Here is a 57,671-nt window from a genome sequence, read left to right as displayed (position 1 = left end):
ATAGATACGCTATTTGTACTATTGGCAAATAAATAAATGAGCCAAACATTAATTGTAACGCTGTCTTATCAGAGCATTTACGCATTAAATGGAATGTTTGAGCCAAGAATAAAACACCAAACAACATTGCCACCAAAGCAGAATTGATTCCTGTCATTCCCAATTCATAAGGTAACCATCCTACTGGCAATAAAAACAATGTATAAATCATTATTTGAATCGCCGTACTTAAATCTTTGCCACCTTTTGACGGCAATAAACGAAAACCTGCTTTTTTGTAATCTTCATCCAGAACCCAAGCAATTGCCCAAAAGTGGGGAAACTGCCAAATAAATTGAATGGCAAAAAGGATACCCGGCTCAAGTCCAAATTGATTGGTTGCTGCCACCCAGCCAATCATGGGCGGGAAAGCACCTGGTATTGCCCCCACAAATACAGCAATCGGGCCTACTTTCTTTAAGGGTGTGTAAACAAAACCATAGAGAATCGTTGACAATACCGCCAACGCGCAGGCACGCAAATTGAATTCAACAAAGAAGACAATCGTCGATACCACAAATAAGGCAATTGCCAACCAAACGGCCTCTTGTACACTCACACGCCCACTCGGAAGCGGACGGTTCTGCGTACGTTTCATCAATTTATCTAAATCTATCTCAATAACCTGATTGATGATATTGGCTGCCCCCGTGATACAAAACGCAGCAAACAAAAAAATGGTTAGCGGTAACCATTCCACTTTATCGATACCTAAGCTGTATCCAAAAGCCCCCGAAAAAGCAACCAGCCACGCCAACCGCAACTTCATAAGTTCCAGATATGCACGTAACTTTAAAAAGAGTATGTCTAAGGTTATTGACATTTCAAACGTTTATGTTTTCGGCTTTTAAAGCCGTTTTTTGAGTAAACACACTTTCAGCATTAATTAGTAGCCACACCACAAACTGCATTCCAACGGCAATCGTTGCCAAGGTTAGGTGGATTGGCTGTGCAACAGCGGGTACACTCAAATAAGCCAAAATAATCCCTGTTACAATCTCAACAATAATTGTTGCCAGAAGGGCATTGGACAACTTAGAAACAATCCCTTTAGTCTGTGTATGCTTTGATAATAAATAAACCAAACCAACGTGGAGGACCAAAATAATAATAGAATAAGACCTATGAATGTAAAATGAAATCCCTAAGTTTTCTACCCACTTATTACGTCCTTCATTACCAAGATTCACAATTACGTCGTCCATTGCTTCCCTCACTTGCGTACCAATCAACACCTGAAGCAACGACAGGCCTATCGTCCACTTCAACCATTTATCAATCAGTGGCTTATTTCCTACCTTTTCTACTTTCACCTTCCCTACATACGACCTAGCCATAACATACAACAGTACAAATACTATGACAATTGCCAAAAGCATGTGCAATGTGACGATGAACGGCGATAGTTCGGCTGATACTACTTTAGAACCTAACCAGCCCTGAAAACCTGTCAGCAAGAACGCTGTCAAGCTCATGTAAAAAATAGGGCGGTCTTTTTTTAAGAAGGGAATAGATGCGAGCAGTGTTCCAAAAACTAGGACTCCCGTAAAAGCCCCAAACAAACGATTAAGATACTCAATCCAAGTTTTCGTAGGGTTGAATTCTACTTCACCTTTGAGTTTAGCACCGTAAATCTCTTGGTAATTTGGAGGAAGTTGGGATACCTCTGTAGGAGGAACCCAACTTCCAAAACATTTTGGCCAATCGGGACACCCCATCCCAGAGCCTGTACTTCTAACAATTCCGCCGATAAGTATTAATAAATATACAACGACAACTGTTAGAAGTGCCAGCCTTCGAAATAGGCGATTGCTATTATTTTGATCAATGAGCCTGGAATTGGTCATTGTAATTTTGAGCCTCAATTTCTTTTTCCTGCGCTATGTAGGCATTCTCATGCGGGAAATTGGATTCCGGTGTTTGAGAATGAGGTACATTTTGCGGAATAAAATCAACGTCTGAACCTGGTTTGCTATAATCATAAGGCCAACGATACACGGCAGGAATTTCACCAACCCAGTTGCCGTGGCCTACATTCACAGGCGTAGTCCATTCAAGGGTTGTTGACTTCCATGGATTCATCGGAGCCACTTTACCCTTAAACATGCTGTAGAAGAAATTCCAAAGGAATACAAACTGCGCAAAGAATGTAAAGATGGCAGCGATACTCACAAACATGTTAAGGTCGGTAAAAGACTTACCAAAGTCAAAGCTGGTAAATTGGTAGTAGCGACGTGGGAAGCCCGCAATACCAATGTAGTGCATTGGGAAGAATACCAAGTATACCCCCGCAAACGTCAACCAGAAGTGAAGTTGCCCCAATGTGCTGTTCATCATACGGCCAAACATCTTTGGATACCAGTGATAAATCCCTGCAAAGAACCCGAATGCCGAGGCAGCTCCCATTACAATGTGGAAGTGAGCCACTACAAAATAAGTATCGTGCAATTGAATATCCAACGCAGAGTTACCCAAGATAATCCCAGTTAATCCACCCGATACAAACAACGACACCAAGCCAATAGAGAATAGCATTGCTGGCGTAAAAACAATATTGCCGCGCCATAGCGTCGTGATGTAGTTAAACGCTTTTACCGCCGAAGGAACGGCAATGATAAGCGTCAGGAACATAAAGATTGAACCTAAGAATGGGTTCATTCCTGTCACAAACATGTGGTGAGCCCACACGATAAAGGCAAGAAATGCAATGGCCATCAAAGAAGCAATCATGGCACGATAACCGAAAATTGGCTTACGTGAATTTGTAGCAATAATTTCTGAAGTAATCCCCAAGGCAGGAAGCAATACGATATAAACTTCTGGGTGACCTAAGAACCAAAACAAGTGTTGGAACAAGATCGGGCTACCTCCAACGTTTGGCAAAGCTTCTCCGTTGATATAGATTTCTGAAAGATAGAAACTTGTACCAAAATGGCGGTCAAAAATTAAGAGCAAAGCTGCTGACAACAATACTGGGAATGAGATAATCCCCAAAATCGCTGTAATCATAAACGCCCAAATCGTCAACGGAAGACGCGTGAACGTCATACCACGGGTACGGAGGTTAATGATGGTTGTTACGTAGTTTAAGCTACCCAAAAGAGATGACATAATGAAGATTGCCATACTGAGCAACCACAGCGTCATTCCCATTTCAGAACCCATGTGTGCTTGCGGTAATGCACTCAAAGGAGGGTATACAACCCATCCACCTGCTGCAGGCCCTGTTTCCAAAAAGATAGATACAAACATTAATACGCTTGATGCAAAAAAGAACCAAAACGATAACATGTTTAAGAAACCAGACGCCATGTCGCGCGCACCTACCTGCAACGGAATCAAGAAGTTACTGAATGTACCACTCAAGCCCGCTGTTAGTACAAAAAATACCATGATAGTACCGTGCATTGTCACCAAAGCAAGGTAAAAGTTAGGATCTAATGCACCAGTCTCGGTTATCCATTTCCCAAGGAAGGGTTTCATCCAGCTAATATCTGCTCCGGGGAAACCCAATTGAATACGAAAAACAACCGACATCGCCGCTCCGATAATCGCCCAAAAAATACCCGTAATCATGTATTGTTTGGCAATTACCTTATGGTCTTCTGAGAAGATATACTTGCGCCAGAAGTTTAATTCTTCATGATGTTCATGCTCATCATGGGCGTGAACATCGTGTTCCAAATTGGCCTCTACTACTGACATTTTTATGAGAGTTTAAAGTTGTAAATTTTCAATTAACGCAAAGAAGACGTTGCCGCCGCGGCCGAACCTGTAGCTGCAGTAGTACTGTCAACTTCTTCCACATAAGGAGCGTAATCCATTGCTTTTGCACGTAATTTCTCAGGTATTTTAGAGATGAACTTTGGATCGTTTTCTAAAATAGTCGACAAAACAGGTTTCTGTTGTTGTTTCCAAGCATCTACCGATGCTTTATCTTCAACAATCAGACGTAAACGCATAGCAAAGTGACCACGTCCGCACACTTCCGTACAAGCAATCTCATAGTCAAAATTAGGATTGCCTAGTTCTGCACGCATTTGCTCGGTAGACTTATCAGGAGTAAACCAGAATTTAGTCGGCATCCCTGGAACCGCATCCATTTTAACCCGCATGTGAGGGATAAACACGCTGTGCAAAACATCACGGGCGCGAATTTTCAAAGACACTGGTTTCCCTACTTCGACGTGCATCTCACTGACGTTGATAAAATCATCAAACGAAGCTTCGTCTGAATAATCTATCCCACTTGGATTATTGTTGTTGTCATCAATAAGTTTAAAATTATAATTCCCAAGTTTATTATCCTGAATACCTGGATAGCGAACAATCCAACCAAACTGTTTTCCCATTATTTCAATTACTTGGGCATCAGCTGGAGCATCCGACATAATTTGGGTCCATGAACGGAATCCCAAGAATACCAATACCGCCATAATTACGGCCGGAATAGCGGTCCAAATCAACTCAAGCTTGTGATTTTCAGGATAAAAAGTAGCCTTATATCCTTTCTTGTATTGGTATTTCCACGCAAAGAAGAAAAGCAGGAAATTGACAATAAAGAACGCAATGGTCAATAATGACATGTCCAACCAAAACTGGCTGTCAGTCTCACGACCATGTGGTGAGGACGCTTCCGGTAAAAAGTAGTTTCGGGCCGACAAGTAAGACCATACCGCACCTACTGTTCCTGCAATTAGGAAAATTATCCACAAAGCTCCGTTTATTTTGTTATTTGGGGCGGGAGCATCTTCCTCAGTGTTTGATTGAACACTGCCCATTACTTTTTGCAATTTGGCTGCGATGGCAATTGCTACCCCAAGCAGCACAAGCAATAATAAACCAACTAAATATACCATTGTATTAAGATAGGTTGTAATTTAAATTCGTTACGCAATATCGTGGTGCAAAGACTCTTCCAACATTGGGTGATTGCGAGGAATCAAATTTGCTTTTGTCAGTTGGCTCGATACCGACCAGATAAAGGCACAGGCAAACAACAGAACAAAACCAAACTCAACCGCACCAAAACCACCATTTGCTCCAACTGTACCTGGCATGATGTTGGTGTAGAAGTCAAAGTAGTGACCTACCAAAATCGACCAGCAAGCTAGTTTCAAAATGACCGATGTACGCTTCGAGTCTCTTGTCATTAAAACTAGGAAAGGTGCCACAAAGTTTAACAAAATATTGATAAAAAATGGAGCTTTATAGATGCCGCCATAACCGCTAAAGCGCTCACGATAATAAATTGCTTCTTCGGGTAAGTTTGCGTAGTAAATCAATAAGAATTGAGCAAACCAAACATACGTCCAAAAGATACTGAATGCAAAACAGAATTTACCCAAGTCATGAAGATGGCTTTCGTTTACTGCTTTCAAATATCCTTTCTCCTTCAATGTAACGATAGTCAAGGTCATAGTAGCTAAACCTGCTACGTGCCAGCTTGCCAATGTATACCATCCAAACATAGTGGAAAACCAGTGAGTATCAATCGACATCACAAAGTCCCACGCCGAAGTTGAAGAAGTTACGGCAAATACGACCAAGAATGCCGTACCGTATTTGATTGATTTTTCGTAACCGTCAAGTCCACCGATTTCATCCTCACGAAGAGATAGATTACGTACGATACGCCACAATACGTACCATAGGCCAAAATAAAGCAGCAAGCGAATAATATAAAAAGGCTTATTCAAAAAACCTTGCTTACCTGCAATGATGGCATCATAATTTGCACTGGCGGGATCCATGATTCCTTCGTGCATCCAGTGATAAATTTTATCGCCAAAAAACACGGCCAAAACAATCATAATAACAGCAGGGATTGGCAAAAAAGCTGGCATTGACTCTGGAATTCTTTTGAAAACAGCAGACCAACCCGCCTGAGCTAAGTAATTATAGGAAATGAAAAACATTCCAATAATTGAGATACCTGCAAAATAAACACTGTTAAGCCATAGATTGGCAATGATACGTTGCGTCCAATGGTAGCCATGAGCTCCGTGGTCATGCTCTGCCCCATGTCCAGCAGCCGCGTGAGCATCATGCCCTCCTCCCTGTGACAACAGGTATGAACCTAGCAGAACAAGTGCAATACCTACACCCATTCCAATAAGGAGATTACGTTTCGACTCGGCGGTAAACTCAAATTGCTCTTCTACCGAAACAACTTCGTGATGATGTGCGCCCATTATAAAATTGTTATTCGTTATCGGTTTTATTTGTTATTATTAATTGTTAACTGCTAACGTTTATCTTAATTCAGAATAACAATTAACAACTAACGTATTGGAACTACCCCTTTTGTAATTTATGAACATAGTGAACTATTTTCCATCGCTCTTCAGGGGTAACTTGAGAGCCGTGTGGCCACATACGGCCTTTGCCGTGTGTAATCACGTGGAAGATATGGCCATCATTCATATTGAGATAAGCGTCTGCTTTATAATTAGGAACGCCTTTATACATATCTGCTACGGGGCCCGCTCCGTCGCCTGCTTCACCATGGCAATGCTGGCAATAACGCACGTACAACTCTTTACCCTGAGCGAGTGTTTTTTCATTGTTTGGGACGGGGTTTTTCAAAACAGCCTCAGCAGTAGCTAAATCATCTTTCCCTATGTTATAAACCATTAAATCAACGCTTGCGCTGTCAAATTTTGTTTGGTAATTACGACGGGAAACGGTCCCAGCAACTGGCTCGCGCATGTTTTTGCCATCCGCATTGATTGGATTCTTTTCGATTTGAGTATAAGGCTCATACCCAACCGAATTGTACATGTTAGGTGCAAATTCCCAACCCGTATCATCATGACTACGCTGACAAGAAGTCATGGTTGCTGCGGTAAAAAAAGCCCCTACTATTAGTGTATGAATTCTTTTCATTTGTGTATCAATACATTACAACTGTTTAACACTCACTTCTTCAGCTCCCGAAGCTTTGATCAGGTTTTCGATCTCGGTTTCCGAAAGTTTATTTTTGCTCAGGTCGATTGCCATTATAAACTTGTTGTCAGTACAACGTGGGTCAAACAAAAGCGGTTTTACGGTTGGTCCCAGGCCATTGGAAATGAAAAAAGTAAAAGTCATCCCGAAAGCAGTAAACAATACAGTCAACTCAAACATTGCTGGTACATAGTTGGGGTAAGAAAGTGGATCTTTTCCCCCGATGACCATCGGCCAATCGATACCCATTGTCCAAGTTGTAAGTGTTAGGGCGCAAAGAAAACCTACTACCCCGAAACAAAACGCGGCAATACCAATTCGAGAGCGTGGATGGCCGATTGCCGTATCCATTCCGTGTATTGCAAACGGAGAGTAAACTTCATAGATTTTTACGCCTGCGCTTTTAATTTTATTCACTGCGGCAAGGGCAATATCCTCATCGTCGTATACCCCTACTAAAAATTTTTTATTTATTTCAGCCATTATTTTATCAGTTAGATTCAGGATACTGGTTTTGGCTATTTCTTATGAAAGCAGAATAGCCTGTATCATTACTATTCTGCGTCTTTTTTATAAGCAGGTGAAGCCAAACGTTCCGCTTTCGATACACCCGAAACTTTCAATGGCAATTTTTCAGAAGTCGACTTAATAACTCCTTTTACTTCCGCCATGTTAATAACTGGCAAGTATTTAGAGAATAAGAAGAAACAAGTGAAGAAAAAGCCAAAAGAGAAGATGTAATCACCAATGTCAAACATCGTTGGTGAAAACATTGCCCAGCTTGAAGGAACATAATCACGGTGTAGTGAGGTCACAATAATTACGAAACGCTCAAACCACATACCAATATTTACGATAACTGATATGAAAAACGTCCATTTAACACTGCGACGAATTTTACGGCTCCAAAAGAGCTGAGGAGAAATTACGTTGCAGGTCATCATTGCCCAGTAAGCCCACCAGTAAGGTCCCGCCATACGGTTGTAGAAGGCATAGCTTTCATATTCAACTCCTGAATACCAAGCAATGAAAAACTCAGTCAAGTAAGCTACACCTACGATAGAACCCGTCAACGTAATGATTTTATTCATTGACTCGATGTGCTCAAACGTGATGTAATCTTCCAATTTATACACCACACGTGTCACAAGCATCAGGTTTTGTACCATAGCGAAACCTGAGAAGATGGCACCCGCCACAAAGTACGGAGGAAAGATAGTTGTGTGCCAGCCCGGAATAACCGAGGTTGCAAAGTCCATGGATACAATGGTGTGAACCGAAAGTACCAAAGGAGTTGACAAACCAGCCAAAATCAAGCTGATGTATTCATAACGTGACCACGTGCGCGCCGAACCGTTCCAACCCAAAGAAAGAACTCCGTAGATATATTTTGAAACCTTGTTTTGGGCCCGGTCACGGATGGTAGCCAAGTCAGGAACCAAACCTACGTACCAGAACAAACAGGAAACAGAGAAATATGTCGAGATGGCAAATACGTCCCAAACGAGTGGTGAGTTAAAGTTAACCCACAGAGAACCAAAGGTGTTAGGAAGTGGCAACGCCCAATAAGCCAACCAAGGACGCCCCATGTGCATAAGGATAAATGAGGCGGCACAAAGAACGGCGAAGATAGTCATCGCTTCTGCAGCACGGTTGATTGAGGTTCTCCATTTTTGACGGAATAATAACAAAATGGCGGAAATCAATGTACCCGCGTGACCAATTCCAACCCACCATACGAAGTTGGTAATGTCCCACGCCCAGCCGACCGTTTTGTTTAGGCCCCAAACGCCCAAACCTTCCCACCAGGTCCAGAATAAGCAAACTGTACCGTATGCTAAAACCGCCAATGAAATTACAAAAGCGACTTTCCACTCTTTGGTTGGCTTGCCTTCCACCTGCTTGCAGATATCCTCTGTCACATCGGCGTAGGTCTTACCGCCGGTTACGAGAGGGGTTCTTACGGGTGAAGTAACGTGCATATTTTTGAAAGTTAATTGTTAATTGTTATCTAATAATCTTTATGTAGAGGTTAATTGTTTTGGATTTCTACCCTAACAATTAACCCTCTTATCCTAGTGGCCTCCGTGTTCGGCGTGTGCTTCCTTAGCTGCTGCTTTTGTAGCATCGACGTCCTTATTACGGATTTTAGTTAAGTAAGAAATCTGCGGTTTCACGTTGATTTCTTCTAACATTTGGAAAGCACGTCCTTCTTTTTCCTCAGCCAACAATTTCGAAAGTTTGCTCGCAGGATCATTCATGTCCCCAAAAACAATGGCTTCTGTTGGACAAGACTGCGCACAAGCAGTAACAATCTCACCATCAACGGGGCGACGACGCTCTTTCTTGGCATTTAACTTACCTTCTTGAATTCGCTGTACGCACATTGAGCATTTTTCAATAACTCCACGTGAACGAACGGTTACGTCAGGGTTAATGACCATTTTGCCAAGGTCGTTGTTGTAATGGAAATCGAAGTTATCGTTATCAAAGTACTTAAACCAGTTGAAACGACGAACTTTATATGGACAGTTGTTTGCGCAATAACGAGTTCCTACGCAACGGTTATAAGCCATTTGGTTGAGGCCTTCTGTGCTGTGGGTTGTGGCCAATACTGGACAAACCGTTTCACAAGGTGCATTACCACAATGCTGACACATCAAAGGTTGGAATACAACTTCAGGATTATCGGAAGCGATTTCCAAAGCTTTCGAGCCGCTCAAGCTCTTGTCCATTACATCCGCATCTGATGAATAATAACGGTCAATACGAATCCAGTGCATTTCGCGACGGTTAATTACCTCTTGGCGTCCTACAACAGAAACGTTGTTTTCAGCTTGGCAACTAATTACGCAAGCACCGCAACCCGTACAAGAGTTGAGGTCAATAGCCATTCCCCAGGAGTGGTTAGGCTTTTGATATCCGTCCCAAAGTGTGATTTCGGTTGGCGACTTTATACCTTCTGAAGTAGATACGTGTGGGAAATAACGGCCCGCTTTCGAATCTTTTTGGTATTCTGCCAAACGTGCTTCCTGCATTACCGCCCTACGGCCCATTACAGTTTCGTGAGTCTGGGTTTGAGCAATCTTGTGTGAATCGCCAGTTTTGGTCAGCGTTGCTTCACCTACGCTAAAATTAGCAAAACCTGCTTTGTTTTGGATGAAAGGATACATATTTACCCCTACTCCATTACCTGACTTACCTGCTTTTTCACGACCGTACCCAATGGCAATAGAAACAGTCCCGTTGGCCTGGCCTGGTTGAATTAATACTGGCAATTCAACAGATTTACCTTTTACTTCTATCTTAACAACATCATCTTGTGACAGGCCAAGTTCTTTTGCCGTTTTTTGAGAAACACTAGCGTAGTTATCCCAACATGCTTTTGTTACTGGCTCAGGGAATTCTTGCAACCATGGGTTGTTGGCCAAGGCCCCTGTTCCCATCCCTACTTTTTCGTACAGAACTACTTCAAGTCCAGTTGCAGAAGCTTTGTATGAAGCAGTAACAGCTGCGATAGCAGCATCCAATCCAGCAACTGCTCCTACACTAGCGGCGGCAGCAGCGGCACCTTTTTCTACAACACCGTCATGCAAAGCCTTGGTCCAAGTACCTTCAAAATTCTCTCCACCAAGGATATTGGCTTTCCAGTAATTACGAAGATATGTGTAAAAATCAGGATTTGCACCTGACCATTTCAACAGACTTGACTGCGCTTGGCGTGTTTTATAAATGAGTGAAATAGCAGGTTGTTGTAAACTATAAAAGCCTGCTTTAGGCTCGGCATCACCCCACGACTCTAAATAGTGAGGAGCTGGCGTAATGTATTTGCAAAGAGATGAAGATTCATCAGCACGGTCAGCAAAAGAGACGGATAGTTCTACTTTTGAAAGTGCATCTTTCAATTCAGCTCCGCGAGGATGGTCATATACTGGATTGCAACCATAAAGAATAACAGCGCCGATTGAGCCCGCCTTTACGTTATCAATCAAGCCATTCATGGCTACATCATTTCCCTGGCGGTAATAAACGGGGGTTCCTAAGTCTATGCTTGTGCCATAAGCACCTAAAGCACTGTTGATAGCATTTACGACTACCTGTACGTTAGGATCATTTGAGCCCGAAACAACCAAAGCAGCTCCCTGAGCGGCTTTCAAATCGGCAACGGCTTTATCAAGAACTTTATCTACATCAGCTCCTAAAGAGGTTCCGCCTTTTCCGCTTAATTTATTGTAAAGCGCCAATGCAACCAAGCCTTCCTGTGAGGGTTTCACGGCAGCACGATAATCAGCATTAGCACCCGTCAACGACATGGTGGTTTCGAACTGATAGTGACGTGACATATCTTTTTTGCCACCTTTACCACTATTCAATTTACGTCCTGCTACGTATTGAACAGAATATTCATGAGGTGCAATCCAACTTCCTAAGAAGTCGCAGCTAAGCCCTACGATTACTTTTGCTTTGCTGAAATCGTATGAAGGAACGATTGCTTTACCAAACGAATCGCCATTGGCTTTTACCAAACCAGCTACTGAATTAGCATCATAAGTAATGTGCTGGGTAGTAGGGTATTTTGCAGTAAAATCAGCAATGACAGCTTTGGTAGAAGGGCTTAAAATAGTAGAAGAAACGATGCGAATTTGACCGCCTTTTGCGGCTATTGAAGCCAACTGAGCCGATATTTCTTTATCTACCGTGTCCCAGTCTGCGTCTGCTTCTCCTTTTTTAGGGCCTTTTAATTTTTCGGCATCGTATAAAGCCAACAAAGAAGCGTGTGCACGAGCACTTACGCCTCCCTTACTTACGCTAGATTGTTTGTTACCTTCAATTTTGATGGGACGGCCTTCACGCGTTTTAACTAACACACTCGCATAATCTCCACCTTCAGCATACGTGGAAGCGTACCAATCAGCGATTGATGGGAACGTATCGGTTGGCTTGTTAAGGTAAGGGATTGATTTTTTGACGGGAGCGTCACAAGCCGCTAATGATACTGCAGCGAGGCCAAACCCTAATACTTTCAGAAAATCACGACGATCTGAACCGATTCCGTCTACGATGCTTTTGTACTGGGTAGAATCATTAGCCTCAAAGCTACCAAATTCGTTATGGGCATTTTTTACAAAAGTCTCGTCATTCCGAAGTTCTTCCAGACCTTTCCAATACCTCTTCGTTTGGTTTTCCATATATATTAATGAATAAGAAACGTGATTAATAGTGACACTTTGAACATTCCAGACCACCGATATCGGCTACTTTCAACGGCTCCTTGCTATTGGTTTTGTGTAATTCCACCAATTTGTCGTAGTAAGCATTGTCTTTGGTATTTACTTCCGTTTTACGGTGGCAGTCAATACACCATCCCATTGTAAGTGAAGAACGTTGCTCTACTACCTCCATGGTTTGAATTTCGCCGTGACACTGTTGGCACTGCACCCCACCTACATTTACGTGTTGTGCGTGGTTGAAGTATGCCAAATCAGGCAGGTTGTGAATCCGAACCCACTCAATTGGCTGATTTTTTTCAATTGCCGTGTAGATTTTCTGAATTTCGGGTGATTCTTTTTTAATCACACCGTGGCAGTTCATACAAATGTTGGCCGAAGGAATTGTAGCCGACTTACCACGGTTAACACCCGTATGGCAATAGTTACAGTCGATTTTGTACTGACCTGCGTGTAGTTTGTGCGAGAAAGCAATTGGTTGTTTAGGGGCATATCCCTGTTGAATACCTACACCATACATTCCATCGACAGTTGCTTTGGTGACCATCAGGATAAAGAACCATACGGTAGCGCTACGAATCGCCGAGTTTTTGCTCAAACCTACCAACCCATCACGAAGTCTATCGGAGAAAGACGTTCCTGCCGAGGCAGTAGCTTCGCCACTCACAGCTTTAGATAGGATTGATACGATTGCCATCAATACACCAAGTACCAACAACATCACAATCAATAACGCAACCAAGATGTAAGTAAACAAATCGGAAGGAGCAGACTCGCCTGCGGGTGCGCCCGCAGCGGCAGTACCAGCAGCAGCAGCTGGAGCTGCGGCTGTATTTGCTTTTTCAACGTACGCCAAAATGTCTTTCACTTCTTTCTCACCGAAAGCCGGGAAAGCAGTCATTTGAGCTTTGTTAAACTTATTGTACAAAGCTACTGCGTATTCATCACCACTCTGGATTACCCCGTTTGGATTCTTCACCCACTTAACGAGCCAAGCCAAATCGCGGCGTTGTTGAATACCTTTTAAACCTGGGCCTACCACTACTTCATCTTTTGCGGAGTGACAAGCCTTACAGTTATTATTGAAAAGCGTTTCACCGCTTGCGGCATCGCCATCCTGTGCCGTTGCTTGTTGGCTAAGCGTAGCCATTAAAGCAATCAGTAACGCTTGGGTGACACTGCGCATTCTTTTTAAGAACAAACTAATTTCCATTTGTGTATGAATTAACAAAAACATGATACTTCTTAACCGTACAAAAGTAATGCACGAATTTATACGTGCCAAAGCATTTCTATTCTTAATTTGCAATAATTCTATTATTTAGATTCTTTCTAATTAAATTTAGAAATTAGCCAGAAGTATAGCCACAAGGGTTATTTTTATCCAAAATCATGCAAATTAAAAACAAAAAGTACCATTTAGCCTAGTTTGGTTGTTCACGGCTAAATGGTACTTTTTTGAGAAAAGGCACTTCACTTTTGAGGTCCCGAGCGGATTCGAACCGCTGTACGAGCTTTTGCAGAGCTCTGCCTAGCCACTCGGCCACAGGACCTTTTATTGTTTTTTAAATTGTTAGTCTGCTATGACTTTTTACAGCCGTAAATATCACAACAAACTAACAATTTAGCAAGTCAGGGATTGAAAAATTACTCAGCCGACGCTTCTTTTGCTACTTTTTTGGTAGCGGCCGCCTTTTTCTTTTTCTCACCTTCTTCCATTTGTTCTTTCAATGCAGAAAGTGCTTCCAAATCACCTAGAGTCGCTTTCTCAGCATCTTTTGGTTTTTCGGCCTTAGGAGCTTTTGGTTTTTCTTCTACCTTAGGCTCTTCTTTTTCCTGCCAAGTTTTTGTATGTGAAAGCACAATACGTTTTTCGTCTTTCAAGAATTCAGCTACTTTGAAATCAAGAGATTCTCCGATTTCTCCGACAGTTCCGTCTTCTTTCGCCAAGTTTTTAAGGATACATACTCCTTCGATACCGTAAGGCAATTCGAGGGTCGCAACTTTATCTCCTTTGGCAACGATTGTACATTTATGTACTGAACCTACCGCAAATACCGATTCAAAAGTGTCCCAAGGATTTTCTTCAAGGTGCTTGTGGCTCAAGGATAAACGGCGGTTGTCAGCATCCAATTCAAGAACCATTACTTCGAGTTCTTCACCTACTTTGATGAAGTCACTTGGGTGTTTGATTTTCTTGGTCCAAGAAAGGTCAGATACGTGAACTAGGCCATCGATACCTTCTTCGAGCTCGAGGAAGAGACCAAAGTTAGTCAAGTTACGAACGACACCTTTATGAACAGTACCTACTGCATATTTCTCAATGATTTCTTGACGAGTCCAAGGATCAGCGGTGAGTTGCTTCAAGCCAAGCGACATTTTGCGTTCGTTGCGGTCAAGGGTCAATACCACGGCTTCTACTTCGTCACCAATCTTCAAGAAGTCTTGCGGGTTACGCAAGTGCTGAGACCATGACATTTCTGAAACGTGAATCAAACCTTCAACACCTGGCATGATTTCAAGGAATGCGCCGTAATCTGCTACGTTTACAACTTTACCTTTCACACGTGAACCGATTTCGATTTCTTGAGAAAGAGCTTCCCAAGGATGAGCCTGCAATTGCTTCATGCCCAATGAAATACGCTTCTTATCTTCGTCGAAGTCAAGAACTACAACGTTGATTTTTTGGTCAAGGTGCAACAAATCCGAAGGATCGTTGATACGTCCCCACGAAATGTCTGTGATGTGCAACAAACCATCTACGCCACCAAGGTCGATAAATACCCCAAATTTGGTCATGTTTTTGATTACTCCTTCGAGTACCTGGCCACGCTCCAAGTTGGTAAGAATCTGCTGACGTTGTGCTTCGAGGTCTTTCTCGATCAATACTTTGTGTGAAACAACCACGTTGTTGTTGGCGTGATTGATTTTCACTACTTTCACTTCCATTTTCTTGCCGACAAAGATGTCGAAGTCACGAATTGGCTTAACGTCAATCTGTGAACCTGGCAAGAACGCTTCGATGCTGTAAATATCAACAATAAGACCACCTTTGGTACGACGTTTTACGAAACCGTCAATCACCAAGTCATGATCAAATGATTTTTGAATATTATCCCAAGCAGTGATAACTCTCGCTTTTTTGCGAGAAAGCACTAACTGTCCGTTAGGGTCTTCCTGATTTTCAATGTATACTTCAATTTCGTCGCCGATTTTCAGGTCCGTCAAATCACGGAATTCTGAACGCGGTACGATACCGTCTGATTTTGAACCGATGTTCAAAATCACTTCGCGGTCATTCATACCGACCACGATTCCTTTTACTACCTCTTTTTCGGCAACGGGAGAGATTGTACCGTTGATAAGTTGCTCCAACTGGGCTTTTTCAGAAGCGGAGTATCCACTACCAAAGCCTCTGTTGTCGGCTCTGTCCCAGTCAAAATCAGTTAATTGAGCTTTACTCATAATGTAGTTTTGAAATTGCCCTCTCGTACATCAGCCAATGGGCAAAATGGCTGAAATTTGGTGAAACAAACGATTGCCTTTGCAAACGGAGTGCAAAAGTAGAAAATCTCACCGGAAAAAGCAATTTTTTTTACGAGACCTTTTCTCTTTTTGAAAGAAAAGGCATCCATGAATCATCGGTAGCGCCAGAATAATCCCGTAAAAACATGATGAAAGAAGGTTTGAAGGGACGATGACGCATAGGCATTGACGCTTCTTCTGGGGTGTAATCGCCTTTGCGTGCATTGCAACGCTTGCAGGCCGTCACCAGATTGTCCCAACTGGTACGCCCACCGCGCGATTTTGGCAAAACATGGTCTAAGGTCAATTCGCCATGCAAACCGCAATAAACACACTGATGACCATCACGTTTGAAGATATTTTGCCGCGTCATCATTACGCCTTTGTAAGGCAAGTGGATATAACGATGAAGGCGAATCACCGTCGGCATTGGAAACTCCGTACTGACGGTGCGCAAAAAATAGTTTGAAGATTCCGCTACTAATTCAGCCTTGTTGAGATAGACAAGCAAGAAGGCTTTTGGAACGGAGCAAATGCTCAACGCGGAGTAATCTTGATTAAGGATTAAGACTTTCCTACCCATACCGTTACAAAGGGTTTTTTAGGTTTTCGAAAGTTACAACATTTATCGTAATAAACTGTCGGGTTTGAGTTTTGTTGTGTTAAAAAATCTTTATTTACCCTTTCTATTACATATAATCAACTCTTTTTCAAAATATTATCTCTTCTTTGACTTCTACCGTCCCGATTCATTTTATCCTTTTTTTTAGCCGTTTAACATTTTTTTTTCTGAAATTCTTGCTCACTAAACAGTGTTCATTATATTTGCATCGTTTATATTAAATGAAGTATTTTGTAATGAACCATGGGCATTCAGGAAAGAAAAGAACGGGAAAAAGAAGATATGCGGCGTCTGATTTTGGAGGCAGCCCGAAAATTATTTTTGGAACAAGGCTACGAAAAGACCAGCATTCGTAACATTGCCGATGCCATTGAGTATAGCCCAGGCACGATTTATCTCTACTACAAAGACAAAAATGAATTGCTGTTTGCATTGCACGAAGAAGCATTCTTAAAAATGATGCAGCAATTAATCACCGTGACGCATATAAGCGACCCTTTTGAGAGGTTGATTGAGATGGGGCACCAATATATCAAATATGCTATCGAAAATCCCGAACTCTATGATTTGATGTTCATCATGCAAGCGCCTATGGAGACGCTCGCTTGTAGAGACGAAATTTGGGAAGATGGCTTAAAATCGTTTGGCCTCCTAAAATTGGTCATCGAAGATTGCGTAAAGGCGGGTTATTTTAAGGAAACCAATATTGAAATAATGGCCATGACTATCTGGGCTTATATGCACGGGCTAGTCACGATTTATCTCAAAAATCGAATGAGTATGTTTAAAGATGACCAGCAATTAGAACGTATTCAAGAGTCTTTTCAATTATTTATCAAAATGATTAAAACGTCTTTGTAACCGATTGTTAAATGTTTAATTCAATGAAACCCATTCTTGCACTCATTGATATTTTGATTTTTGCATTCATCGCCTCCATTCACTTTTATTGGGCGTTTGGCGGGCGTCGCTGGAGTAAATTAGCCGTTCCGACATCAAGCGGTAGCCAACAAAAACCTTTATTCACGCCAGGACCTTTGTCAACAATGGCCGTCGGAATAGGTCTTCTCTGCTTTGCGTGGATTCTTACATTAAAAGTGGGTTTTATAAATAGCTCGTTGCTATCTGATAGCACCATTACATTTATTTCAATCGGCATAGCAATTATTTTTTTTCTGCGCGCCATTGGAGAATTCAACTACGTTGGTTTTTTCAAAAAAATAAAACAAACCGAATTTGGGCAAATGGATACCCGTTACTATTCTCCTTTATGCCTACTCATCAGCTTTATCATTCTCGTTATCAATTATTATTAAAATCACTCTGTAAACAGCCATGAAAACACTCCTCACTTTTGAAGACATCGGCGAATTTTTGCTCGCGGTGTTTTTGTTCAGCCGCCTAGAATATGCCTGGTGGTGGTTTCCCGCCCTTTTGTTACTCCCTGACCTAAGCATGATAGGCTACTTAATCAACACCCGAATCGGGGCTTATCTCTATAACTTCGTGCACCACAAAGCCCTGGGTATCGGCGTCGCTTTGGTTGGATTCTCTTTGACTTCTTCGACATTGATGTTGGCAGGAGTTATCTTGTTCGCCCATTCTGCGATGGACCGTATTTTTGGTTATGGTCTAAAATACACCGATTCCTTCAAGCACACTCATTTAGGATGGATTGGAAAATAACTTTTTTTACCCTTTCACTAAACACTGTTCATTTTATAAGATATGATAAGGATATACTTCACTATGTTTCTGCTCATGATGAGCATTGGCATACAAGCCCAGCATTCGATTATTTTGGAAGAATATGTTCAGGAAGGATTAAAAAATAACCTCGCCCTGAAACAGGAGAATCTGGAAATTCAAAAAGTGCTCGAAAATATTCAACAAGCAAAAGCTTTGTTTTATCCTAGAGTCACTTTTGCGCCTACCTATTCGTTGGCTGCTGGTGGACGACGGCTGCAGTTTCCCGTCGGCGATTTACTCAATCCAGTATACAGTACGCTCAATAAGCTAACGCAAACGAGCGTATTTCCACAAATTGATAACGTTGACGAGTTGTTGGCTCCTAACAACTTTCACGACACCAAAATCAGCGTTCAGTATTCAATTTACAACCCTGAAATTCAGTATAATTACCTGATACAGAAAACGCTACTAACCGCACAGGAAGCCAAGAAGAAAGTGTACGAAAATGAACTTCGTTACACCATTGAAGGGGCGTATTATCAATACTTGCAAGCATCGGAAGCCATTAAAATTTTTGGGAATGCGCAAAAAACGCTCAATGAACTGGTACGCCTGAATCAGAAATTGGTCAACAATAACGTACTGACCAAAGACGCCGTCATTGGCGCAGAATACGAAATCAGCAAACTAAACCAACAGCTCGCGGTAGCAACCAAAAACCGGGAAACGGCAAAGGCCTACTTTAACTTTCTATTAAACAGAGAATTGAGTGCAGTGGTTTTGATTGACTCAACGAACCTGATTCCCGCAACGGCCTATGAATCTTTAGATAAACTGAGCGAATCTGCCCTGCAAAACCGTCAGGAATTAAATCAACTTGACCAATCCATTTTAGCATCCAAAACGGCTATTACCCTTCAGGAAAAAGCTGCCAAACGCCCATCGGTGTTTATTGGTGGCAATACTGGTTTTCAGGGATTTGGCTATACGTTCAATCAACAGGCATACGGAGTGGCCCAACTCGGATTGACTTGGGATTTGTTTAAAGGATACGAACGCAAATCCAAAATTCAAGGTGCCAAAATTCAGACCGAATTGCTCAAAACCAAAAAGCTAGAAGTAGAAAAACAGATAGAACTGCAAGTTACTCAGGCATTTCTTGAACTTCAGGCCACCCGAGAAAATCTAAAATTGGTTCAGGACGGCGTCAACAAAGCAACGCAATATTTCAGCGTCATTGACAGTCGATACCGAAACAACAATGTGCTTTACATTGAATGGATTAAAGCCCAAAACGAAGTCGTAACGGCTCAGTTGCAACAGTCGCTCGCGCGTTTTGATGTGTTAATCAAAGAATCATTGCTGAATAAAGTGACCGCCCACTAATCGAACCCATCTTCTCAACTAAAAAATGATTTTATAACGCATACAATCATGAAACAATACTCATTCATCATTACCCTTTTTCTGCTTGCAGCCTGCGGAAAACAGGAAGAAAAAAAAGCCGACAACGCTATGGGCGACGAAACGGTCGTTCCTGTAAAACTTGAAAAAGTAACGCAAACCGTTCGCTCAGAATCCATTAGTGCCTCTGGCTTGGTAGCTTCGTCGGAAGAAGCCAAGCTGTCGTTTAAAATCGGGGGCATCATTCAAAAAATCTTTGTTGAGGAAGGACAAAAAGTCCGCAAAGGGCAAGTGCTGGCGTCGTTAAACATGACCGAAATCGACGCACAGGTGAGTCAGGCTAAATTTGGGGTTGAAAAAGCCGAGCGCGATTTTAAGCGCGTTGAAAACATGCTCAAAGACACTGCCGCTACGCTTGAACAAATGCAAAATGCTACCACGGGCTTTGATGTAGCGAAACAAAGCCTGCAAATTGCGCAATTCAACCGCTCATATGCCCAAATCACGTCCCCGATTGACGGAGCCGTTATCAAAAAAATGGCCAATGAAGGCGAATTAACTGGACCAGGAACCCCTATCTTTTACATTACCTCCAATCGTCAAAGCGACTGGGTGGTGCGCGTGGGAGTTTCAGATAAAGACTGGGCACGCTTTAAAATAGGCGACAAAGCAACTATTTCGTTGGATGCCTATCCTTCCGAAACGTTTACGGGGGCCGTTATAAAATTAGCTCCTGCCGCCGACCCCTTGAACAAACTCTACGAAATTGAGGTCCGCATTAACCCCAATGGCCAACGATTTGCGTCTGGGCTTTTTGCCAAAGTAGAGCTCAAACCCGTGCAGAATCGTAATTATATCATGGTACCCATTGAGGCCATCGTTGAAGGCAACGGGCAGGATGCTTTTGTGTACGTTTTGGATGAATCACGCAAGAAAGTGAAACGACTGCCCATCCGAATTGGGTTTGTAGACGGCGATAAAGTGCTAGTGACCAATGGCTTGGAAGGCATTACGGAGGTAGTTACCTCGGGAAGTGCTTTTTTGACCGAATCTTCCAATGTAATCATCAAATAGACCACACCTACACCGATGAATCTTTCAGAATTTTCCGTCAAGAACTGGCAGTTTATGCTGGTGATGTTTGTGGGGGTGGTGGCGCTTGGGCTCAACTCCCTCTTTAATATGCCCCGCGCCGAAGACCCTACGTTTGAGGCTCCTACGTTTGTGATTACGGTGATTTATCCCGGCACCGACCCCAAAGACATGGAAGAATTGGTCGTTGACCCCGTCGAAAAACGTCTCAATGAACTCAAAGACGTTAAAAATATTCGTACCACCATCGACGACGGGCTCGCCGTATTTATGCTGGAATACGAATACTCGGTCGATAATGATGAAAAAAAGCAGGAGATAGCCCGCGAAGTAAATTCCATGCGTAGCATTTTACCTACTGATATTTTTGATATTCGTTACTTCCAATTCGACCCCGGCTTGGTCAATATCGTTCAGGTAGCCTTGGTTTCGGAGGTAGCTTCGTACAAAGAAATGGCCGATTATTCCGAAAAACTACGGAAGACATTGGAGAAAATCAAAGACCTAAGGAGCGTAAAAGATTACGGTTTTCCGAAAGAAAACGTACGCGTTTCGCTCAACGTCGAGAAAATGGCGCAAGAAGGCATTGCCATCAACCGGGTATTGGGGGCATTGCAGGCCGAAAACCTCAACATTCCTGCGGGTAGCGTGCAGGAAGGGGCTCGGCGATTCAACGTCAAGACCAGCGGTGATTATGAGTCGTTGGAACAAATGCGCAACACGATTGTGTCCACCAACGGTCAGAAAATCATCTACTTAAGAGACATTGCCGACGTTGATTTTAATTACGAAGAAGAAACCAATTTTACCCGCCTCAACGGCCGACGTGCGGTCTTGGTAGCTGCGGCCCAAAAAACGGGCAAAAACATCACAGAAACGGGTAAAGTGCTTAATGCAAGTTTGACCGAATTTGAGAAAACGATGCCCAAGCACATCAAAATGGTCAAATATTTCGACCAATCGGTGAGTGTTGACCGTCGTTTGGGCCGCTTTGCCAAAGACTTTGGCATTGCCATTCTGCTCGTGGCGCTTACGCTCCTCCCCCTTGGGCTAAGGGCGGCAGTGGTCGTCATGATTTCGATTCCGCTTTCCTTGGCCATCGGTCTCACCGCCGTCGATTATCTAGGCTACAGCATCAATCAATTGAGCGTAGTGGGGTTGATTGTGGCGTTGGGGATATTGGTGGACGACTCCATTGTGGTCGTCGAAAACATTGAGCGCTGGATGCGCGATGGTTTTTCCAAACGCGAAGCCGCCGTCAAAGCCACCAAACAAATCACATTGGCCGTAATTGGTTGTACAGTTACATTGATTTTGGCCTTTTTACCACTGTTGTTTTTACCCGAAGCCTCAGGAGATTTTATCCGCAGTCTACCTATGGCCGTTGCCATGACGATTTTGGCTTCGATGGTAGTTTCGCTCACGATTGTTCCCTTTTTGAGTAGCCGTTTGTTGGAAAACAGCCATAATCCTGAAGGAAATATCTTTCTGAGAGCGTTGAAAAAAGTCATTTCAGGTTCGTACAGCAAGTTGCTCAACTGGGCGCTGCGGCATCCGCTTCCTACGCTTTTGTTTGCGGGATTACTGTTCGGGATGTCGTTATACATTCCCAAAATCATCGGATTCGGATTGTTTCCAAAATCAGAGAAACCCATGTTCAGAATTACGTTGGAAACGCCAGAAGGCAGTAGTCTAACCGAAACCAACCGCGTGGCCCGCACCGTAGAAAATGAATTGAAACGTATTAGCGAAGTGAAATTTTTCTCTACGAGCGTCGGGCGTGGCAATCCACGAATGTACTACAATGTCATTGAACGCTCAGAATCAAGCAACTACGCGGAGGTATTTGTACAGTTACAGGATGAAATTCACCCGCCAGAAAAAGAAAAAATCATTGACCAACTGCGCGACCGCCTGCGCTACGTGCCCAATGCCAACGTGGAAGTAGTGGATTTTGAACAAGGGCCCAACACCGAAGCACCCGTGGCAATTAGAGTCATGGGTGAAGATTTGGAAAAGCTTCGCAGTGTGGCCGCCGACGTAGAGAAAGTCCTAAAGGAAACGCCGGGCACGATTTACGTTAAAAATCCCCTGACCACGCGCCGTACCGACTTACGGGTAAAAATCAATAAAGAAAAAGCGGGATTGTTGGGAATATCAGTTGCCGACATCAACCGCACCGTTCGTTTGGCGATTGCAGGGTTAAACATCGGAACCTTCAAAGATGAAAGTGGCGATGATTACGGGATTAACGTTACTCTTCCAAAAGGAAAAACAACTACCCCTGCCATCTTGAATAATCTGTACGTGAATACCTTAACTGGGTCGGCAATTCCATTGCGTCAGGTAGCAGATATTCAGTTTGAAACCTCAACCAATCAGATCCGGCACTACGACCGCGACCGTTTTGTCACGATTTCGGCCTTTGTAAAAAGCGGTTATCTTGTAGATAATGTGTATAAAGACATCATTACCAAACTAGATAAATACAAATTCCCCAACGATTTTAGCTATGTGGCGGCTGGCGAACTAGAAGCCCGTCAAAAATCGTTCGGCGGTTTAGGAACCATCATTCTTATCACCGCTTTCGGGTTTCTGGGGGTTTTGATTTTGGAATTCGGGAATTTCAAGAGTTCACTGATTGTGCTTTCGGTCATTCCATTGGGTATCATTGGGGCTTTTACGATGCTGTGGATTGTGGGCTATCCGCTCTCATTTGTGGCCGTAATTGGGCTTATTGCCTTGATTGGAATTGAGGTCAAGAACTCTATTTTGCTTGTTGATTTCACCAATCAACTCCGCGAAGAAGGTGTTCCGTTGATTGAGGCCATTCAAGAAGCGGGCGAGATTCGATTTGTGCCTATCGTACTTACCTCACTAACGGCCATTGGTGGATTAATCCCCCTAGCCATTGAAGGGAACCCGCTTTATTCGCCGTTGGCTTGGGTTTTGATCGGCGGACTCATTAGTTCAACCTTACTTTCGCGCATCGTTACGCCCGTATTGTACCGCTTGATTCCGCCTAGGGTGGAAGTAAAAAAGCAAGAAGTTGAAAGCTAAAACTATCTCTAACAAAAAGCCCCGCTTGGTTTCATCAGGCGGGGCTTTTTTTATTCTACATTAATTTCTATCGTTTCATCGCCACCCGATACAGCACCGCTCCCATCGCCGCAAACATGACCGCCCCCAAGAGTTGATAACCGCCTTCGCCAATAACAGATGCCAAAACTGGTTCAAGATTAATTTTAGCCAAGGCATTGAAAATAGAATCATTGACCGAAAGTAAAGCTACAATTACCCCTGCCAAAGCACCACCTGCCACCAAGCCCGTTGAAAAGAGATTTCCTTTTCCCAAATCAGCGTCTTCTTCTTCAATGCCTTTGCGTTTGGCATTCCAATTTACAAAGGCTTTCACGCAACCACCCGCAAAAATAGGCAAGGTCGTCGAAAGGGGAAGATAAAGCCCTACGGCAAACGATAGCGCATTAACACCCATTATTTCGATGGTAATGGCCGTAAAAACGCCCACCAATACAAACTGCCAATCCAAATTAAACGACAATAATCCTTTGATAAGCGTTGCCATGAGCGTACCCTGCGGAGCGGGGAATTTGTCAGTTCCGATGGCGTGCTGAATGCCCTGTGCTACCAAATCGGGCGTGGGCGTATCTAGCAACTTGACCGTTGCCCCAATCACCAACGACGAAACAATGACCCCGATAAACAGCGCTATTTGCTGATACTTGGGCGTAGCTCCGACCAAATACCCCGTTTTCAAGTCTTGCGACGTATTCCCAGCGTTGGCGGCAGCGATGCAAATCATCCCGCCAATCACCAACACTGCTGGCTCATACAATTTACCCGTTAATCCAAACCCGATAAATACCAACGAGGTGGCCATAATCGTCGCAATGGTCATGCCCGAAACTGGCGATGAACTTGAGCCGATAATCCCCACGATCCGGCTCGCGACCGTCACGAAGAAAAAGCCAAACACCACCACCAAAACAGCAATCAGCAATTTGGTTAACCAACCATCGCCAGGGATTTGGGGCAAAATGACCATCAATACCACCAACGCTAAGCATCCGAAAATCACCACTTTAAAAGACAAATCCTGCTCCGTACGGACGCGAGCGCCTTCATTGCCCGCTTTCATTGAAGCCAAGCTTTGCTGAAACGAAGAAATAATCGTGGGAATACTTTTCAGCAACGCCATAAACCCGCCCGCTGCCACGGCTCCCGCGCCAATTTGGCGAATATATGCGCGATAAATAGCCGCAGCCGTATCGTTAAAGCTATGAGTGGCGGGATTCCACCCACCAGGGCCACCCGACGTAGCGAGGTCTTTGAGGTAACCGAGTTTGATTAATTGCTCAGCAATGGTATCACCTGGAACGAGCGTTGCCAAAAGCGGAATCAATCCCAACCAAGCCAATAAACCCCCGCCGACCAACACCGCCGAAATCCGAAAACCAATAATGTACCCCACGCCCAAATATTCGGGCGTGATTTCACCACTGACCACCGCCGATGGGAAGATTTTACTGGCTTGCTCAGAAGCTATTCGAGGCACTTCGGCAATTATGTGCAGGATTTTCTGAAAAAATGCATACAGCATGGCAAGTCCCAAGCCTTGATAGGCTGTTTTAGCCAAATCACCGCCTTTTTCGCCCGCAATCAGCACCGAGCCGCAGGCGGTTCCTTCGGGGTATGGAAGGGTACCGTGTTCTTGCACAATCAGCGAGCGCCGCAACGGAATCATCATCAATGTCCCCAAAATCCCGCCCAAAATGGCCAACGTTAAAATTGTCCAATAATTGAAAAAATCGGCCCCGATGCTTTTGCCTTCTTCGGTCGTGGATAAAAAAAGAAAACCTGGCAAGGTAAATACCACGCCCGACGCGATGGATTCGCCCGCCGAACCCGTGGTTTGAATAATGTTATTTTCCAGAATGGTGGTACCCAAATACTTGCGTCCGAGCGAAATCGCCAAGACCGCTATTGGGATAGAAGCCGACACTGACAGCCCAGCTTTGAGCGACAAATAAACCGTGGCAGCCCCAAATAAAACACCGAAAAGAATGCCCACTACGACCGACTTTACGGTAAATTCGGCCATGTTTTGCTCGTTGGACACGTAGGGTTTGAAGTCTTTGATTTCCATGAAGTGAAGGTTTAGGGAGGTATGTTTGGCACTAAATATAACCTATAAAGCCATTATTACTTCCATCTAACATAGAAAAGGCGAGCAATTAGCCCGCCTCTTCCAATGAATCACAATATTTACCGCCGAATCAGCACCTTTTGGGTTTGGATTCTTTCGGGTCCTTTCAGTTGAATCAAATACATCCCCACTGGCTGTTGAGATACATCCATCCTGAAAAAGTTGGTTCCTGATTCCGCATGTTCTTCATTATTTTGCAACATCCTGCCCTGCATATCCCATAATTGCAGTTGAACTTTTTCGGGCTGGGGAGCTACATACTTGAGCGTAATCGGTCCCTCAGAAGGATTAGGATACACCAACAATTCATTTGATTCTTCCGTCAATTCCTCCTCGGCTAAACGGGCATTGTTAACGGTTGTTAGACGAATATTATCCAAATAGGCTGTCACGGTGCTGGCCGAATTGTTCTGAATCGTAATCCTTTTAATGACCGACGGATTACCCAATTGGCTCATATTCAGCACAATTTCCGACCATGTATTGGCTTTTGTCGTAAACGTGTAATTTCCGATCGCCGCGCCTGTGTCGTCAGTTTGTACATAAACCAGCAGACTGCTCGCTGCCGTACCCCGTACCCAAAAACGCAAGACGGTCGACGCGGTAGTACTGATGCCATCAACGTGGCGCAAAGATACCCCTCCAGTAGAGGCAATATCAGCGCGGAGCGATTTACTGCCCACCCGCACAGGGTTTGTATTGGCAAAATTAAGCGTACTGTTCCATGACCAGTCACTCCAATTTGCAGCCAGGGTTTCGTCATAAACCACTGGGCTCAAGCAGGCATTCGTTTTTACACTTAACACGCTACTTGCTGCCGAGACATTGCCCGCCGCATCTTTTGCCTTTACGGTAAAGCTGTAAGTTGTATTACAAGTCAAACCCGTAATAGACAATGAGGTGGTGGTAACGTTACCATTCACCAATACACCACCTCTATACACTTCGTAAGCCACCACGCCCACATTATCGGTCGAGGCTGCCCAACCGAGCGTAAAACCCGTTTGGGTTTTATTGGTAGCCGTAAGCCCAGAGGGGGCACTCGGCACCTGGGTATCAGCACAAGAAGAGGTATTAACATTCAGCGCATTGCTACTCGTAGATACATTTCCAGCGGCATCTTTGGCTTTTACGGTAAACGAGTAGGCCGTATTACAGGTTAAACCGGTGATGTTTAAAGAAGTCGAGGTGACGTTGCCGTTCACCACTGTGGCTCCCCGATACACTTCATAGGCCGTTACGCCCACGTTGTCGGTCGAAGCCGTCCACGAAAGCGTCAGACTATTTTGGGTAATGGCCGAGGCCGAAAGGTTAGCGGGCGTTGTGGGGGCCTGTGTATCGGTAGTGGCCCCAGTTTCTACCCTGATTTGGTCGAAATAAGTCGTGATGTTATTGGCCGAATTGTTCTGAAAATTGAGACGTTTAATCGTGGCCGGATTTCCCATTTGCGCCATATTAACCGTTATTTCTTTCCATTGATTAGCATTTGTAGTAAAAGCATATGAGGCAGGCTGCGGCGACGAATCATCCGTTTGAACGAAGAAAAGCATGTTATTTACGGCGGTACTGTACACCCAAAACTTCATAACCGTGTTGGAATTGGTCGTCAGAGCCGTGGCCTGTCGCAACGATAAACCTCCCCAACCCGCAAAATCGACCCGAATGGAATTGACACCAGTTTGTACGGGAGAAGTATTGGCATAATTACGGGTCGAACTCCACGACCAGTCTTCCCAGCCTGCGGCAAGGGCGTCGTCGTAAATGATAGTCCCCGTGGGACAGGCCGCCGTTGTGACGTTCAGAGCGCTACTGCTTGATGACACATTTCCCGCCGCATCCTTGGCTTTTACCGTAAATGAATAGGCGGTATTGCAGGTCAAACCCGTAATATTCAAAGATGTTGTCGTCACATTGCCGTTTACCAACGTCGCTCCCCGGTACACTTCATACGCGGTTACGGCCACGTTGTCGGTCGAAGCCATCCACGAAAGCGTCAAACCTGATGCCGAAACATTGGACGCGGCAACGCTTGTCGGCACACTTGGCGCTTGGGTGTCGCAGGCCGCAGTCGTTGCATTCGCGGCATTGCTCACCGTCGACACGTTTCCCGCCGCATCTTTGGCTTTTACCGTAAACGAATAGGCCGTGTTGCAGGTTAAACCCGTAACGTTGAAGCTCGTACCTATCACATTTCCGTTGAGAAGATTGCCCCCCTGATACACTTCATAGGCGCTTACTCCTACATTGTCGGTTGAGGCAGTCCACGATAAAGTCAGACCAGTGGCGGCTAGGTTGGACACCGTAAGGTTGGTCGGGGTCGTCGGTGCTTGGGTGTCAGCAGATGCCGTTGTACTCATCACCCGCCCCAACAACATGATATAAGCGGCCTGACTGTAAATAGCTGGCTCCGTGATTTCCCAAGAGTTTTCGGGAGAACCATTATTCCACTCTTTATACGCTTTTTGGGGCGGTTGGTTGGTAATGTTGGCCACGCTTCCGCTGTAACTTTTATTAGGCCCGCCTGTTACATAGCCCGGGGCAGGGCCGTAGGTCGATGTTTGTACATTATCCCATACAGTTCCGTTGGTAAACCACGTGTGGTAAATCTCATTCACGCTGTTTTCAGCACCCGCCACCGACATGTTGGAAAGCATCACCAAGTTCATCGGATTAACGCCGTTCATCCAGTGCAGGTACTGCTCCGCCACCTCACGGTATTGGGCATGGCTCGACGGGTTGAGGTTAAACGTAACAAAATCAAGATTTAAAATCCCCGAGTTAGCACGCACCTGATTGCTCCCCCAATGATGCTGCGCATCGGCCATGTATGCCCGATAAAGGTCTGTACCATTGTTGTAATCATTGAGAGAAAATAAGTAATTCATCCCTGCTTTTTGGTTACGAATATTGGTTACCACCGCACTAGAAGCGCCCGAAAGGGTCGTGTAACGCAAAAACGCCAATTGCTGAGGCATCCAGTAAGGTCCCCACCAGTTGCCGTTGTAAGGTTTTACGAATGTATATTGTGACTCAACAAACGTTTTGTACTCGGCTTTTCCAGTGGCCTCGTAAAGGTATACTGCCGTCACAAACGCGCTTCCCAATTGGTCCTCGCCAGGGCGGTCCGAATCCCCCGATTTTATATCTCCGTCGTCGCAACTTGTTTCAAACGTTGTAAAGTTGTTGGTCGTTATTTTAGCGCGATTCCAAGCGGCCTCGGAGCGTGCAATGAGGTCATTTCCGTAGGTAAGTAAAGACGGGTGCGTTTTGAAGGTTTGCCCAGCCACGGCAAACATCGCGGCCCCCGCCAAGGTGGCAGAAGTACATTCTGGCAAATAATAGCGCGGGCGGGTGTCGGTGCTGGGAGGAGATACTTCATTGTAATTATCAACGCCCACTTTCAAGAAAAAACCGTTGGTACCCGTAGCATCCTGCATTCTTTTCAGAAAGTCCAGCTCGTACTTGAGTTCATCCAATACGTCTGGAATTCCGTTGCCCGACTCTGGAATAGCGTAATTATCTTTAAAAGCATTGGGGTTTATTCGGTAAGCTTCTGCCAGTTGAATCACCGCACTTTCGGCAAAGGTGGTGTATTTATTTACATCGCCCGCGTCCATCCAGCCTCCGTGAAGGTCTTTGGCGGTGGCGGCATTCCCTTTGTTGAATCGGCTCGTGGCAAAACGATCCTGATTGGCCCCTTCATAACTGGCACCGTCGGCCCATTTGGCGTCGGTGTAAGGCGTTTGTTTGGCAAAATTAAGCCGCTGATAATAAAACATCCGTACGGCATGTTTCATTGCTTCGTCGTACACATTGTCGCCAATGTCAAAACGGTAAGAGCCTACATTGTTGGCAACGTCAAAAATGTAATAAGAACCTGGCGCGGTAATACTCGAAAAATCAAACGACCATCCTCGGTCGCCCGACTGAGCGTGGGTGGCACCACCGCCCCATACCTGAAGCGTTCCGCTCATCATCACGGCGTCGTCACTCCAGCGGCGTACCTGATATTGATTGGCACCTGTGCCCGGGGTAAACGATTCAGCCGCATTGTACCCCGTCTGAGGGTCAGCAACTACCGCTACTTTTCGGGAAGCGGGCAAGTAGCCAAATTGGTCAATTTTAATGTAAGGAGTTGTTTGGGTCGGTGCGGCCCACAAAGTACCGCATGCAGTCAGCCACAGCAATGTCCAATAAAGCAAATGCCTTCGAGATAGATGATTTTTCATTTTCATTGAGTTAAATAACGTTCAAACAAAAAACTGTAATTTTCGACTGAAAGATAGAAACTTTCAAAGTTGAAAGATAACAAATGGCATCTGCTTTATTAAACGGGAAGGAGTCATTCTGCTCCCTTAAGGCTTATTTATCTTTCCAATCCACCCATACTTTCATGCGGCCAGCTTGGCGGTTATCCCATGAATAATACGGGATGAGCGTAAAATTATCATTGCCGTTTTGGGCCTTAATCGTGGTTATCCCCCCCAGTAAGGTAGGCTCGAAAGTGGTACTAAACTGCGTTTTTTTCGACAACAGAATTTGATCATAATCCAAATGACGGTTGTCTTGCTCTTCTACACAATAGACCAGTGGTCCACGCTGAATGGCGCGTTTGCCTTGGTTTGCTTTCACAAGGGGGTCGGCAGCAATGACCTTCACTGGCATCTCCATCCGCAGTTTGAGAACATCATTTTTAGCCCAAGTACGCGCAACCGTCAAGTAACCTTTATCGGCCGTTAAACCCGCTACGGCTTTTCCGTTGATTTCAACGACGTACTTATCGCACCAAGCGGGAATACGCAGTTTTAGGGTAAAATCAGCTTTGCTACTATCAGGAATGGCCTTAATTTCCACTTCTCCCGACCAAGGATAATTGGTTTTTTGGGCGAACTTCACCTTGTGTTGTCCTAAAACCACTTCCGTTTCGCTGCCTACATACAGGTTTACCCACAAAGTATTTTCGGAAGTATTGTAAATATAACCACCCACCGAAGGCATCAAACGCGACACATTGCTAGGGCAGCAAGCAGTGCCATACCAAGGGCGACGGTGATGCAACCCGAACGAAGCCAACGGATTGACGTAAAAAAACAGATTTCCCGTCAGTTGTACCCCTGCCAGCGCACCGTTATACAGCGAGCGTTCTAGCACATCCACGTATTTGGATTCTCCCGAATAGAGATTCATGCGTTGATTCCAAAAAACCATTCCGACCGAGGCGCAGGTTTCGCAGTAAGCAGATTCGTTGGGCAAATCATAATCGACCGTAAAGCCTTCATTTTTGGTTGAAGAACCAATGCCCCCAGTGATGTACATATTTCGCTCTACCACGTCGGCCCACACGCGTTCGAGGGCTTGGGTGTAGCCACGGTCGCCTGTTTCGGCGGCTACGTCGGCCATGCCAGTATACAGATACATGGCGCGAACGGCATGCCCTTTGATGTCGGTCATTTCGCGCACTGGCACGTCGTCTTGACAATAGCGTGCGCCGTCAAAATGCTTATCTGTCCAGATTTGACCGCGTCCGTGTCCTTTGCCGCGTTGCTCGATAAGCCAGTCAGCGAGTTTGAGGTAGCGGTTGTTGTTGGTTGTATGATAAAGTTTTACCAAGGCCAACTCCAATTCCTGATGCCCCGTTACCCACGGCTTATTTTGGAGACGAAACGTAGAATCAAAATGATTGGCAAAACGAATAGACACATCCAATAGTTTACGTTTTCCAGTGGCGTCAAAGTAAGCTACCGCCCCCTCAATTAAGTGACCCAAGCAATAATCTTCATGCTTTTCCATGTCGGTCCAGCGTTTTTCAAGACCTACCAATGTATAATAAGTATTCAGATAACCATCAGGAAGTTGAGCCGCCGCAATTTTATCAATCCACTCGTCAGTTTTGGCCTCTAAGGCTTTATCGGGCGTAGTTTTGAGGGTGTATGCAATCCCTTCAATGACTTTATACACATCCGAATCATCAAAATAGATGCCTTTGTGCTTTCCGCTCCGGAGGGCGGCATTCTCAAAATTTCGAATTCGAGCCGTTGAATCTTCGGTATAGGTCATACAAACTGGCAAGGTGGCCGAATGGACTTTTTCAATTCGGGGTTTCCAAAAGAAGTCTTTGACCGTGACTTTGGAAAAGTTTACGGGCGAAATCTGGCGTTGGGCCGAGACGCCGTAAACCCCAAAAATGATAATCAGTGCTGAAGAAAAGAAGGATTTCATAGGTAAATGGTTAGCTATTCCTACCAAAGCAATTAATCAGTTTTTTTTAACTGAAAAGACCTTCTACGCCAATGACATAGAAGGTCTTTTTTATCTTGAAAACAAAGAAGTATGATTAGGCAAACGTCAACGAAGCCACTTCAATCTCTTGGCTCAATGCATTCACCATTTCCAATAATTCATCGGCATTGGCTTTTTCTACTTCAGTCAATACTTCCACTTTACGACGGGTGTACAATGAAATCGGGAAACCACGTTTTTGGAGGTAATACTTAGCGACGGTTGGGTACGCATAATGAATTACGGGCATGGTATCAATCAACAGCTGTTGCACACGCTGAACTTTGTCCTGCTGCGTTGGTTTATTGAAATTATTGCACAACCACACAATCAATTCTGGAAAGAAATTTCCCTGAATACAAGACAATCCAGCCGAACCTGCTTTCAACGAAGCCACTGCGTGCTCCATGTAGGCATCATAAACGCCGAATACTTGGCCTTGAGTAGCGGCTATTTTGGCTTTTACGTTTTCAATATCTAGTGATGTATCTTTATGGTAAATCACCCGACCCGTGGCGGCCAATTCTCCCAAATTTTCGGCACTAACGAGCCTTTTGTAAGGCACAGGACATTCATACAAACCATACGAAACACCTGGGGTTAATTGAAGCAACTCGTGCATCCGCTCCATAAAAATCGCATCTGACTCGTCGGCGGTGGCAATTAAACTTGTTATCACAATCACCGCCTGAATACCCGTACCATAAATCTTTTTAGCAAATTTGGCTTGCTCCGCAATTGGACCGCCAAATGTACCCGTTGCCACGACCGGAACGCGCCCGTTTGCCACATCCACCACATGCTTGGTGATGGCAATACGCTCGTCTTCGGTCAGCTCATACATCTCGGACGAAAGGCAATTGGCAAATAAGCCCGCCGCGCCCGCTTCTAAGTAAAATTCAGTAAGTTTGGTTAATCCCTCAAAATCAATTTCGCCGTTTTCTCTAAACGGGGTCAACATAACGGGAATAAAACCTTGTGGAAGGGAATTTTGCATGGATGAATAATCAAATATTATATATGTAAGTAATAAAGTTCAGTACCATTTTGAACTACTTAGGCTTTTGCCAGCCCGACAACATTGGTCAATTTCCCGATTTTATCAATTGAAATGGCAACCGTATCGCCCACCTCAACCGTAAAATCACTTGATGGAACTAATCCCGTGCCTGTCATCAGGAATGCACCAGTTCTAAACGTACTCGCCCGATACAACCAGCCAATAAGCTCGTCAGGTGTTCGTTTGAGTTGGTCGAGCGTTGTTATCCCCTGAAAAACAATACGTTCGCTACGCCTTACTTCAATGCTGATGACCGCATTTTGTGCCATTGGTTCGGCGGGCACATACAGGCAAGGGCCCAAAGCGGCAGAGCCATCGTATATTTTGGCCTGCGACATATAGAGCGGATTTTCGCATTCAATGCATTTAGAACTCATGTCGTTGCCAACAGTATACCCCACGATTTTGCCAGAAGTTGTGGCGTACAATGTCCATTCTGGTTCGGGAACATTCCGGATAGAATCGGGCCGAATATTAACGGTACCTCCCGACCCTACTACTTTGTAACCCAATGCTTTAAAAAAAAGCTCAGGGCGCTCGGCTTCGTATACCTTGTCGTAAAACATACCTCCATACGCACCTTTTGACTCCTCCATCCGGGCTACTTTGCTACGGTAATAAGTCACCCCAGAGGCCCATACTTCCTGACTTACGGCGGGCGCTAAAAGGTCTTTTGATTCAAAATCCAACACTGGGACTAAACCTGCTATTTGGGTCAGAAGATACGAGTGCAGATCATCCCTGTTAATCAGCGTATCCCAATCGGGGCAGGGAAGTTGGAAATACTCCTCCTGAAATTCAGCATAAAAGCCTTGCTTGGTTCGATAAAGTTTCATCAACTGGCTAATCCATTTTCATGACATGTACGTTTTCAATTTAAGTTTAGGTGTAGCTTTAGTAATACTCTGTTTTTGGTCGAAAAGACTATTTTAAAATTACAATGTTTACTTACAAGTAGTTAGAAAACAACCTGTACAATATCCACAAAAGCGAGCTACAAATAAAATTGTCAATTTGACAATTATTCTTTTTCTTTGCACAAGTAAGAATTTATATTTCCCTCTTTTAGTAATAATCGTTCTTTAAGACTAACCTCAAAACAATCTATTTTATGTCCCTAACACTCGGAAATACCGAATATTTCAAAGGCATCTCCAAAATTCAGTTTGAAGGCCGTGAATCCGACAACCCGCTGGCATTCAAGTGGTACGACGAAAATCGTCTGGTGGGTGGAAAAACAATGAAAGAGCATTTACGTTTTGCCGTTGCCTATTGGCATACATTCTGCGGCACTGGTGCCGATCCATTCGGGCCTGGGACGAAGGATTTTGCATGGGATGCAAACAATGACGCGGTTCAACGCGCCAAAGATAAAATGGATGCTGCTTTTGAATTTATTACTAAACTGGGCGTTCCTTACTATTGCTTTCACGATGTAGATTTGGTCGATGAAGGCCCAAGCATCACCGAATACGAGCGTCGTATGCAGGCCATTGTTGATTATGCAAAAGCCAAACAGGCCGAAAGCGGCGTAAAATTATTGTGGGGTACGGCCAATGTATTCTCCAATCCACGCTACATGAACGGTGCTTCGACCAACCCTGATTTCAATGTAGTAGCTCATGCTGGGGTACAGGTCAAGAACGCTTTGGATGCAACGATTGCGCTCAATGGCGAAAATTACGTATTCTGGGGTGGCCGCGAAGGCTACATGACTTTGTTGAATACCAACATGAAGCGTGAGCTAGATCACCTTGGTCAATTCTTGACCATAGCGCGTGATTATGCCCGCAAAAACGGCTTCAAAGGTACTTTCTTTATTGAACCTAAGCCTTGCGAGCCTACCAAGCACCAATACGATTACGATTCGGCAACCGTGATCGGGTTTCTGCGTCAGTATGGTTTGGACAAGGATTTTCAATTAAATATTGAAGTAAACCACGCCACCTTGGCGGGGCATACGTTCCAGCACGAATTGCAAGTAGCGGCCGATGCCGGCATGTTGGGTAGCATCGATGCCAACCGGGGCGACTACCAAAACGGCTGGGATACTGACCAATTCCCGATTAATTTGAGTGAATTGACAGAGGCAATGTTGGTAATTCTCGAAGCTGGAGGTATCAAGGCAGGTGGCATCAACTTTGACGCAAAAACCCGTCGCAACTCAACCGACCTCGACGATATTTTCATTGCGCACATTGGCGGGATGGATGCGTTTGCACGTGCTCTCGTGATTTCAAATGATATTCTGGAGAAATCTGCGTACAAAAAACTGCGTACTGAGCGCTACGCTTCGTTTGACAGCGGTGCGGGTAAGGATTTTGAAAATGGCAAATTGACGTTGGAAGACTTACATAGCTTTGCGGTGGCAGCTGGTGCTCCAAAACAAATCAGCGGTAAGCAAGAACTATTTGAGAACATTCTGAATCAGTACATTTAATTGGGATACTTCACAAGAAAAAAGCGTTTGAGGGTTTAAAAGCCGTCAGACGCTTTTTTCTTGGCGAAGCCTATCAGTCTCGCTTAACTTTACTTGGAAGATTCGCGCTGGTAGAAGACTATTTCAATGCCCCCATACCAAAGACATCACGGCAAAAACATCAATTATCCAGAGGGTGAATGATATTTCTTTCCCTTTTCCAACGGCGGTTTTGAGGATGGTCCAACTCAAAAAACCAAAAATAATTCCTTGAGTAATGGAATAGCTGAAGGGAATTAACACCAATGCCAACAAACAAGGAATGGCTTCGTCCATACGGGTCCAGTCAATCTTGGTGATGGGTTTCATCATAAACGCACCCACCAAAATCAACGCAGGAGCAGTGGCAATGCTCGGAATGACCGAGAGCAAAGGAGATAAAAACATGAACGGCAGAAACAAAAATGCCGCCACTACCGCCGTGAGCCCCGTGCGACCGCCTTGCTCGATTCCCACCGCCGACTCAATGTAGGCCGTTCCAGGGCTAGTACCCAACAAGCCTGCCATTGTGGTGGCCACGGCGTCGGTTAGCAGAGACTGCCGAATATGGCGAGGGTCGCCGTTATCGTCGTAAAGATTGGCTGCTTCGGCAACGCCAACGAAGGTTGAAAGACTGTCAAATAAATCGGTAAATGCAAAGGCAAAAATGATGGGCCAAAGCGCCAAAGTCAACGAGCCCATCAAATCTAGTTGAAACAAAAGGCTAAAATCAGGAGCCGCCCAAAGTCCGCTCCAATTGACCAGTGTAGCCTGTCCGAAATTAACCGCTGAAGCATCGCCCCACCAACGGCCCACGGGAATCGCCGCCAATGTGGTCAACACAATGCCAATGACGATGCCGCCTTGCACTTTTTTCACCACCAATACTGCCGTTATGACCAACCCCAACAAAAACGTCAGTAGAATAGGGTCTTTTAAATTGCCGATACCGACCAAGGTGGCGGGGTTACTTACGATAAACTTGGCGTTGGTCAAGCCAATCAACGTGATAAAAAGCCCAATTCCCGACGAAATCGCGTAGCGCAAGGGCTTCGGAATGGCCTGTACAATGTAAGTCCTAACGTTGAAAATTGACAGGATAAGAAAAACGATTCCCGCCCAAAATACTGCACCCAAAGCCGTTTGCCATGCCACACCCATTCCTTTCACAACGGCGAATGTAAAGAAGGCATTCAGCCCCATACCTGGTGCTACGAGAAGCGGATTATGCGCATACAGCCCCATCATCAAACTGCAAAAGAAAGAGAGCAACACCGTAGCCGTTAGCACACCGCCGAAAGGCATTCCCGATTGACTCAAAATGGCGGGATTCACTACAATAATATACATCGTAGCCAGAAAAGAAGAAAGCCCCGCAATGACTTCGGTACGCACTGTTGTACCGTTTTGGTCGAGGGAAAAGTAGCGTTGGAGCATAGGAATTGGCAGTTTTGGTAAAAATAAAAATGTCAACGCTGAATGCAAAGACCCTTCTGGGAATTTACGTTCAGCGTTGACAAATAAGGGATAAAATAAGCGCGTTCCTAGAATTTCAACGCCAGACGCTCCACAGGAACATCGTTTATCAAATGACTTTCGATGATTTCTTCAACGTCAGCGAGTTCTACTTTGCCGTAGAAAACACCTTCTGGATACACCACCAACGCGGGGCCGAAGGCACATACGTCTAAACAGCCCGATTTTTGGGCACGGATATCAATATGTAGATTTTTCTCTTTCAGAGATGTTTTGAATGCATCAACCAATGCTGCGCCGTGCTCGGCTCCGCAGCATTTTTTGCCACCGTCTTTTTGATTGGTGCAAATAAAAACGTGTTTTTTGTATTTCATAAATCAATTAGAATGGATTAAAAATAGACGTTGGACGTCGGATTAGGGACTAAAGATAGCGCCCACGACCCAACGTCCAACGTCTAAAGGTAACAAATTTTATCGCTTAGCTACCGAAGGTGCTTTAGAAAGCGTAATGTAATCTGCCAAAATCCGACTGGTTTCATTCATGTAAATGTCCTTTTTCTTCTTTTCGGTCGCTTTGGCGGTTGCAGAAGTTTCATCGTCATCCACTTCGTCATCCGTTTCTAGCTTTTTCAGGGCAGCACGTTTTTTCTCGGCTTCTTCACGCTCTTTCTTCCGTTTGGTTTCTTGCAACGAAACTACGGTATTTTCGCGCGCTTTGCGGAACAGCTCCAACTCGTCTACAAACGTTTTCATTTCCAATTCCGACTTAAGACGTTGCTGATACTTCTCGCGCAGTTTTGCCACTTGTTTTTCGTTCAACGATTTGGTCACGTCAAAACGCGCCGTGGCAATTTGATCCCAAGGCAAAGCCGTGGGTTGTGAGCTTTCGCCGTATTCTTCCGCACTGAATGCCGATGGGAATTCAATATCGGGCGACACCCCTTTGCGCTGGGTACTGCTACCATTGATGCGGTAGAATTTTGCAACGGTGATGTTGATTTGCCCCAATTTATCAGAATCTTTAATCCACTGGTTCAAATCAACCATGGTTTGTACGGTACCTTTGCCGTAAGTTTGCTCGCCCAACACAATACCACGTTTGTAGTCCTGAATAGCAGCCGCAAAAATTTCAGAGGCAGAGGCACTAAAACGGTTGATTAAAACCGCAATCGGGCCATCGTATGTGACATTTGGATCAGGGTCAGTTTGCACTTCCGTATCACCCGTTGATTCACGTACTTGTACCACTGGGCCTTTTGAAATAAATAAGCCCGTCAATGAAATCGCTTCTGTTAATGATCCACCGCCGTTGTTGCGTAAGTCGATTACAATTCCTTCGACATTTTCAGCCTTGAGTGAATCGATGATTTTCTGAACGTCGCGGGTGGTACTAGCGAAGTCTTTATCACGCTTACCGGCCCCTTCAAAGTCCCGATAGAACGACGGAATGTTGATAATACCGATTTTGTAATCGTGCTTATTTTGATTGATGGTCACGATTTCTTTCTTGGCACGAGAAGTCTGCAAATTAACTTTCTCACGTACCAGACGGATTTCTTTGGGAGGGTCGTTGGGCAGTGCGTCAGAAGCCAATACTTGCAAGCGCACGATTGTGCCTTTCGTTCCTTTGATTTTCTTCACGGCATCGTCTACGTACCAACCCACAATATCCTCCACTTTTCCTTCATCTCCCTGAGCTACACCGATAATCCGATCGTCTTTTTTGAGACGCTTGTCCTTAAAAGCAGGTCCGCCAGGAACTACTTCCACTACTTTGATATAGTTTCCATCTTCACGCAATACCGCACCGATTCCTTCGAGGGCTTGGTACATATCCTGCTTAAAACGGTCAGAATCGGCGGGTGAGAAATAACGGGTGTGTGGGTCAAGCACTTCGCAGAACGCATTCATATACATCTGAAATACCTGCTCGCTACGGAAACGGCCTAAATTGCGTTCACGGTTTTTGTAACGATCTCTCAAAAGCGTTACCACCGAAGTATCGGCCTTGCCCGATAGTTTCAGTTCAAGTGCTTCGTTTTTAAGCAATTTGCGCCAGATTTCGTCCAACTCTTCCGTATTTTTAGCCCAAGACGCTTTTTCACGGTCGGTGTTGAATGACTCATCTACCGAAAAATCAAATTTAGGATTGGCCAGCGCTTTGGTGATGTAATTGCTCCGCTCGCGGTAGCGTTTGCGGAAGGTATTATAAATATCATACGCCGCCGTCAAATCGCCGTTGTTGAGGGCTTCATCGAGTTGGGTACGGTATTTATCAAAATACTGAATGTCCGAAGCAAGAAAATACAGTTTGCCGCGGTCAATGTCGTTGAGGTAGTTATCATACATTTTTGTCGACAACGAGTCGTTGACATTGAATTTACGGTAATGATACCCCGAAAAGATTTTAGTCACGTACGCCTCCACTTTCTCCTGCGTAAGGGTAGGTTTGAGGTCATCATCCGCAACAGCGAAGGGACGAGAAGATACTACCCGCGAACGCGAGTCGTCGGGTTGCAGACTCAGCAGCAACACCGGAGCTAAGGCGATTAAAAAGCTTTTCATTTTCATACACTGATTTAATTGATTTCGGCCCCGGGATATTGGAGATTGAAATGGTTGGAAAAACCTCCAACATCCGCCAAAATCATTTTACGATTTCCAATAACTCTACTTCAAATACTAATGCCGAATATGGCTTAATTTGTGGACCTGCGGCCCGCTCACCGTAAGCAAGATTGTAGGGTACATATAGTTTCCATTTAGAACCTACGGGCATCAGCTGCAATGCTTCCACCCAACCCTGAATCACTCCGCCTACTGGAAACTCCGCTGGCTGACCTCTATCTACTGAACTGTCAAAAACCGTTCCATCAACCAATGTTCCATGATAATGGGTCTTTACTGTATTGTTGATGGTAGGTTTGGGGCCTTCTCCCGCTTTCATAACCTCGTACTGCAAGCCGCTAGGTAAAGTAACGATACCGGCCTTCTTCTTATTCTCTGCAAGGAATTTTTCTCCATCCAATTTGTTTCCTTCAAACTTCTTGGCATCTTCTGATTGGCGCTGGGTTTGGAGCTTATTAAAATAATTTCCTAAAATCATTTGCGCCTGGTTGTCATCCAAATCTGATTTACCACCTTTCAATACATCCTGAATTCCTTTGGCCAATAAGTTAACATTGATTTTGTCGAGGCCTTGTCCTTTTAGGTTTTGGGCTATGTTCATCCCGATGCTGTACGCTACCGAGTCTAATTCATTGGTCATTTTGGAGGCAACAGCTGGTTTGGCTGGCGTTGCTTTGACAGGGGCTGGTTTGGCGGCAGTCGCGGGTTTAGCGGCAGGTTTGGCGGGTACTTTTTTAGTTTGTGAAAATGTAACAACCGTTGAAATCAACAATACAGATACAGTGCAAGCTAGATACTTCATTAGATAAACAAATTTGGATTGGTTTTAGTAGATTCTTTGAAAATCGGGGTCGCTTTCACAATTAAAACTAAGCAAAATTCAAAAAATCAAAAGTTTCTTTAAACTTTCGTAAATAAACGTAAAATTGATAGAAAAAAGTTTGGAAGAATGAATTATTTGAAATTTATACCCCAATATGGGTTATTTGTATTTTTGTTTCCTACTAGCACTTTTACCTTATTGAAACATATTGACTCCCTCCCCGAAATGACCGTTTTGCACGACACCAAGTTTCACTCAACCCATCTGCACCGGCAAGTATCGCTTGACATTCTTCTGCCCGAAGGCTACACCCAAACAAATCGTGCGTATAAAGTACTCTACATGAACGATGGACAGGACTTGGAGCGCCTACAAATGCAACAAGTCATCCAAAAAACGGCACCTTCCATTGAGCCATTTATCCTTGTAGCCATTCATTGCGGTGAACGAATTCAGGAATACGGAACCGCCTCTCAACCAGACTATAAACAACGCGGCACGAAGGCCAGCTCCTACACATTGTTCGTGCTGCAAGAACTGATGCCTTACATCCAACAACACTACCGCGTCCTCACTGGCCCCCAAAACACAGTAATCTGCGGTTTTTCACTGAGTGGGCTATCGGCGTTTGATATTACTTGGCATCATCCTGAGCGCTTCGGCAAGGCAGGCGTATTTTCGGGTTCGTTTTGGTGGCGACAACGCGCTTACGAAAACCATTACGACGACCACAACGACCGAATCATGCACCGTTTGGTACGCGAAACCGCCTATACTTCCATACAACATCCGCAATTTTGGTTACAGACAGGCTCCGAAGACGAACGAGACGACCGCAACAACAACGGCGTCATTGATTCCATTGAAGACACCCTTGACTTGATTGCCGAACTCGAACGCAAAGGCTATCGTTGGGGCAAAGACGTTTGCTACGCCGAAGTCAAAGGCGGGCACCACGACCAGGCAACGTGGTCGGCGGCCATGCCCGATTTTCTAAAATGGGCTTTTGGCAAACCTCAGTAAACTAGAGACTTGAGAATGAACCGCATTTTATCTTTTGACAAATAACTATTTTCAAGGTTTTGTCGTTTGGCCGACATTCGGTTAAGAATTGATGTGTCATTTTTGTATCATCAAACTATCAATTCCGAATAAAGTCATGAAAACAATCTTTTTGGCCACGCTTCTTCTCCTGACCGAAATTATTTTTGCGCAGTCCCCCGCGCTTCGTCAAAAACAGTTTAATTTAGAAAAAGGCCTCGCGCTCTCTGGCTACGACCCCGTCAGTTATTTCCAAAAAAATCCCACCAAAGGCTCAAAGACGTATGTAGTCGTATATGAGGGAGTTACATATCAATTTTCTTCCGCGGCCAATGCCGAAACGTTTAAAAAAAATCCACCCGCTTACGAGCCTCAATATGGAGGTTGGTGTGCCTACGCAATGGGCGCAGCCAACGGTGAAAAAGTCGAGATAAATCCCGAAACCTACAAAATCATCAACGGCAAGTTGTATCTTTTTTACAACAAACTGTTCAACAATACTTTATCGGATTGGAACAAAGATGAGGGCAATTTGAAAATAAAAGCCGACAAAAATTGGCAACGTGTTTCTGCTCAATAATATACCCTACCTCCTTCCTCACTGAAAAATACATCAATCCATGAAAACCAAAACCATCCTCTCCTGGCTCGTTCAAATCGTAGCGGCGGTCATTTTGTTACAAACACTTTTTTTTAAATTTACGGGGGCCGAAGAAAGTGTCTACATTTTCTCCAAACTTGGCGTTGAGCCTTATGGCCGAATTGGCTCGGGCGTTATTGAATTAATCGCGGGTGTACTTTTGCTCACACCGCGTTATTGCTGGATTGGCGCTATCTTGGGGCTGGGCACCATGGCAGGCGCTATTTTGTCGCACCTTACGATACTGGGGATTGATGTACTAGGCGATGGTGGGCAGTTGTTTGCTTTGGCACTGATAACATTCAAATGCTGTGCACTCGTCGTGATATTACATTGGTCAAAAGTCATTTCAACCCTTCGTGGATTACTTCCTGCCCATTGAGCCACGCCTTTTTTTATTGAACATTTTACCTTTTAACTTGCTTTTAGTGTTAATATTCTCTTATTCCTCGTATGTTCTCAACCCTTCGTTCCCCACTTTGGCTCGTTAAATTAGTGAATTATGAATATTGGACTTGGTGGGTGTTTTTTCTGCCACTTACACCCTATTGGCTCTATTTAGCCATACGTAATCGGTCTCTTACGTATTTTACTACCGTCAATACGTGTATTCCCGACGGCGGAGTCTTCGGTGAATCTAAAAATGATATTCTCGCTCAAATTGCTTCCCCATTTTTGCCGGCAGGGATCTTTATCCAACAAGGAGAAGCATGGGAAATGGTGAGGGAAAAACTCAAAAAAGCGAGCATTGTGTTCCCAGTCATAGTCAAACCCGACGTAGGAGGTCGGGGATTTCGGGTGCACAAAATCGAAGATTCCGACCAGCTTCAACACTACTTAAAACAGACACCACAACCTGTTATTATTCAAGAATACATTGATTATGAATTGGAATTTGGGGTAATGTATGCCCGTTTGCCCGAAGAATCCAAAGGCAAAATCACCTCGATAACGCAAAAGGAATTTTTGAGTGTAGTCGGCGATGGTCATTCTACGGTGGGCCAACTACTAACCCAAAACACCCGCGCCCGTTTTGCAATGCAGGAATTGCAGGAACGCGTAAAAAACGACTGGAATAGCGTAGTGCCGAAAGGTGAGCGCCGCTACATTCAGCCCATCGGCAATCATTGTTTGGGGACGAAGTTTTTGAATGCTAATCACCTCATTAATCAACGGCTAGAAAGCGTTTTTGACCAAATTGCCTTGCCGATTGAAGGATTTTATTACGGGCGTTTTGACCTCAAAGTAAGCAACTTAGAAGACTTCTACGCGGGCCGTAACATCAAAATTATGGAACTAAACGGAGCCACATCGGAGCCTGGACACGTGTATGACCCTAGCTATACACTGTGGAAAGCCTATCGCGATATTATGCACAATATGCGAATCGTGGCCGACATCAGCGCCGCTAATATCCGCTTGGGGGTAAAACCTACGCCGTTGGGGAAACTCTTACAAACATCCCGCGAGTTTTTTGCCATGAGCGGTCAACTTTGAGCTTCATCTATTTGAGTAAATAGTTCGTATATTTACTGGTATTAATGCCTGATTTACTCTAATCACCTTGTAGGATGACCCCGCAATTTCCCCTCGAAACCCGCTACTGGTACCTCCGCGACCATCAGCTATTCAGGCACCTCGACTCCGCAGAACTCAGGCAAATCTGCCTGATTACCAATTTTAAATCAGCCAAGAAAAGCGAGATTATCTATTTTGCACACGATGAGACCAACCGGGTTTATCTCCTCAAAAAAGGCGTTATCAAGATTGTAGAACTTGATGCCGAAGGCAACGAAACGGTCAAAGAAGTGATTCAAAAAGGAGACCTTTTTGGCCAGATAACCCTTGATGCAACCGACATCGATGAGTTTGCGGTGGCATTATCTGACTACGTGACAGTGTGCAGTTTCAAAATCGAAGATTTTGAAAAAGTCATCCAACAAAATCCTAGCCTCGCTGTCAAATTCACTAAACTGATTGGGTTGCGTTTTCGCCGATTGGAGAACCGTTACGCCAATCTGATGTTTAAAGACGTCCGTACGCGCCTTCTGCTTTTTTTGGAAGAATGGGCCGAAAAAGAAGGCACTCCTACCCCCCAGGGTATTACGCTCAAAAACTACCTGACCCACCAAGACCTAGCCAGCCTGATTTGCAGTACGCGCCAAACCGTAACACAACTTTTCAGTGAATTGAAGCACAGCGGGCTCATTGATTACAACCGCAGCAGTATTGTTATTCCTGATGTGAAGCAACTTCGAAAATTAACCGTATAAATATTCAAGGAATGTCAGCAAGCCGACATTCCGTTGTGACAAATTCAAACACCTTTGTCATAGAAACAAACTATAAAATCTATGAAAAAGGCACTGTTAATGATTTGTTTGACGCTGGGAGGAATTGCCTGTCAAAAGAATGAAGAGCTCCAACCCGTTTCTCCTGTTTCCCCTACGGGCAATGTAGGCCCTGGAATCAACAAGCCCATTACGTCATTTGATTCTACTGGACAAAAATTAGTGGCGCAGGGGATGTTTATGTCCAACGTCCATCCGACTTCTGGTGGGGTAAAGCTGTACCAAAAAGGGGATAAATATTCCCTTGTTTTCAACGACTTCAAAACAGACAGTGGGCCAGATTTGCGAATTTATCTCTCCGAAGACCGCGTTGCTTCTCGGTTTGTGGAAATCGGCAAAGGCGTAAATCTCGGCAATTTTTTCATTGAATTGCCTTCGGCTCCCGATCTCAAAACCCAAAAGTACATCCTGATTTGGTGCAAACCATTCTCCGTTCTGTTTGGCAATGCCGAACTCAAACAATAATTTTTCCCCAAAAATTAGCCTTGAATAGGAGCATTCAAAAATTCTTTTCTTGACAATTACACCCTATTGATTCCATGAAAAAAGCATTGTTGATAGTACTCGCGTTAGCGGCTTTTACGGGCAGTCACGCCCAATTCAGTTACCCAAAAAAAACAACTACGGCCGACGTGGCCCTGTCGGCCATCGGAGGGTTTTCGGGTGCGCTCTCGTACCAACAGTTCTACGGCATCGGCAAAGCCAATCGATTCAAAGTAGGTTGGGGCGTTCGGTTAACATCGTTTGTGGGTAAAGACCTAGACTACATCACCGCACCCGCCCGCCTCACTTCGGGAGAAACGGGCCCACAGGTGTTGTTTGTCGAAAATGTACTGTCCAACCTCGATACGCTCAAACTACCACGCTCCCAAACCAACGCCCTCAATTTGGCCATTCATTTAGAATACAGTTTTCGCAAACTAGACCTAGGCTTCAATATCGACGCCATCGGCGCTACTTTTGGAGCCGAGCAAACAGGAACATTTTTGGCCAAATCTACTGACTCACGTTTGAGCGGTACGCAACAATCTGCCAAGCCAACGGTTTTCAATTTATTGTTGGTCAGCGACAACGACTTGGGCAGTTTAAATTCTGAGTTGTATGCACGCTATTGGATCAGTCACAAAACAGGAATACGACTCGGGGCAAGTTTTCAGTTTACGGAATATACCACTTCCCAAAATCTAACTTTTGAAAACGACCGCTTCCGCAACAAGATTCTGATGCCTTTTGTGGCAATTTCTTTCAAATTATAACTGCGAAATGCTATTTCGGCCCTATGAAAAAAATCTTAATTTTAGTACTTTGCGTAAGTGTCTCGGTAACCGCTGTGAGTCAAGTCTGGCAACCCGTTTCATCTGTTATTGGTTTTTCTGTAAAGATGTTGGGAGTAACAGTCAACGGTTCATTTAAAGGATTGGCCGCAACCTTGAAATTCAATCCTGAAACCCCCACCATGAGCAGCATTTCCGCCAGCGTTGATGCGGCAACGATTGAAACCGAAAATACGCTTCGGAATCGCCATTTACGCGAAAAAGAAGACTTTTTTGAGGTTGCTAAGTACCCAAAAATCAGCCTAAAATCCACTAAAATCGAAAAAGGAACCAACGGCTACATCGGCTACTTTGACATGACCATCAAAGCCATCACTAAAAATGTCAAAGTACCGTTTACATTTTCAGAAACCAATAATAAAGCTACTTTCAGCGGAACCTTTAAAATCAACCGTAAGGATTGGGCCATCGGAGGCAACACCTTCGGCATGTCTGATGATGTCACTATCCGTCTAACTGTTAACGCCATTTCAAAATGACCTTGCTCCAACGAACCAATCTGGACGTTTTATTACAACTGAAAGATTTGCTCAAAATTATTTCTCCAGCGGCGTATTCCGACCCATTGCCCCTACTGCACGGAAGCAGCGTAGGCCAACACGTGAGACATACCTTGGAGTTTTACCAATGTCTTTTTGAACAAGCACCGCACGGTTTTGTGGACTATGATGCCCGCCAGCGAGACCTGCGGTTGGAAAATGACCCCGCCTTTAGCATAAACAAGGCGGAGCAATTGGTCGAAGCCTTAAAAAAACCGATTCCCACCACTCAGATTATCCTAAAGGCTTCGTTTTTGGAAAACGATATCGAAGAAATTCAAACGACTTGGGCCCGCGAGCTGGTATACATGGCTGAGCACGCCATTCACCATTTTGCCATCATAAAAATTGCGCTAAGAGAGCAATTCCCGGAAATAGCTGTACCAATACATTTTGGCGTGGCGTATTCAACCATCAAGTACCGGGAAGTCGTGCCAGCCTGAGACGCGCCTCGCAAGGGCGTTGGGTGAAAATCATCAAATAATCTTTCAATTCGTCTTCTGTTTCGGCAGAACATAAACCGGCAAACCATGTGCTTTGTAACCTATATTCCACACCAACAAGGCTTTATCTTGACTTCTAACCGCGATGAGAGCGTAGGTCGCCCAAAAGCTTTGCCACCCAAAAAGTACCTCATTGATTCCACTCCCGTCTTTTATCCACAAGACGGACTGGCAGGAGGCACTTGGATTGCGGCTTCGCCCAAGGCGACCGTTTGCTTGCTCAACGGAGCTTTTGTAATACATCATCATAAACCGCCCTATCGGATGAGCCGGGGAAAAGTAGTCCTTGATTTTTTTATGTATGCACACTTAGCCGATTTTGCCAGCCAATACGATTTTACGGGCATTGAGCCGTTTACGTTGGTGGTAATAGAGGAAGGTAGTGAGCCTGTACTTTCGGAGCTTCGCTGGGATGGGGCACAATTACACCTCAAAGCACTGAATGCGGGGCAGTCTTACGCATGGTCGTCGGTGACGCTTTATTCAGACGCCGTGGTTCGGGAGCGAGAACGTTGGTGGCAGGATTGGCAACAACAGCACCCCGTTTTTGAAGCAAAAGATGTGCTTAAGTTTCACAACTTGGGCGGAAATGGCGACAAAGCAAACGATTTGGTGATGAACCGAAACGGTCAATTGCGAACTGTCAGTACTACCCAAATTCAGAAAACGCCCACTCAGTTTTTGATGAACTACCGCGACAGGCTCAGCGGCCATCATTTTAAGTACCGAATTTTTGAAGCCGAAAAAATCAGTTGTCTGTAACAACCTCAGAAGCAAGAAATTGCCTTGTTTCTTCATACGGAATATTAATAATGATGACGGTACCGCCGTTGGGTTGACTTTCGATAGAGAGCGTGCCGCGAATATCCAACGTCCGCTGGCGGATATTTTGTAAGCCCATTCCTTCTTCCACTCGTTGAGTTGGAATGCCCTTTCCGTTGTCGGCTACGGTCAAAACCACCCGATTGCCCTGTCGTTGCAGTGTCACAAAGGTTTTGGTAGCTTTGGCGTGTTTCAGCACGTTATTACACAATTCAAAACCAATCAAATAGAGATTAAACTCTATTTCAGGCGTGAGGCGCGCTGGCAAATCGCCGCCCGTTTGGAGGCTAAACTGGGTCGTTCCTGCAGAGTTTAGTTTGTAAATCAAGCGGTCAAATACGGGCAAAAGTCCTTCACGTTCCAAATCTTCTGGGAGCATATTGTGCGAGAGCGTACGCACCTGACGGCACGCATCAATCATCATTTCTACCACATTGTCATAAATCTCGCGTTCATGGCGGTCAAGTTGCGAAGGGTCAAGAATTTGTAAGCTGAGCTTAGCCGCCGACAGCAGACCGCCCAAATTATCGTGCAACTCCGAAGCTACGCGTTTTCGTTCTGTTGTTTGCCCTTTCAGAAAAGCTTGTTCTATTTCCTGTTTTTTACGGGCCAGTTCATAGTTTTTCTGACGCAATGTCCGGCTATGAAAAATCAGTCCTATTCCGATTGCGCTCAGAAGAAGCACCACAACGAGCAGAAAATTCCGTGTCCGCGTTTGCAGCGCAATCTGCTGTTCTAGCCGGGCACCATCTACCTCATACGCCCGACGCATATCGGCCAATGCCACCAACCGACGCGCAATGCCCAAGCTGTCGCGCAGGGTGGCCTCCTGCCGGTAGGCACGCAGGGAAGCCATTTCGTTGCCAAGTTTATCGTAGGCTTCGGTGAGCGTATGATACGCAAAAGGCTTGAGGGAGGCATAATTGTACTGGTTGGCCATGGCCAGCGCTTTTTCAGCGTAGCTTTGCGCTTTGGTATAATCCTTCAACGCTAAAAAAGATTCTCCCAGGCTGTTTGTTACCGAGGCAATACCCCGGGTATGGTTTACTTCTTCAAAAAGAGCATACGCTTTGCTCAACAACGGCAATGCCTTACCCGCTCGCCCGATTTTGTTGTAATAATCGCCCATCTCTTCGTAAGTGCCCGCCAACGAAATCTTATTGTTCAGCTCCTGGGCTACGGCAAGTTGGCGATTAAACATTTCGAGGACCAATTTATCCTTCCCCCACTGTTGATAAAGGGTACTGAGCATACTGTAGAGCCCCAAGATGTGTTTAAGTTTGAGCGGCCTATCGTCATCGGGCGTGCTTTCCAACTGCGCCAAGGCCGTTTTAAAATATTTTTCAGCTTTTGGATTATCAGAAGAATGAAGAAAACTTAACCCCAAATTTTGCTGAATCATCCATGCCTTGCGACAGTTGCCCCCCAACGCGTCGCAAAGTTTGAGCGCTTCAAGACTGATCTCAAGCGACCTCACATAATCATGTCCGCGCCGATACTTCACCTCCCGGCGCAGCAGCGCATCGATCATCATTTCTTTATCGTCCTGTTGTTTAGCCAACTCAAAAAGGCGGTCGTTGTAGGCCATACTCGTATCCAGCTCTTTATAATCTCCTTCCAGATACAAAGTTCCTAGCAGGTTAAGTACCTGCATTTTTTTCAGAAGCTGTTTGGAATCTCCCGACGGCCTCTCAACTTCTGCCAATAGCCTTTTTGCTACGGTTTTTAGGCTGTCTTTATAGACTCGGTTATAATTTCGGGTATGGTCAATACGTGGCACCTGTCCTGCTATTTTGAACAGCGGTAAAAAGAAAATCCATAAAATGAGCGAGTTTTTCATGCCCAAAAAGCTAAAAGTAGGGGGTAAAACCGTTGATTTTGTGGGTTTTTGAAAACACTAATTTAGAATAAACTTAGGGAAGTGAAAAATAAAAGAATGCTTTAACTGCTTTTTAATTTGTTTTTTAGACGGTATTAATCTTTTAAACGGTGCTTTGTGTCGAAAAAAATAAGCTCGCACCATGAAGCACCTCAGTTGGATTTTTTTAGTATGCGCCCTCACTTCCCAAGCGCAAGATTCTCTCAAAACAATGCCCGAAAAAACCGAATTGAAGTACAATCTCAATACTTCAGGGTCCCATTTTTTTAAAGCTACATTTTTGAATCAAACGTGGTTTCGTTTCAACAACAGCAATCCTGGCACCACTGTTCTTGGAGAAGCCGCCCCCCAAACGCTGGATTTGGGCCTGCGCCGAACGCGCATGCAATTGTTCGGACAAATCACCGACCGGACTTTTGTTTATTTTCAATTGGGAATGAACAATTTTAACTTTCTAAATGGTTTTCCTTCCTTAGGAAACGCTCAGGGAGTGCCCTCTAATCGTAAAATTGCCTTTTTTGTTCACGATGCAGTCGTCGAATATTCAGCATTTGCCCATAAAGACTGGCTCAAAATAGGCGGTGGACTGACCATCCTCAACGGTCTTTCTCGCTTTAGCCAACCCAGCGTTTCCAGCATTATGACCATGGATGTGCCCGTTTTTGCTCAGGCAACCGTTGATCAAACCGATGAATTTTCGCGTAAACTCACGCTCTATGCTCGCGGTCAAGTGGGCAAATGGGACTACCGTTTGGGATTAACCGACCCGTTCCCTATCGGCACGAGCGGAAACCCCGTCCCCGCCATTTCTGCCAATTCTACGTTTGCCGCCAAAGGCCATCATAAGCAATACCAAGGCTTTTTGATTTATAATTTCTTTGACAAAGAAGCCCACCAAACCCCCTATATGACGGGTACTTATTTGGGCAAAAAGAAGGTACTGAACATCGAAGGTGGATTCATCAGCCAAAAAGCAGCTATGTGGCGTACCCAAAACTCAGGCCGCGATACAGTGTACAATGCCGTGAATCTGTGGTCGTTGGCGATGTTTGCCGATATGCCCGTCAGTAAAGCCAAAGGAACTGCTATCTCGGCTTATTTGGGCTACTTTCATACCGATTATGGCGCCAACTACCTGCGTTTCAACGGAATCATGAACCCCGCCAACGGAACCACGCAGTCGCTTTCGGGGGTATCAGGAATCCAAGGAAATGCCTTTCCTATGTTTGGTACTGGAAGTGTGATTTACAGTCAATTGGGGTATTTGTGCGCGGCTGATTTATTAGGCAAAAATGGTACAGTCATGCCTTATGCATCCGCCCAATTAGCTGACTATCAACGCCTCACCAAAGTAGCGGGGATTTATAACGTAGGACTTAACTGGTTACTTAAAGCCCATAACTCCAAAATATCGTTGGATTTCCAAAATCGCCCAGTATATCAGAATGCCTCCGACGGACTTTTAAAACCCAACGGACGACGCGGCGCCGTGACCATCCAATATCAAGTGTTTATTTAGTTTGCTCTTATAGTAGTAGAGAAAAGGTTTAGGTATAGCAAGAATCCAGCTTCTCATTGGGAGGCTGGATTTTAACTATTAGGTATATATTTTGTACTTAAACAAGAAATTAATAAAAAAAACACAGAGGATAAATGGTCGTATTAAAAACTGTTTTCTATCATTGTGAATTATTAATCTTTCCATTAAAAATTCAATAATACCTATGAAAAAAGTGTTTTTTTCTCTCATTCTCGGAATTTTTTGCCGTTTCTTATTCAGCCTCAGCACAAACGGTTCCACCTACCATTAACAAGTCAACCTCTACCGACACTACTGCTTTAAAAGAATTTACGGGCAAATACAAGTTTGAGGGACTCCCCTTTGAACACATGGAGTTTTCACTAAAAGAAGGGGCGCTCACGGTTCAGGCGGGAGATCAGGGAGGAGCTATGACCCCCATCAAAGAAACCACAGATCGGTTTGAGACCCTTGATAGCGCCGCAAAATTTACTTTCTTTCGCAACGAAGAAAAAAAGATTATCAAAGTAAGCGTAGAGTATCAGGGAATGGTATTTGAAGGAAAAAAAGAATAAAAAAGAAGTTGACGCAACCTTCAAGAAAAAAACTACGTGTGTATAAGTGAACTCTCTAACAGCTTTATTTCACTTAAACCCTTGATTCCCATGAATGTAAAACGTCTCCTCCTCCAAATGGGGGTAGCAAGCATTGCTATGTCCTTTTTAATCAGTTGTAGCAAAACGGATGATACTCCCGAACCCGTAAAAGTTACGTACAACAAAGACATTAAGGCTATTTTTGTTGCCAATTGTACACCCTGCCACTTAGCTGGTGGGGCAAATCCAAACAAGTGGGATGATTACGCTACCGCCAAATCTAAAATCACTAACATCCTTGACCGTACACAACGGATGCCTGGAACAACAGGATTTATGCCCCGTAACGGTACCGCTCAACTACCCGCTGCGACCATTGCCCTACTAAAGCAATGGCAAGCCGATGGATTGTTGGAAAACTAGCCAAGCTTCTTTCAATAAAAAAGGCTGCCCTCACAAGGCAACCTTTTTTATTGTCCTATAAAGCCGTAAATTTTGTTTCTATTTAACTTTGAAGAGAAACAACTTCTTATGATGAAACACTCTACCCCTACAACTACCTTGATTCTGGTGATAGCATTGCTTGGAGTATCTTTTTCCTGTAAACGCAGCAGTGTAAACTATCAGCCCATTGCGGAAGCCTTCGAGCCTGATTATCAAATCGATCGCTTTGAAAAGGAGATTAAGAATTTTGAAAAAGAGGACACCGAAAAAGGCATAAAGAAAGGCGATATATTGTTTTATGGTAGTTCTAGTTGGCGGATTTGGAAAGATATGAAATCCGATTTGGCTCCTTTCCCCGTATTGAATCGAGGCTTTGGTGGCTCAACCATTCCAGAACTCATTCACTACACAGAACGTGTGGTGTTTCCCCACGAACCCAAAATACTGGTCATTTACGGTGGAGAAAATGATTTGACGGGCAAAAAGTACAAATCTGCTGAGCAAATGTTTGATTCCTATCGACAGTTTGTTTCAATCATTCAAAATCGTTTACCCAAAACCAACATTTGTTTTGTTTCAATGAAACTCTCCCCTTCGCGTCGTAAACATTGGGAAACGGTCAAAAAAGGCAACGCCATGGTAAAATCTTTCAGTACGGGCAAATACCTATCGTATGTAGACATCAACCCCGTACTTTTCAACCCCAACGGCACCGTCAAAGGTGAGCTCTATACCCAAGACAGCCTGCACCTCAACGCACAGGGCTACCGCGAATATACCAAAATCCTTCTCCCATTTCTAACGAAAAAATATAAATAACCCATGCAAACCACTCGTCGCCAGTTTATACAGCAATTGGGCTTTGCTAGTACGGGAATCGCCCTTGGGGCCAGTATCCCTTTTGATTCGTTTGCAAAATCAAAACTAAGCCTGCCGCGAAGCACCCCCGAAGCTCAGGGCGTAGACTCTGCTGGGATTACGGCCTTTATGAATGCCGTAGCTCAAAGCAAGCATGAGTTTCACAGCTTGATGATTCTCCGCCATGGGCAAGTCGTGACCGAAGGTTGGTGGGCACCTTACCGACACGACTTGAAGCATACGCTATATTCGATGAGTAAAAGTTTTACTTCCACGGCGGTGGGTTTTGTCGTTGCCGAAGGGAAACTCAAAACAAGTGATTTGGTGGTGTCATTTTTCCCCAATGACTTGCCAGCTACAATCAGCGAAAACTTGGCCAAGCTGACCATAAAAGACCTGCTCAGCATGTCGGTGGGTCAGGAGGCGGAGCCAATGGTAAGAAACGAAGACAATTGGGCCAAGGCATTTTTGGCCACCCCCATCAAATACAAACCCGGCAGTGTATTTTTGTACAATAGTATCGCTACGTATATGTGCTCGGCCATTGTGCAGAAAGTAACGGGCCAAAAAATCATCGACTACCTCAAACCACGTCTTTTTGACCCTTTGGGCATTGAAGGAGCAGATTGGGAAGAAGATTCGCAAGGCATTAACACAGGCGGCTGGGGCCTTCGTGTAAGGACCGAAGACTTAGCTAAATTTGGTCAATTATACTTGCAAAAAGGGGTGTGGAACGGCAAACAACTGATTCCGAAAGCATGGGTGGAAGAGGCAACAACATTTAAAATCCAGCAGCCAGCACCCGCCAAACCAACCCGCCCAAATGACCAAAATGACTGGTTGCAGGGGTATTGTTACCAGTTTTGGCGCTGTCGACACAATGCCTACCGGGGCGACGGTGCCTACGGCCAATACACCATTGTGATGCCTGAACAAGATGCTGTTATTGCCATCACAAGCGAAACGGCCAACATGCAGGGAATCTTAGATTTGGTTTGGGAGCATTTGTTGCCCGCCATGAAACCACAGGCCATACCCGCCAATACCACGGCCAATAAAGCATTAAAACAACAAATGGCTGCCTTGGCGCTGCTGCCTCCAAAGGGAGGAGAATTGCGTACCAATGCGGCCAAAATCTCAGGAAAATTATTTCAGATTGAACCCAATTCACTCAACGTAGAAAGTATTTCGCTGGCGTACCGTGAGGGTGATAGCTACCAATTTATGCTCAAAGACCAAGAGGGTGTTCATAGGGTAATATGCGGACTCGAAAAATGGGCTTTTGGAGAAACTGACCTTGCCCGGCCTAATTTGGTTACTTCTCAAAAATTAAAATTTGAGCGCATCGCCAAGATTGCCGCCGCTGGTACGTGGAAAGACCCCAATACCTTCGAAATAACGCTTCGCTATTACGAATCTCCGCACCGCAATTACATTATTTGTCATTTTGAGGGAGACACTGTCAAAGTAAATTTTGACAACAGCATCAACCGCATGACGGGAGCCAAAGACAAGCGCCCAGTATTGCAAGGAAAAACGGCCGTTTGACCCTAGGATTTCCAATTTTGAAAATAAACCTGAAAAGCATTACCTAAAAAAACGCCCTCCAAAAGAAATTTGGAGGGCGTTTTTTTAGGTAATAATCAAGCAATTAAAGCGGATTTTGCACCATTGCTTTGTTGGCATCCAATTCTCTTCTTGGAAGCAAAAACTCCCACTGCTTATCTCCAGCTGGCATATCAAAAAGCACAGCGATAGAAGCAATATGATTGGTTCCGTTCCGGTTGAGGGGTTGGTTCAATCGTTTCAAATCTAAAAATCTAAAACCTTCACCCCATAATTCGATTCTTCGGTTGAAGTATATTTCGTCTAACAGCTTAGCACCAGTGCTGGTTGATAGTGAATAAGAAGCGTCTCTTTTACTTACTAAATCAAACAATACCTTCGCGGCATCAGCGTCATTGCCCAATTTAGCCTTTGCTTCTGCCTCAATCAGATACATTTCGGCCGCCCTCATATAAGGGGTGTCGCCCATTGCACTAGTCGAAGGAGTTCCTGGCAATCTGAATTTTTGATTAAGATAAGGCACTCTTACCCCACCTGGAGGAACGATAGAATTTGCAGCAGTAGGTGCTTTCACCCACATTTTAGCTCTTATATCAGTGGCAGGAATCTTATCATATAGCAAATTATTAACCGCTTTGGGATACGTTCTGATAACCGTTGAATTGTAGTTGCAGGAAATGTAAGAATGGTATCCTCCAAAAAACTCAGACTGGTCTTCAAGGTGGTCAAAACCCCACATCCACTCAGGGTTGCTGATGTCCTGAAACCCGTCCTGATATTGCGTTTGTGACATCAGCGTAAAGCCCGCTCTGGCTTCTGCTGCGTACTTAGCGGCATCAGCCCAATTTTGCTGGGTAAGCGCTACTCTCGCCAATATTCCTTTTGCTACTGCCGAATTGATATGCGATTTGAAACTTCTGGATACCGGAAGCAACGCAGCCGCATCCGTCAAATCTTTGTTAATTTGCGTATATACTTCTTCAACGGTAGCTCTTGGCAGACCTTCGGTGGTGGGCGTCAATACCAACGCAACCCCTGGCTGGCTGTTTGGCTTAGCGGCTGCGTCATAACGCTTTCCGTAAAGCTGCACCAAATTAAAATAAGCCCATCCACGAAGCGCCAATGCCTCACCCTTCAACCGGTCTTTGTCGGCCTGTGGGCCTACTGCTTTATCAATGTTGGCAATGGCGATGTTGGCGTTGCCAATGACCCGATAATACATTTGATAAGGGAAACGAGTCACCGTATTAACGTCTGAACGGTGAGCGGTCCAGCGGGTTTCTCCAACGTGCCAGCTGGCCGCGGTTGTTCCAATGACCATATCTTCGCCCATGTGATCCAAGATAATCATCATGGCAGGATGGCCCGAATGTCCTTGAGAATCAAGGTATCTAACAATAAGCGCCCGATAGATGCCATTAACGGCCGCAGCGGCGTTTTTGGTGGTGGCATACGCCGAGGCCGCATCAACGCTGGCCGTGGGAGCAGTGTCCAAATAGGTGTTTTCGCACGACGTAGCAAACATGCTGAAAACGGCTACTAATACGATTAAAAATCTATTTTTCATGAGTGTGTTGATGTTAAATTGAGAATGAAATACCCATTACCAGCGATTTTGCCGTACTATAAACGTTACTGGTAGTACCGCCAAAGTTTTGTTGAACGTTCATACCGCTACGGCGAGACTTAATAAAGAAGTTTTCGCCGCTCACATAAACCTGCGCGTTTTGAATATACAGTTTTTGGGCAAACAGTTTGGGTATAGTGTAAGAAAGCGTTACCGAACGGATGTTGAGGTAACTGGCATCAATCAACCACCGACTAGAAGCGGCGTTAAAATCAACGGTACGACCAGCGTCCATTCTTGGAACATCAGTTACATCGCCTGGATTCTGCCATCTTTTCAAAATGTCAACGTGTTTGGCATTATGATAACCCGAACCCATCAAACTAGCGTAGGCATCGTCGTAGATTTTACCACCAATTTGATACACCACTAACGCCGACAGTGAAAAGCCTTTGTATCTGATTGTATTTGTAAAACCACCCGTCAGTTTAGGAATAGAAGTACCAAAATAGCCAAAGCGTGCATTGTTTACGTTGGTCGTCACGGTGTCACCTTTCTCCGTAATGCTAGAGTTAGCCGCCTGGAAACTTACCGCTCTGTAAAGGGCTTCGCCAGTGGTCGAATTCACACCCATGTACTCTCTCAACCAGAAATCATAAAGTGATTTTCCTTCTTTGAGTTTCTTCGTACCGTCAATGATTTCGGGGCTTTCGGTTGGCATCTTCGTGATTTGGTTTTTCAGGCTAGTTGCGTTCAGATCAATCGTCCATGAAAATTCTTTGCTTCTGAAAGGAACCAAGCTCAATTCTACCTCAATACCTTTGTTGTACATGGTACCGATGTTTCTGGTTACAGTTGTAATACCCGACGATAAAGGCAAAGGCACATCAAAAATTAGGTTAGAAGAACGGCGGTCAAAGTACTCAATGGTACCCGAAATACGGTTTTTCAACAAGCCGAACTCCAAAGCTACGTCAAATGCATTACTAGATTCCCACTCAAGTTGGGTATTGCCTAAGCTTGACTGCAGAATCCCCGCCTCGGTTGCGTTGTTCCAACCAAGTGCATATAGGGGCTGCCATGCGTAGTTGCTAATCCCCCCATCGTTACCTGTTTGGCCATACGACCCTCTCAACTTGAGCATACTCAACGCTGGAATAGCCTTGATAAAATCTTCTTGGTCTAAGCGCCATGCACCACTAACTGAATAAAAAGTACCCCAGCGAACATCCTTATAAAACTTACTAGAACCGTCTCTCCGGGCCGAAACCGACAAGAAATACTTTTGGTTATAGTCGTAATTTACCCTTGAGAAAAAGCCTTCAACTCTACGGATGTTATACTGTGAGTTCAGGTTGGTAGTAGTGGTAAAGTTTACGAGTTCATAATTACCATCCAAAATTTGCTGCGAACGTGAGCCCGTCAGGTTGTTGTCGGTTGCATTGTAGTTTTCGTGTCCTACCAATGCTTCGATGCCGTGGCTTCCAAACGTTTTGGTGTAATTCAACA

Annotated in this window: 46 protein-coding genes and 1 tRNA gene (2 of these 47 only partly in view); 22 read left to right on the top strand and 25 right to left on the bottom strand. The window is 44.7% G+C overall.

Features of this window, described 5'->3' with window-relative positions:
• From cyoE to GVN20_RS04860, 13 genes are all read right to left on the bottom strand, one after another.
• A protein-coding gene (gene cyoE, locus GVN20_RS04920; protein ID WP_166557231.1) for a heme o synthase crosses the window boundary here: on the bottom strand, positions 1-862 show its 5' portion. 14 nt of this gene lie to the left of the window's left edge; only the first 862 of its 876 coding nucleotides appear in the window; its start codon is at positions 860-862; its stop codon lies beyond the left edge, outside the window.
• 1 nt (position 863) lies between these two features.
• Entirely contained in the window at positions 864-1,886 is a 1,023-nt protein-coding gene (locus GVN20_RS04915; RefSeq protein WP_166557230.1) for a heme A synthase, read from the bottom strand.
• Positions 1,864-3,744: a cbb3-type cytochrome c oxidase subunit I gene (locus GVN20_RS04910; RefSeq protein ID WP_166557229.1), complete on the bottom strand. Its 1,881-nt coding sequence runs from the start codon at positions 3,742-3,744 to the stop codon at positions 1,864-1,866. Before GVN20_RS04910 ends, GVN20_RS04915 begins: the two co-directional genes overlap by 23 nt.
• Positions 3,745-3,776: 32 nt before the next feature.
• The gene (locus GVN20_RS04905; RefSeq protein WP_166557228.1) at positions 3,777-4,898 is read right to left on the bottom strand and encodes a cytochrome c oxidase subunit II; all 1,122 of its coding nucleotides are present in this window, start codon (positions 4,896-4,898) and stop codon (positions 3,777-3,779) included.
• Between the two features lie 30 nt (positions 4,899-4,928).
• Positions 4,929-6,233: a quinol:cytochrome C oxidoreductase gene (locus GVN20_RS04900; protein WP_166557227.1), complete on the bottom strand. Its 1,305-nt coding sequence runs from the start codon at positions 6,231-6,233 to the stop codon at positions 4,929-4,931.
• Positions 6,234-6,336: 103 nt separating this feature from the next.
• The gene (locus tag GVN20_RS04895; protein ID WP_166557226.1) at positions 6,337-6,927 is read right to left on the bottom strand and encodes a cytochrome c; all 591 of its coding nucleotides are present in this window, start codon (positions 6,925-6,927) and stop codon (positions 6,337-6,339) included.
• Positions 6,928-6,942: 15 nt separating this feature from the next.
• Positions 6,943-7,470 carry a DUF3341 domain-containing protein gene (locus GVN20_RS04890; protein ID WP_166557225.1) on the bottom strand — a complete coding sequence of 176 codons (528 nt, stop codon included), beginning with the start codon at positions 7,468-7,470 and terminating at the stop codon, positions 6,943-6,945.
• A 71-nt stretch (positions 7,471-7,541) separates the two neighbouring features.
• Positions 7,542-8,969, bottom strand: a complete 1,428-nt coding sequence (gene nrfD, locus GVN20_RS04885) for an NrfD/PsrC family molybdoenzyme membrane anchor subunit (protein ID WP_114066990.1) — start codon at positions 8,967-8,969, stop codon at positions 7,542-7,544.
• Positions 8,970-9,062: 93 nt separating this feature from the next.
• Positions 9,063-12,176, bottom strand: a complete 3,114-nt coding sequence (locus GVN20_RS04880) for a TAT-variant-translocated molybdopterin oxidoreductase (RefSeq protein ID WP_166557224.1) — start codon at positions 12,174-12,176, stop codon at positions 9,063-9,065.
• Positions 12,177-12,201: 25 nt separating this feature from the next.
• Positions 12,202-13,428, bottom strand: coding sequence for a c-type cytochrome (locus tag GVN20_RS04875; RefSeq protein WP_166557223.1), 1,227 nt, complete (start codon positions 13,426-13,428; stop codon positions 12,202-12,204).
• Between the two features lie 269 nt (positions 13,429-13,697).
• A tRNA-Cys gene (locus GVN20_RS04870) sits at positions 13,698-13,768 on the bottom strand.
• Positions 13,769-13,862: 94 nt separating this feature from the next.
• A complete protein-coding gene (gene rpsA, locus GVN20_RS04865) occupies positions 13,863-15,680 on the bottom strand; it encodes a 30S ribosomal protein S1 (RefSeq protein ID WP_114462994.1) in 1,818 nt (605 codons plus the stop codon).
• Between the two features lie 130 nt (positions 15,681-15,810).
• Positions 15,811-16,323, bottom strand: coding sequence for an HNH endonuclease (locus GVN20_RS04860; RefSeq protein ID WP_114462995.1), 513 nt, complete (start codon positions 16,321-16,323; stop codon positions 15,811-15,813).
• A 282-nt stretch (positions 16,324-16,605) separates the two neighbouring features.
• Here GVN20_RS04860 and GVN20_RS04855 point away from each other — a divergent pair, with 282 nt between their 5' ends.
• From GVN20_RS04855 to GVN20_RS04830, 6 genes are all read left to right on the top strand, one after another.
• Entirely contained in the window at positions 16,606-17,223 is a 618-nt protein-coding gene (locus tag GVN20_RS04855; protein ID WP_114066994.1) for a TetR/AcrR family transcriptional regulator, read from the top strand.
• 23 nt (positions 17,224-17,246) lie between these two features.
• Positions 17,247-17,678 (top strand): DUF3995 domain-containing protein, encoded by a 432-nt coding sequence (locus GVN20_RS04850; protein ID WP_166557222.1) that lies wholly within the window; start codon positions 17,247-17,249, stop codon positions 17,676-17,678.
• 19 nt (positions 17,679-17,697) lie between these two features.
• Positions 17,698-18,048 (top strand): DUF4260 domain-containing protein, encoded by a 351-nt coding sequence (locus tag GVN20_RS04845; RefSeq protein ID WP_166557221.1) that lies wholly within the window; start codon positions 17,698-17,700, stop codon positions 18,046-18,048.
• A gap of 63 nt (positions 18,049-18,111) precedes the next feature.
• Entirely contained in the window at positions 18,112-19,440 is a 1,329-nt protein-coding gene (locus tag GVN20_RS04840) for a TolC family protein (protein WP_229598964.1), read from the top strand.
• Between the two features lie 48 nt (positions 19,441-19,488).
• Positions 19,489-20,532 carry an efflux RND transporter periplasmic adaptor subunit gene (locus tag GVN20_RS04835; protein WP_166557219.1) on the top strand — a complete coding sequence of 348 codons (1,044 nt, stop codon included), beginning with the start codon at positions 19,489-19,491 and terminating at the stop codon, positions 20,530-20,532.
• A gap of 15 nt (positions 20,533-20,547) precedes the next feature.
• Positions 20,548-23,610, top strand: a complete 3,063-nt coding sequence (locus GVN20_RS04830; protein WP_166557218.1) for an efflux RND transporter permease subunit — start codon at positions 20,548-20,550, stop codon at positions 23,608-23,610.
• 67 nt (positions 23,611-23,677) lie between these two features.
• On the opposite strand, the gene GVN20_RS04825 is transcribed toward GVN20_RS04830, so the two are convergent.
• From GVN20_RS04825 to GVN20_RS04790, 5 genes are all read right to left on the bottom strand, one after another.
• The gene (locus tag GVN20_RS04825; RefSeq protein ID WP_166557217.1) at positions 23,678-25,717 is read right to left on the bottom strand and encodes an OPT family oligopeptide transporter; all 2,040 of its coding nucleotides are present in this window, start codon (positions 25,715-25,717) and stop codon (positions 23,678-23,680) included.
• 119 nt (positions 25,718-25,836) lie between these two features.
• Positions 25,837-30,006, bottom strand: a complete 4,170-nt coding sequence (locus tag GVN20_RS29540; RefSeq protein WP_206023195.1) for a glycoside hydrolase family 9 protein — start codon at positions 30,004-30,006, stop codon at positions 25,837-25,839.
• Between the two features lie 133 nt (positions 30,007-30,139).
• Complete coding sequence (locus tag GVN20_RS04800) at positions 30,140-31,996, bottom strand: glycoside hydrolase family 127 protein (RefSeq protein WP_166557216.1); 1,857 nt, start codon at positions 31,994-31,996, stop codon at positions 30,140-30,142.
• 115 nt (positions 31,997-32,111) lie between these two features.
• Entirely contained in the window at positions 32,112-33,053 is a 942-nt protein-coding gene (locus GVN20_RS04795; RefSeq protein ID WP_166557215.1) for a dihydrodipicolinate synthase family protein, read from the bottom strand.
• A 59-nt stretch (positions 33,054-33,112) separates the two neighbouring features.
• Positions 33,113-33,952 (bottom strand): fumarylacetoacetate hydrolase family protein, encoded by an 840-nt coding sequence (locus GVN20_RS04790; RefSeq protein WP_166557214.1) that lies wholly within the window; start codon positions 33,950-33,952, stop codon positions 33,113-33,115.
• Positions 33,953-34,227: 275 nt separating this feature from the next.
• On the opposite strand from GVN20_RS04790, the gene xylA reads away from it, so the two are divergent.
• Positions 34,228-35,556 carry a xylose isomerase gene (gene xylA / locus GVN20_RS04785; RefSeq protein ID WP_166557213.1) on the top strand — a complete coding sequence of 443 codons (1,329 nt, stop codon included), beginning with the start codon at positions 34,228-34,230 and terminating at the stop codon, positions 35,554-35,556.
• 123 nt (positions 35,557-35,679) lie between these two features.
• On the opposite strand, the gene GVN20_RS04780 is transcribed toward xylA, so the two are convergent.
• The 4 genes from GVN20_RS04780 to GVN20_RS04765 all read right to left on the bottom strand — a co-directional run bounded on the left by GVN20_RS04780 (position 35,680) and on the right by GVN20_RS04765 (position 40,482).
• A complete protein-coding gene (locus GVN20_RS04780) occupies positions 35,680-37,011 on the bottom strand; it encodes an NCS2 family permease (protein ID WP_166557212.1) in 1,332 nt (443 codons plus the stop codon).
• A 107-nt stretch (positions 37,012-37,118) separates the two neighbouring features.
• Complete coding sequence (locus tag GVN20_RS04775) at positions 37,119-37,424, bottom strand: ferredoxin (protein ID WP_013928646.1); 306 nt, start codon at positions 37,422-37,424, stop codon at positions 37,119-37,121.
• Positions 37,425-37,523: 99 nt separating this feature from the next.
• A complete protein-coding gene (locus GVN20_RS04770; RefSeq protein ID WP_166557211.1) occupies positions 37,524-39,617 on the bottom strand; it encodes a carboxy terminal-processing peptidase in 2,094 nt (697 codons plus the stop codon).
• Between the two features lie 82 nt (positions 39,618-39,699).
• The gene (locus tag GVN20_RS04765; RefSeq protein WP_206023194.1) at positions 39,700-40,482 is read right to left on the bottom strand and encodes an FKBP-type peptidyl-prolyl cis-trans isomerase; all 783 of its coding nucleotides are present in this window, start codon (positions 40,480-40,482) and stop codon (positions 39,700-39,702) included.
• A gap of 147 nt (positions 40,483-40,629) precedes the next feature.
• On the opposite strand from GVN20_RS04765, the gene GVN20_RS04760 reads away from it, so the two are divergent.
• From GVN20_RS04760 to GVN20_RS04715, 10 genes are all read left to right on the top strand, one after another.
• A complete protein-coding gene (locus GVN20_RS04760) occupies positions 40,630-41,526 on the top strand; it encodes an alpha/beta hydrolase-fold protein (RefSeq protein ID WP_166557210.1) in 897 nt (298 codons plus the stop codon).
• Between the two features lie 136 nt (positions 41,527-41,662).
• Positions 41,663-42,124, top strand: coding sequence for a YHS domain-containing (seleno)protein (locus GVN20_RS04755; RefSeq protein ID WP_166557209.1), 462 nt, complete (start codon positions 41,663-41,665; stop codon positions 42,122-42,124).
• A gap of 40 nt (positions 42,125-42,164) precedes the next feature.
• Positions 42,165-42,566 carry a DoxX family protein gene (locus tag GVN20_RS04750; RefSeq protein WP_166557208.1) on the top strand — a complete coding sequence of 134 codons (402 nt, stop codon included), beginning with the start codon at positions 42,165-42,167 and terminating at the stop codon, positions 42,564-42,566.
• A 71-nt stretch (positions 42,567-42,637) separates the two neighbouring features.
• Positions 42,638-43,681, top strand: a complete 1,044-nt coding sequence (locus GVN20_RS04745) for an ATP-grasp domain-containing protein (RefSeq protein WP_166557207.1) — start codon at positions 42,638-42,640, stop codon at positions 43,679-43,681.
• A 74-nt stretch (positions 43,682-43,755) separates the two neighbouring features.
• A complete protein-coding gene (locus GVN20_RS04740) occupies positions 43,756-44,457 on the top strand; it encodes a Crp/Fnr family transcriptional regulator (protein ID WP_166557206.1) in 702 nt (233 codons plus the stop codon).
• 81 nt (positions 44,458-44,538) lie between these two features.
• On the top strand, positions 44,539-45,000 hold the full coding sequence (locus GVN20_RS04735) for a DM13 domain-containing protein (protein ID WP_166557205.1): 462 nt from the start codon (positions 44,539-44,541) through the stop codon (positions 44,998-45,000).
• Between the two features lie 74 nt (positions 45,001-45,074).
• Positions 45,075-45,791 (top strand): hypothetical protein, encoded by a 717-nt coding sequence (locus tag GVN20_RS04730; RefSeq protein ID WP_166557204.1) that lies wholly within the window; start codon positions 45,075-45,077, stop codon positions 45,789-45,791.
• A gap of 23 nt (positions 45,792-45,814) precedes the next feature.
• Positions 45,815-46,348, top strand: a complete 534-nt coding sequence (locus tag GVN20_RS04725; RefSeq protein ID WP_166557203.1) for a YceI family protein — start codon at positions 45,815-45,817, stop codon at positions 46,346-46,348.
• Positions 46,345-46,851 (top strand): hypothetical protein, encoded by a 507-nt coding sequence (locus tag GVN20_RS04720; protein ID WP_166557202.1) that lies wholly within the window; start codon positions 46,345-46,347, stop codon positions 46,849-46,851. The genes GVN20_RS04725 and GVN20_RS04720 overlap by 4 nt, the downstream gene beginning before the upstream one ends.
• An 87-nt stretch (positions 46,852-46,938) precedes the next feature.
• Positions 46,939-47,673 carry an NRDE family protein gene (locus GVN20_RS04715; RefSeq protein ID WP_166557201.1) on the top strand — a complete coding sequence of 245 codons (735 nt, stop codon included), beginning with the start codon at positions 46,939-46,941 and terminating at the stop codon, positions 47,671-47,673.
• Here GVN20_RS04715 and GVN20_RS04710 read toward each other — a convergent pair.
• Positions 47,660-49,573, bottom strand: a complete 1,914-nt coding sequence (locus GVN20_RS04710; protein ID WP_166557200.1) for a sensor histidine kinase — start codon at positions 49,571-49,573, stop codon at positions 47,660-47,662. The genes GVN20_RS04715 and GVN20_RS04710 overlap by 14 nt on opposite strands.
• A gap of 181 nt (positions 49,574-49,754) precedes the next feature.
• On the opposite strand from GVN20_RS04710, the gene GVN20_RS04705 reads away from it, so the two are divergent.
• From GVN20_RS04705 to GVN20_RS04685, 5 genes are all read left to right on the top strand, one after another.
• The gene (locus GVN20_RS04705; protein WP_166557199.1) at positions 49,755-51,131 is read left to right on the top strand and encodes a hypothetical protein; all 1,377 of its coding nucleotides are present in this window, start codon (positions 49,755-49,757) and stop codon (positions 51,129-51,131) included.
• Between the two features lie 371 nt (positions 51,132-51,502).
• Entirely contained in the window at positions 51,503-51,706 is a 204-nt protein-coding gene (locus GVN20_RS04700; RefSeq protein WP_166557198.1) for a hypothetical protein, read from the top strand.
• Between the two features lie 90 nt (positions 51,707-51,796).
• Positions 51,797-52,150: a cytochrome c gene (locus GVN20_RS04695; RefSeq protein ID WP_166557197.1), complete on the top strand. Its 354-nt coding sequence runs from the start codon at positions 51,797-51,799 to the stop codon at positions 52,148-52,150.
• Positions 52,151-52,258: 108 nt separating this feature from the next.
• Complete coding sequence (locus tag GVN20_RS04690; protein WP_166557196.1) at positions 52,259-52,990, top strand: GDSL-type esterase/lipase family protein; 732 nt, start codon at positions 52,259-52,261, stop codon at positions 52,988-52,990.
• A 3-nt stretch (positions 52,991-52,993) separates the two neighbouring features.
• Positions 52,994-54,577 (top strand): serine hydrolase, encoded by a 1,584-nt coding sequence (locus GVN20_RS04685; protein ID WP_166557195.1) that lies wholly within the window; start codon positions 52,994-52,996, stop codon positions 54,575-54,577.
• A 103-nt stretch (positions 54,578-54,680) separates the two neighbouring features.
• On the opposite strand, the gene GVN20_RS04680 is transcribed toward GVN20_RS04685, so the two are convergent.
• Positions 54,681-56,162: a RagB/SusD family nutrient uptake outer membrane protein gene (locus GVN20_RS04680; RefSeq protein ID WP_166557194.1), complete on the bottom strand. Its 1,482-nt coding sequence runs from the start codon at positions 56,160-56,162 to the stop codon at positions 54,681-54,683.
• 13 nt (positions 56,163-56,175) lie between these two features.
• On the bottom strand, positions 56,176-57,671 hold the final stretch of the coding sequence (locus GVN20_RS04675; RefSeq protein ID WP_166557193.1) for a TonB-dependent receptor. Its footprint extends 1,654 nt past the window's final position; the window shows 1,496 of its 3,150 coding nt (coding positions 1,655-3,150); its start codon lies off the right edge, out of view; the stop codon is at positions 56,176-56,178.

This window comes from Runella sp. CRIBMP (assembly GCF_009905605.1).
In the GTDB taxonomy this organism is placed as follows: Bacteria; Bacteroidota; Bacteroidia; order Cytophagales; family Spirosomataceae; genus Runella.
Note: the sequence above shows the minus strand (reverse complement) of the source record. Positions and strands in the feature narration are given on the sequence as shown.

Excerpts from the sequence above, each read along its gene's own strand:
- GVN20_RS04915 (WP_166557230.1), bottom strand. The coding sequence starts at position 1,886 with ATGACCAATTCCAGGCTCATTGATCAAAATAATAGCAATCGCCTATTT.
- GVN20_RS04910 (WP_166557229.1), bottom strand. The coding sequence starts at position 3,744 with ATGTCAGTAGTAGAGGCCAATTTGGAACACGATGTTCACGCCCATGAT.
- GVN20_RS04905 (WP_166557228.1), bottom strand. The coding sequence starts at position 4,898 with ATGGTATATTTAGTTGGTTTATTATTGCTTGTGCTGCTTGGGGTAGCA.
- GVN20_RS04900 (WP_166557227.1), bottom strand. The coding sequence starts at position 6,233 with ATGGGCGCACATCATCACGAAGTTGTTTCGGTAGAAGAGCAATTTGAG.
- GVN20_RS04895 (WP_166557226.1), bottom strand. The coding sequence starts at position 6,927 with ATGAAAAGAATTCATACACTAATAGTAGGGGCTTTTTTTACCGCAGCA.
- GVN20_RS04890 (WP_166557225.1), bottom strand. The coding sequence starts at position 7,470 with ATGGCTGAAATAAATAAAAAATTTTTAGTAGGGGTATACGACGATGAG.
- nrfD (WP_114066990.1), bottom strand. The coding sequence starts at position 8,969 with ATGCACGTTACTTCACCCGTAAGAACCCCTCTCGTAACCGGCGGTAAG.
- GVN20_RS04880 (WP_166557224.1), bottom strand. The coding sequence starts at position 12,176 with ATGGAAAACCAAACGAAGAGGTATTGGAAAGGTCTGGAAGAACTTCGG.
- GVN20_RS04875 (WP_166557223.1), bottom strand. The coding sequence starts at position 13,428 with ATGGAAATTAGTTTGTTCTTAAAAAGAATGCGCAGTGTCACCCAAGCG.
- rpsA (WP_114462994.1), bottom strand. The coding sequence starts at position 15,680 with ATGAGTAAAGCTCAATTAACTGATTTTGACTGGGACAGAGCCGACAAC.
- GVN20_RS04860 (WP_114462995.1), bottom strand. The coding sequence starts at position 16,323 with ATGGGTAGGAAAGTCTTAATCCTTAATCAAGATTACTCCGCGTTGAGC.
- GVN20_RS04855 (WP_114066994.1), top strand. The coding sequence starts at position 16,606 with ATGGGCATTCAGGAAAGAAAAGAACGGGAAAAAGAAGATATGCGGCGT.
- GVN20_RS04850 (WP_166557222.1), top strand. The coding sequence starts at position 17,247 with ATGAAACCCATTCTTGCACTCATTGATATTTTGATTTTTGCATTCATC.
- GVN20_RS04845 (WP_166557221.1), top strand. The coding sequence starts at position 17,698 with ATGAAAACACTCCTCACTTTTGAAGACATCGGCGAATTTTTGCTCGCG.
- GVN20_RS04840 (WP_229598964.1), top strand. The coding sequence starts at position 18,112 with ATGTTTCTGCTCATGATGAGCATTGGCATACAAGCCCAGCATTCGATT.
- GVN20_RS04835 (WP_166557219.1), top strand. The coding sequence starts at position 19,489 with ATGAAACAATACTCATTCATCATTACCCTTTTTCTGCTTGCAGCCTGC.
- GVN20_RS04830 (WP_166557218.1), top strand. The coding sequence starts at position 20,548 with ATGAATCTTTCAGAATTTTCCGTCAAGAACTGGCAGTTTATGCTGGTG.
- GVN20_RS04825 (WP_166557217.1), bottom strand. The coding sequence starts at position 25,717 with ATGGAAATCAAAGACTTCAAACCCTACGTGTCCAACGAGCAAAACATG.
- GVN20_RS29540 (WP_206023195.1), bottom strand. The coding sequence starts at position 30,006 with ATGAAAAATCATCTATCTCGAAGGCATTTGCTTTATTGGACATTGCTG.
- GVN20_RS04800 (WP_166557216.1), bottom strand. The coding sequence starts at position 31,996 with ATGAAATCCTTCTTTTCTTCAGCACTGATTATCATTTTTGGGGTTTAC.
- GVN20_RS04795 (WP_166557215.1), bottom strand. The coding sequence starts at position 33,053 with ATGCAAAATTCCCTTCCACAAGGTTTTATTCCCGTTATGTTGACCCCG.
- GVN20_RS04790 (WP_166557214.1), bottom strand. The coding sequence starts at position 33,952 with ATGAAACTTTATCGAACCAAGCAAGGCTTTTATGCTGAATTTCAGGAG.
- xylA (WP_166557213.1), top strand. The coding sequence starts at position 34,228 with ATGTCCCTAACACTCGGAAATACCGAATATTTCAAAGGCATCTCCAAA.
- GVN20_RS04780 (WP_166557212.1), bottom strand. The coding sequence starts at position 37,011 with ATGCTCCAACGCTACTTTTCCCTCGACCAAAACGGTACAACAGTGCGT.
- GVN20_RS04775 (WP_013928646.1), bottom strand. The coding sequence starts at position 37,424 with ATGAAATACAAAAAACACGTTTTTATTTGCACCAATCAAAAAGACGGT.
- GVN20_RS04770 (WP_166557211.1), bottom strand. The coding sequence starts at position 39,617 with ATGAAAAGCTTTTTAATCGCCTTAGCTCCGGTGTTGCTGCTGAGTCTG.
- GVN20_RS04765 (WP_206023194.1), bottom strand. The coding sequence starts at position 40,482 with ATGAAGTATCTAGCTTGCACTGTATCTGTATTGTTGATTTCAACGGTT.
- GVN20_RS04760 (WP_166557210.1), top strand. The coding sequence starts at position 40,630 with ATGAATTATTTGAAATTTATACCCCAATATGGGTTATTTGTATTTTTG.
- GVN20_RS04755 (WP_166557209.1), top strand. The coding sequence starts at position 41,663 with ATGAAAACAATCTTTTTGGCCACGCTTCTTCTCCTGACCGAAATTATT.
- GVN20_RS04750 (WP_166557208.1), top strand. The coding sequence starts at position 42,165 with ATGAAAACCAAAACCATCCTCTCCTGGCTCGTTCAAATCGTAGCGGCG.
- GVN20_RS04745 (WP_166557207.1), top strand. The coding sequence starts at position 42,638 with ATGTTCTCAACCCTTCGTTCCCCACTTTGGCTCGTTAAATTAGTGAAT.
- GVN20_RS04740 (WP_166557206.1), top strand. The coding sequence starts at position 43,756 with ATGACCCCGCAATTTCCCCTCGAAACCCGCTACTGGTACCTCCGCGAC.
- GVN20_RS04735 (WP_166557205.1), top strand. The coding sequence starts at position 44,539 with ATGAAAAAGGCACTGTTAATGATTTGTTTGACGCTGGGAGGAATTGCC.
- GVN20_RS04730 (WP_166557204.1), top strand. The coding sequence starts at position 45,075 with ATGAAAAAAGCATTGTTGATAGTACTCGCGTTAGCGGCTTTTACGGGC.
- GVN20_RS04725 (WP_166557203.1), top strand. The coding sequence starts at position 45,815 with ATGAAAAAAATCTTAATTTTAGTACTTTGCGTAAGTGTCTCGGTAACC.
- GVN20_RS04720 (WP_166557202.1), top strand. The coding sequence starts at position 46,345 with ATGACCTTGCTCCAACGAACCAATCTGGACGTTTTATTACAACTGAAA.
- GVN20_RS04715 (WP_166557201.1), top strand. The coding sequence starts at position 46,939 with ATGTGCTTTGTAACCTATATTCCACACCAACAAGGCTTTATCTTGACT.
- GVN20_RS04710 (WP_166557200.1), bottom strand. The coding sequence starts at position 49,573 with ATGAAAAACTCGCTCATTTTATGGATTTTCTTTTTACCGCTGTTCAAA.
- GVN20_RS04705 (WP_166557199.1), top strand. The coding sequence starts at position 49,755 with ATGAAGCACCTCAGTTGGATTTTTTTAGTATGCGCCCTCACTTCCCAA.
- GVN20_RS04700 (WP_166557198.1), top strand. The coding sequence starts at position 51,503 with ATGGAGTTTTCACTAAAAGAAGGGGCGCTCACGGTTCAGGCGGGAGAT.
- GVN20_RS04695 (WP_166557197.1), top strand. The coding sequence starts at position 51,797 with ATGAATGTAAAACGTCTCCTCCTCCAAATGGGGGTAGCAAGCATTGCT.
- GVN20_RS04690 (WP_166557196.1), top strand. The coding sequence starts at position 52,259 with ATGATGAAACACTCTACCCCTACAACTACCTTGATTCTGGTGATAGCA.
- GVN20_RS04685 (WP_166557195.1), top strand. The coding sequence starts at position 52,994 with ATGCAAACCACTCGTCGCCAGTTTATACAGCAATTGGGCTTTGCTAGT.
- GVN20_RS04680 (WP_166557194.1), bottom strand. The coding sequence starts at position 56,162 with ATGAAAAATAGATTTTTAATCGTATTAGTAGCCGTTTTCAGCATGTTT.